We start from the raw sequence: 57,671 nt of genomic DNA, 5'->3' as shown, positions 1-57,671 counted from the left end.
TCGGGGGCAAGATACCAAATAAGGCACTGAAAGCCAATGCGTTCTTTATCGCTTCCAACAACTGACACACTTTGTCAGTTGTTGGTAAGGATATTGGCCACAGCATCAACAGAATTGAATTAACTTTACCGCTATGGAGAATGGCATCGATAACATTAAGCGACTTTTTAACGAGCTGAAAACGTTCACGCTGTGGGACAGGTTATTCCATTGGGGCAGAATCAGGGCGTTGTTGGTTGAAACAAGTGCTGAACTTCAACGATTGGTATCGGGAATGGGTGCGTTACAGGCCGAAAACCGAAAACTTGAAAGCTCGATTGAGCGGTTATCCGATGACAAAATCACCTTTCAAAAAGAAAACAGTGTACTGAAAGAGAAAAACGATAACTACTTAAAGCGAGGCACAGAACTGGCCAACGAAAAGGAGTCGTTTAAACAAAAAGCTGATTTGTTAGACCGGGAATGTAATCGGCTACGGGAAGAAATTCTGCAACTGAAAACCAAAGACGAACAACGCAGAACGGAACACGAGAAGGCCATCCATCAACTGGTGAAATTGCGTGAGGATATTTTGAAAGAACGCCACGACAAAGAAGAAAAAGAAAAGCAGGCTGCCTACGAAAAACTCCGCAGACTAAAAGAAACCTGGTCGAAACACGAAGCAGATGTTAAAAACCGGATAAAAATTATTTGCAACCGGCATGGCGTGGAGTATATGGAGTCGGTTCCATTTAAAGGTAAGCCTGACAATACCTTAAAGATCAACGATGAGTTTATTGTGTTTGATGCGAAAAGTCCGGGTAGCGATGACTTGTCCAACTTTCCGTTGTATTTACGAAATCAGGCTGAAAGTGTAAGCAAGTACGTAAAGGAAGAAAATGTACGAAGAGAAGTTTTTTTGGTGGTACCTACCAATACACTTGAGGTTGTAGAGCAATTCGAATACAAGCTGAGCGATTACACGGTTTATGTTATTTCCATTGACGCGCTGGAGCCCATTATTCTTTCGCTGCGAAAAATTGAAGAATACGAATTTGCCGAACAGCTGAGTCCGGAAGAACGCGAAAACATTTGCCGTGTGATTGGCAAGTTTGTGCACCTCTCAAAAAGAAGAATACAGATTGATGGTTTTTTTGCGAAACAGTTTTTTGAACTGGTGTATCGCAGTGAGGCCGACTTGCCAAAAGATTTCCTTGACAAGGTGATTGAATTTGAGAAAGCCGAAAAACTCAACCCGCCTATTGAGCGCAGGGCACGACAGATCAGCAACAAGGAACTTGAAATCGAAATACGCGAACGTAAAACCGATGCCGAACAAAAGGGCATTGAGATGGATGAATCCATGCTCACCAAAAACCTGAACAAACTTCCTTTGTATACGGATAAGCCCAAGGAAGAAACGCAGAAGGATTTGTTTGAGAAGTAATTGACTCTAAACAATAAACAGTTGCCGTGATTGCGAGGAATCCCGATGGTAATCGGGATGACGAAGTCATCCCAATTTTTAAGTTTGGTCTGCAAAAAAGTCTAGCGATTAACATCCCTATAAAATTGAAAGGACCAGGTCCAACATCCAAAACATATCAATTCAGTTGACAGAAGCTCCTTTAGATAAATACGTTATGAAATAAAGAGTTTGGGAAGGAACGCCCGCTAACAAATGATATATCTCAAAACCCCGTCTCTCATAAATTTCGTTAAGATATAAGCTCCGTAGGAGCGAAATCTTACTAGCCCTGTGCGTAAGCACGGGGCTAGTTGAATGAAGTTTATCGTGCCACGTTCATGAGGTATTTAATGCGATGAATATCCATGGCACGAAGGGCAGGGGAAAATTAAAGAGCTGTACTTTGTAGCATATTTTGAAACATACAATGCCTGCGAAAACCATACCTTTGCACCATGCTTCATAAAACCCCCGGCATTGTTTTTCGCTTCACCAAGTTCGGGGATACCTCCATCATTGTGAACATCTTCACCGAGGCTTTCGGTTTGCAGAGTTACATTGTAAATGGTGTCCGCAGTGCATCCGCAAAAGGGAAAATAGCATTATACCAACCGCTTACGTTGTTGGATATGGTGGTGTATTACAAAGAGAATGCGCAGGTAAAACGCATGAAGGAGGTAAAATGCCTGCACCAATACCACTCCTTGCATACCGATGTGAAGAAATCAACCATTGCCATGTTTCTGGCTGAATTGCTGAACAAAGCGGTTAAGGATGAAAGTCACGCACAGGAATTGTATGCGTTTATTTCCGATTCAATAATAACCCTGGATGATGCAGCACATAATTTTGAGAACTTTCACCTGATCTTTCTGGTGAAGCTCAGCCGGTTTTTGGGATTTGGGGCACATCACGTGCACGAAGTTACGGGCCGCAGAGTGGTGGATAACTCATTGGAACCGTTGATTGAGGTATTATTGAATGCGGAGTACGACACACATTTGCCTATGTCGGTAATCCAGCGCAGGGATTTGCTGGACGCGCTTCTTAATTTTTACAAAGATCATTTGGATACACTAGGTGAGTTTAAGTCGGTGCCGGTTTTGAAAGAAATATTCACGTAATTTGCCCACGTTGAAATCTATGAATATGAAAGCCTTGGTTTGCGAAGACGATAAAGTAGTGCTAAAGGTAATTGAAGTGGCGATGGCCGAAGAAGGTATTGAAGCCACTTTGGTTAACAACGGACAAAAAGCGTTGGACTTATTGGCTCAAAACGATTATGACCTGATTGTGACTGATATTCACATGCCCTATGTGAATGGCGATGCTGTTTTGGATTTTGTACATAAGGAGCAGGGAAAGAAAACTCCCGTCATCATGATCTCTTCTGATAATCAGGAAGAAGTGGTGACCATGGCCATGAAGGCCGGTGTACATGCGTTTGTTTCGAAACCGGTAAGCGTAGAGCGTTTACGAAAAGTTATCCGCGAGGTGCGGGGCTAACCGGCTGGGCAATTTCCAGTTTAAATCCAACTCCGTGGTAATTCACAATTTGAACGGTTGGGTCATCTTTTAAATACTTGCGCAGTTTAGAGATGAACACATCCATGCTTCGCCCTAAAAAATAGTCGTCATCACCCCAAACTGATTTTAGAATCTCATCACGCTTAAGCACACGGTCGCGGTGAACGAATAACAACCGAAGTACTTCTGCTTCACGCGAAGTGAGCGTGCGTTCGCTTTCATGATTTTTCAATTTGAAATTTGCGTAATCAAATTGATAAGCGCCTAAAGCAATGGTTTTGTCAGGGTCGTTGTTTGATTTGGCTCGCTTGAGAAATACCTCAACCCGGCAAAATAATTCTTCGAGGCTAAACGGTTTGGTGATGTAGTCATCCGCTCCGGTGCGAAAGCCTTCCAGTTTATCTTCCGTCATGGCTTTGGCGGTAAGAAATAAAATGGGAACATCACGGTTGTGCTCACGTATGGCCCGCGCCAGACTGAACCCATCTTTTTTGGGCATCATCACATCGAGAATACAAAGCTGAAATTTTTGTTCCTGAAAAAGTTTTAATCCCTCCTCACCATCACGCCCCAGCGTAACGGCATAGCCTTGCATGCTCAGGTTGTCCTGGATAACAAACCCCAGGTTCGGATCATCTTCAACAACAAGAATGGTGGGTTTACTCATGTGGTTGGTAATAAAATGGTAAATGCGCAGCCCTTTCCGGGTTCGCTGGCTACGGTAATCCTTCCACGATGGGCCTCAACAATTTGTTTCACATAATGCAAGCCAAGCCCAAAACCTTTTACATCATGCACGTTTCCGGTGGGCACGCGATAGAATTTTTGAAAAATTCGTCTTTTGTTTTCATCGCTGATGCCAATTCCGTTGTCTTGAACGGTTAGGGAAATGTTGCTTCCATTTAACTCGGTTTGAATGGTGATGGAAGGCTGGTTTGTACAATACTTTATGGCGTTGTCTAGCAAATTGAAAATCACGTTGGTGAGGTGATGCCGGTCGGCCTGTAGGTTAGCTGAAGAAGCGTTTAAACGCAGGTGAATCGAACCTTGCTTTTCGCGCAAGGCGAGGTCGATACTTTGAACCACTTCGTGTATGATCTCGTGCAGGTTAACGGTTTCTTTTTTCAGGCCAACATCTTCCTTATCCAGTTTGGCCATTTGCAGTACGCGTTCAACGTGTTGCTTTAACCGTTTGTTTTCATTTTCGATAATGGTGGCGTACTGCAATAAGCGATCAGGCTGCTGCACAATGTTTGTGTCTTTCAATACTTCCGTTGAGACGGCAATGGTAGAAATGGGCGTTTTAAATTCATGCGTCATGTTGTTGATGAAATCTTTCTGTATTTCAGAAAGACGTTTCTGTTTAAGAATAACAAACAACGTGTAGCCAAAAAACACAATTACAATCAGCAATACAGCAGATGAAAATGACCAAATGCCCATCTGGTTTAAAATCTGTGCCTCACGGTTGGGAAATTGCACGCCAAAATAGTAACCGGCATTTACCCATTTGGGCAGGTTTGGATTCTGTTCTCGTTTGCTGACCTTATCACTTAACTTCACGTAGTTTCCATACACCATTTTTTCGTGGGTACAGTCGTAAATGCCGTATTCAAAATCGGCTTGGATGTTTCGCTTTTCAAATTCCGAGCGCAATAAAAACTCCAACAGGTTAGCGTCAATGTCACTGTTCACCATCACCACATAATAGTTGGTGGAGATTTGTTTTACCGGATTGTTGGCAGGAGAGGGTGTGTTGTTGAGTGAAAAAATCTGTGACGCCACATTGAATAAGGCCGTGTTTACCTGCCGATCGAATTCAGCTTCCTTTAATCCAAAGGCACGTTTCACCCAATAAATCTGGGTGATGGAAATACCCAGGATGCTGATCGTGGCCAGTACAACGATAAACCGGATGGTGGAGCTTTTCACAACTTAAAAGTACAAGGAAATTTAGCGGACTAACAAGGTTTAACAAGTCATTAACATTTGTTACCAATCCATTAACACCTGATGCAACGCGTTTTCCCGTGTTTTGACTCACCGATCGGAAACACATGTTTCAACTCAATCAATTATCACCAATGAAAAAAACCATCATTTTAATGCTGGCCACCGTAGTAGCTATGGTAGCCGTAGCCCAACAGTTAGCCCTGACAACGAATACCTCACCCATTGTTCGCATCGCGGATGCGGCTTTTGCATGGGATGAGACTGTGTATGATTTTGGCAAGATCAAACTGAACGAACCGGTAGCGCATGAGTTTACCTTCACCAATTCTGGCGATGAGCCGCTTGTAATTGCTGCTGTTAAAGCATCTTGTGGATGCACCGTAACGGAGTATACCAAAGATCCGATTCCTGCGGGAGGCACAGGCTTTGTGAAGGCCACCTACAATGCAGCCAAAGCAGGTGTGTTTTCCAAAACGGTAACCATTACTGCGAACACATCTGAAAGTGCAGTGTTGCTTACCATAAAGGGAGAGGTAGTGGAGTAACAGTTTCCGCTTAAACTAATATGGCCTAAAAATTTTCAGCACATCTGAGCAGCGCCTCTTTCTATCCTTGGACTGGCAGGGAATGTGTGGATAGAAAGCAGCGATGATCAGATGTGCGGGGCCATGCCTGCCTAGCCGATGCGGCTACGCAAAGGCAGGCGGCCCTGGAGCACACAACAGATTTGCAAAACAGTTGGGTAATCTGTGCATCAGGAAGTAGATTTGTTCATGGCTTCAGCATTTGATCAAATCGTCTCTACCCGATACCACATTTACAACAGTCTTTTCTTAAACCTGCCCTTCAGTAAAATCTACCGAACCGGAACCTTGTTGCCTTTTGTGCAACAATATGCCGAGGAGGGATTCGAGAAAGGAAAAGATCCGCAAGATATTGTGGAGCAGTTTTTTAGCGACTTTGCTCCTAAGGCTTCGCCCGAAGAAAAATCTGATCTCCTATTCAGCTTCATTCAATATGCCGAGCGCCAGGTGGTGCTTTTCGATTCCATTGAAGATGCTGCCTTTGATAAAGTTAACGACCTGAACGGAAAAGGTACTGTCTCTGCTTTGCTGTTGCGTGCCTCTTCGGAAGAGAAGCTTCAAAAGCTCAGAAAGAAATTAGAACAATTCAGTGTACGGGTGGTGCTTACCGCTCACCCCACACAGTTTTATCCGGGCAATGTGTTGGCCATCATCAACGACCTGGAGCAAGCCATTCGTCATGATAACCTGGCTGATATAAATTCGCTCTTGCAGCAATTAGGCAAAACACCCATCATCAATCGCGAAAAGCCTTCCCCATTTGAGGAGGCTGTTAGCTTGTGCTGGTATCTGGAAAATGTGTTTTATCATGCTGCACCTGAAATTGTTTCGCGACTGATTCGTGCACTTGGTCAAACCCCTCAGGAATGGAAAAACTTTAACCTGCTCAGTATTGGGTTCTGGCCGGGTGGTGATCGGGACGGAAATCCGTTTGTTACCCACGACATCACGTTGAAAGTATCGGCACGTTTAAAAGAAACGATTTTAAAGTGCTACCATCGCGACCTGCGTATTCTCAGACGCAGGTTAACCTTCCGCGGAGTGGATGCGCTTGTGGTGGAGGCAGAACGCAACGTGTACGAAGCTATTTATTATGCGGGCAAAGGTTATCGTAAATCAGATGAATTGCTGGCTGTACTTTTTCGCATCCGTGAGTTATTGGTGAATGAGCACCAGGGATTATTCGTGGAGCAACTGGATGCATTTATTGTTAAGGTGAAGATGTTCGGTTTCTTTTTTGCAGGTATGGATGTGCGCCAGGACAGTCGCAAGCATGCGCATGCATGGAAGGAAATTTTTGCAGCGCAGAAAGTGAAGGATTTTGATTCACTCAGTGAAGAACAGCAGGTAAAGCAATTGCTGAAAACGAATATCGACCTGAAGAAAGTAAAAGTGAAAGATCCGTTTGTGCGTGAGCTGATTGATACGGTGTATACCATCGGGGAGATACAACTACAAAATGGTGAAGAGGCTTGCCATCGGTATGTGATCAGCAACTGCGGATCAGTAAAAGACATCATCAGCGTATTTCAACTGGCGCGATTGGCCATGGGCACACGGCAAGGTGTTGCCCTTGACATTGTTCCGTTATTTGAAACCATCGATGATCTGGCGCATGCGGGTGAGGTGATGGAGAGGCTGTATAGTTTACCGGAATACAAAAAGCATTTGCAAAAGCGAGGCAACAAGCAAACCATCATGGTGGGTTTTTCGGATGGCACAAAAGATGGCGGATACCTGCGCGCCAATTGGTCTATTTTCAGGGCCAAGGAAAACCTCACACGCATTTCGCGGCAGCATGATGTAACGGTGGTATTCTTTGATGGCCGGGGTGGACCACCGGCACGTGGGGGTGGCAACACGCACGATTTTTATGCCTCGCTGGGAAGTTCGATAGAAGATCACGAAGTGCAGCTAACGGTGCAAGGACAAACCATCAGCTCCGGTTTCGGCAAGATTAATTCGTGTCGCTTCAGTCTGGAGCAACTGCTTTCAGCAGGCGTGGAGCGGGAGGTTTTTGGGGAGGAGGCCACCGAATTAACCAAGGAGGATAAGCAACTATTGGATGAACTTGCGGAAGCCGGCTACCAGGCCTACCTGAAACTCAAGCATGATGATAAGTTTGTTCCCTACCTGGAGAAGATTACACCACTTTCCTTTTTTGGTGAAACCAACATCGGTTCACGACCGGTGAAACGTAATGCCGCTGACGGGTTGAAGTTTGAAGATCTCCGTGCAATTCCGTTTGTGGGTGCGTGGGCGCAGATGAAACAAAACATTCCCGGTTTTTATGGTGTTGGATCTGCGCTGGAAGAAATGAAGCAGCACGGCCAGTATACCAAGCTAAAAAACTTGTACAAGCGTTCCTTATTTTTCAGAACGTTACTGGCCAACAGCATGATGTCGCTGACCAAAACGTATTATCCGGCTACACGTTACCTGTCAAAAGATGATGAGTTCGGTGCGTTCTGGAGCATGATGTTTGATGAATACAAGCTCGCGTGCAAGCGGGTACTGGAAGTTACCACATTAGATGAGCTGATGCAGAATAATCCGTTGAACCGTGACTCAATAAAACTACGCGAGCGTATTGTGTTGCCGCTTATTGCCATTCAGCAATTTGCGTTGCAGCGTTTACGCAATGCAGATGATAAGAAGCACACCAAAGCGTATCAAAAACTGGTATTGCGTTGCATGTTTGGAATTATTAATGCCGCCCGAAACTCGGCTTAATATATTCAGTACAGTGTTCACACTGGCCTGAAATATGTACCTTCATGTAAAACGCCCATGAAAACCTGTTTACCCATCCTTTCTGGCCTTTTGCTTATTGCATTGCTGGTTTTTGATTCTTGCTCATCCGGTAAGAAGTCATTCGTTCGTGGAAATTATTTTGATGCCGTCATGACATCCACCAACCGCTTGCGAAGAGATCAGGATCATAAGAAATCTGTTGAAACACTTCGGGAGGCGTATCCACTTGCTGTTGCGTACTATGAAGATCAGGCGAAAGCCGCATTGGCCTCAAACGTACAATTCAAATGGTCGAATGTGGTGAATGCCTACAGCACCATCAATGTGATGTACGATGAAATCAGGCGCTCCCCCGGAGCGTTACGCGTAATTCCGAACCCGGTAAATTATTACGATAAGCTTGCTGAGGCCAAACAGCAGGCTGCAGCGGAGCGCTACGATGCGGGAGTAGCTGCACTCGCAATTAAAAATCGAGATAAGGCAAAAGAAGCGTATCGGCACTTTCAACAAGTGGAAGCGTTTGTGCCCGGCTATAAAGATGTTCAGGATATGTTAAAGGCCGCTTTGTGGGCTGCTACCGTAAAGGTGTTGGTAGAGCCGATACCCGTACAAACACGCAACATCGGTGTAAGCGCAGATTTCTTTAACGATAAAGTTTCTGAGTTTTTGCACAGCACGTCTATCAGTGAGTTTGTAAAATTTTACACATTGAGAGAAGCCCAAACCATTAACCTTACTCCGGATCATATAGTCAAGATTTCGTTTGATGAGTTTGCTGTAGGCGAAGTATTTCTGTATGAGAAAGAGTACGCACTCACGAAAGACAGCATTGTGATGGCTACCTATGTGGCCCAAACACCTGTGACAGAGAAGCCGGCCGATGGAACCGATAAGCCAAAGGATACGGAAAAGCCCGAAGATCAGCCGAAAGACGAAAAGCCCGTTGATGATAAGAAAGATGAAAAACCTGCTGATGACAAAAAAGAGGAACCTAAGGATGAACCGAAAGATGACAAGAAGGACGAGCCCAAAGATGACCCGGCAGATAAACCCAAAGATGTAGAGCCCTTACCCGGTGATGATGACTTTGAAGAGAAAATTGATGAGAAGGATCGCGTAACGGTTTGTCATATTCCACCTGGAAACCCGGCAGCTAAACATACCCTCACCATTTCCAAAAATGCGCTGGCAGCCCATTTGGCGCATGGCGATGTGTTGGGTAAATGTGAAGATGAAAAAGGAAAGGGAAATTCCGACAAGAAAAATGACAACAAAGGGAAGGGCAGTGGAAATGGAGGAGCGCAATATGCATCAACCGAAAGATTTGACCGATTGGTACATGATGCGGAGGCATTAAACGGACAACTGAATATTACGGATGACACGGTGAAAGTGTATGGTTCGGTGAAAGCCACGTATTACTATTCGCGCAAAACCACCACATCAAAAGGATTGGTGAATTTTCAGATTATTGAATTGCCATCCAACCGCATACTGGCGGTTGAAAAAATGCCCGGTGAATTTGTGTGGGTGTCGGAGTGGGCAACCTTTAACGGGGATGAGCGTGCCTTAACGCCTAAGCAATTGCAAATCAGTAAGCAAAAGGAACAGTTGCCGCCTCAACCTCAGGAGTTATTCATCGAGTTTACCCGCCCGATTTATGACCAACTGACTGCGAAGTTGCGGGAGTTTTATAAGAATTACTAAGCGCCACTAAGGCACGAAATCATAAAGCAAATAATCACTTTCTGTGGTTCGCAGATCCAAAAACTTTGTGCCTTTGAGTCTTGGTGGCCTTTGCATTACTTAAATCTTTTTGCCAGCCTTTACCTTTATTTCAGAACCCTCTGCCAGAAATACCGAAACCGGCTTTTCCGTTGAGAGAAATGAAAATCCGGATCCGTATACTTTTCCGAAATCAACATCAATTGAATAGTTCCGGGTTGGATAGATTTCCCACCGTGGATGCTCCACCTGGTATTCGGAGGTTTTATGGGTATTGATTTTGGTATAGCCCCAGTAATGTTCGGTAATGAATTCCGCTTCACTTCCGGTCTTCAGCGGAATGGCTTTTGAATCCGCTTCAACTGAAAACGTATGCCACAATGATTTCTTCCAGCGGTATTCAACTTTTAACGTATTAGCTTCAGTTTTCCAGGTGTGTTGCATGGGCATGGTTTCGTAGTGTTCGCCATACAACGTATTGGCTACCAAGGTTAGCGCGGCCCGTGGCACAATCTCTTTGATAAACACCACTCCGCGTTTCCACTCACCGGCATCCTGATAACGCACATAAAAGCGCAGGTTTACTTCTTCAAAATTGACATGAAACGGAACCTTGATTCCCAACACGCGGGTATTTAAAAACATGAATCCCACCAAACTCACGTAGCAGGTGTTGTTCCAAAAATCCAGTTCTGTTTTAGCGGGCACAAAAGGCAACAGCAACTCGGATTTAACCGCATAGTTGGCCATCGCCAGTTTGCGCCATTCGGCTTGGAGGAAGGTTTTGGTTTCGGACATTGTGGAGAAGAAATGTAAGATTCAATTATGCCGCTACATGAGAGGTGAAACTTTTTTATTGTGTCCTTGTATCAATTTTACTCCGTATTATGATAACGTCTGCTTTTTAAGTTTTTCTTTTTCAACCCTTTCCTAGTTGGAATATCATCAGAAAAAGCAATAGTGAAGTAACTACAATAAATATTGTCAGTCCATTTACAAACTTAAGTTTCAAATTATCATTCGGAACTCTTTCCTTAAGTACTTCTACTATTTTGTCAAAGTTTAAGTACTGACTTTTTCCCAATGTCAATTGTCTACCATTGGGAAGTTCGATAAGAATAAGTTTCGTAGTCCAACTATAATACGCAAATTTCAAGTCCTTATAGTCAAAACTTCTTTTTGAAAGCCCTAAGAGATATTTGATCTCTAACGTGTCATTGTGAATTACATAGCCCCTGGTGTGTCGTTCTAGCATCAGCAGAAGAAAAAAGATGGTGAAAGTCAAAATAATTATCTGAACAACTGTTGTCAAGTCGGTAAGATTCGATAAGTTATTAATTACGATGTTATAAACAGTATTAAGCATTTTAATAGGTAGTATAGTCAATACAAATACAAACGGCCATGTCCATATTGTAAATTTTGATTTGATCATATGCCCTGTAAAGAGAAAAAATGTGCATTAACAACAAAGTCGTTTTCCGCAAATTTACAATAATGTTGTTTCCTAGAGCGATGGGCAACATACCCTGATTTTACAATAATGTCGTTTCCCAGTTAAACACGCGTTTTCGACCAATTTAGTGATATTCTAAATTTACTTAAGAAGCTAGCTTCGGCTCGGTTAGAAGGGCGATTAGGTCTTTAACCTTTTGAGAGACAGGATACTTCATCCCTGCCTTTCTCATAACCTTGTAAGGTGAAGTAGTTTCGACTTAATCTGACAGTTGGGTTAACTTAGAAGTGCAAACAATCAAGTTAAACCCTTTAAACTGTCAGAAAATGAGAACAGAAACGAAGTTAATCAAAACGAAATTAGGTCTTATCAATTTAGCTGAACATTTGGGTAATGTCAGCCAGGCATGTCGGATGATGGGTTACTCCCGCGACAGCTTCTACAGAATCAAAGAGCTTTATGATACAGGTGGTGAACTGGCTTTGAAAGAGGTCAGTCGCAGGAAAGCTATTCCAAAGAATCGTGTCGAGCCAGAAGTTGAGCAAGCCGTTGTCCGGATGGCTATCGATCAACCCGCTCTAGGGCAGGTGCGCGTGGCCAATGAACTTCGCAAGCGCGGTGTATTTGTGTCTCCTGCTGGCGTGCGCTGCGTTTGGCAGCGCCACGACATGGAGACTTTCGCTAAACGGCTAGCTGCGCTTGAAGCAAAGGTTGCTCAGGAAGGAATCATTCTCACCGAAGCACAAATGATCGCCATGGAGCGTAAGCGAGAAAAACGCGAAGCCCTCGGAGAGATTGAGACTGAACATCCGGGCTATCTTGGCGCACAGGATACTTACTACGTTGGCAATATCAAAGGGGTAGGCAGAATCTATCAGCAGACCTTCATTGATACGTATTCGAAAGTTGCTTTTGCCAAGCTGTATGATCGTAAGAACGCTATCACCGCAGCAGATATGGTAAACGACAAAGTCGTTCCATTCTTCGAGGAGCAGGAAATTCCATTGCTGCGTGTCCTTACCGATCGTGGCACCGAATATTGCGGAAAAGCAGAGTATCATGAATATGAGCTCTATCTACGAATCGAAAACATCGAACACTCAAAAACGAAGGTAAAAAGTCCTCAGAGCAACGGAATCTGCGAACGCTTCCATCGGACCATCCAGGATGAATTCTATGCGGTGGCCTTCCGGAAAAAGTTGTATCAGTCACTGGAAGAACTTCAGGCAGATCTTGATGTGTGGATCAAAGAATACAACGAGCAAAGAACGCACTCAGGAAAGTATTGCTTTGGAAGAACTCCCTGGGAAACGTTCCTGGCTTCCAAAGAGCTTGCTATCCAGAAGATGGTTGATCAAAATTATGAATCAGCATGATCACTCGTCCGCATTGCTTCCTCATAGGCCGCAAACAGCCGCAAGCGGAAAAGAAGTCAAGGGTGGCTTTGGCTGTGTGTAGGATTTTGCGCGGCCACTCGCGCAGCCCTTGACTTCTTTGGAGCGGTGGCTACCTTTGCCTTTGAGGAAGGAATGCCTACCTGACTGTCAGATCAAGTCTTAGCTATTACATGTAAGGTGATGGTTGATCTGCAACAGATAGAATATCTTTTACTGATGCCATTATTCTGTTAATTTGATGCTGCTCACTTGACTCCGAAATAGATTTTAACAGATTTAATGTTTTGGGCAAATGCGACTGTTTCTCAGGTGAAAGATAATTGACACGTTTTATGATATGTGATAATAAACTTTTTGTAATACGCCCTTTATAGTTGTTTAGCTTTAACCATTGAACATGCTTTTTTATTTCATCAACTGTTCTTTCATCGATCTCTTTCCAGTTTAATCGGAGTTCACCGGTAGTATGTTTTTTAATTGTATGTAACTTGTTCGATACCTTAAACCAATCGGAATCATTTTTCAATAGCCATTTATAGAGTTTTATATCCTTTTGTTTTGCCTTTTCAACAGATTTTTGAGTGGATATAAGATTGATCCATTCCTTTCGTTTTTGACTAAGCGTAGTTTTTTTCGATTTAGTTTCACTTGTTAGTAATAGACTTTTTTGTTTCTTGATTTGTTTGAAATTGACCCTTAGATCAGAAGAAATTTTATAAAGTGAGTGCCCCTTATCAAGTAATTCTTTTAGCTTGGTTCTCCAAAGCTTTCCATAGTCCTTGACCCTAATACTATCCACGATTTTATTGTTTTTATTGATGTGACTGATTTGGTATACCATTCCACAGGAGCACGCTAAGATTCCAGTCATTTTCTTCAATCTCCAGTTATATTTTATTATAATTGAATCAATCACTTTTTGTCCAAAATGCGCTGAAGTGGCATTTATGCAAACCCATGGACCTTTCCCGAAGGGAGGTGCAATAATTTGCTTTGGTGTCTCACTCAAGAAGTTATAGAGTAACAGATGCCTGACTGGATGATTATAGTTTTTCGGTTTTGAAATCATGATCTTAATCCAATTCAAGTTCATCTGGTTTTCAGTGAGTACGCGTTGCAAAGCGCTCTTGGAATAAAATTGGATGAATGATTGGGAGAGCTTTACATGATCTATTCTTCCATATTTTTCATATGGAGTATTATATAATAACCCTTTATAGTAAAATTTGGAATAATCGATCAGAGTTTCCTTTAAAATCGGTAGTGCTAAAATATTATTGATTTTGAGTAACCTATTGTCTGTTACTGTTACCACTTCCAAAGTGAGGTCATCTATAAATTCATTTATGTCGGTAATAGCTTTCTCATTAATTAAGGTAGGATGAATTTGATGTAAAATCGTGTTGTGGAATGGACATATAAACAACCCCGGAATCTGATGGATTCTATGTATATAGGTTTCGCCAAATGCTTCTATGTCTTGAGATATACATACTGGACAATAGTTAATTATTTTATGGTTTCTGATTATTGAATAATCTTTAGGCTTGTAATTTTGCACAATGTTTGACGATGAAATCATCAAGTTCAGTACTTTCACCCGTTTTTCACCCGATAAGAAAGGTTTATAGTACGGATAGAGTGTATGATTGTATACGAGTTCTTCCGGTGAGTTTATTCCTCTAACTATCAATCTCTGCACCAATTTGCTTATGCCCGAGGGTAGGTCAAAAGCTAGTCGCGTATTCGTCCTGCCCAGATAAGTGGAGGAATAAGTAATCCCGGAAAGCAACAGACGACTTCTGTGCCTTCCGAGAATACTGAAGAGGACTTCGTCTTTGTAGGGGACTATGCTTGTCATCATATTATCTCAACCATTCCCAAGCTCATCTTTTAATTTTGTAATTAACCCTCTTGATTTAAGTTCTTTGTAATTTTCTTCTGCCGATTTTTTTACACCGTTTTTTGCTGGAAATTTCTTCTTTGGTTTCGGTAATGCAGATCGTGACTTAGAGTTTCGCTTTGGCAGGTCTAATGCCCTTAAAGTGGCAGCAGCTATCTTTTTCTTGTCAGCATACGGGATATCTTCAGAGAATATTCCTTTTGCAAGTTCTTCGGGTGTTTCCGCATTTTCAATTAACTTATTGACCCGAATAATTGTTTGCATAGAAAGATCAGCGTAGTATTTAAGCTCTTCCGGATTATTCCTTTCAAGAGCCCTTATTCCCTTTTCAGTTAGCAGCATCTCTTCACCCTCCTTTTGGATTATCTCTTTGGTTATTTTTTCTACACCCCTTTCAATTGCTGTAACCTGACAATTATGGTGTAAAGCCACAACTTGTGAGATAATCCCTTGTGTATATTTGAAATATAAATTGATTATTTCAGCAGTTAGCGGTCCATTTTTTCGTACGACAGTTCTTTTCCAGATGGATTTCATTAAATTCTTCCAGTCAGCGTCATTCTCGTATTTTTCAAGAAAGAATGATTTTATTCCCTGGCTCCGTCTGGCTATTTGAAAATTCTCAGCTAATAACGTATAGGCTTCTGGGGTGCCCACAAGAACTATCGGTATGTTAATTGTATTACTTAGATTTTTCAGAAAAGCAATAATTTGACCCCTTGATTTAAAAGGAACATTCGTTAAGTGATTGATCTCATCAATAACCCAAACCCCAACACAATGAAGATGGCATAAATTGGCAACAATAGCCGTTAGTGACTCCGTAGTATATTTTTTTGATGCGATATAAATTTTATGGTAGGATGTACCAATTAGTTCATCTATTCCAACAATAAACTTATTGAGGATGTCTTTAAGTGAGCCTGTATCTACACAGTTTGTGATAATGAATTGAAGCTGAGTGGTATTCTCTAATTTGCAAATCTGCTTGAAGCCAGTATGGAGTACCCGTTTAACCAGACTTGACTTACCAATTCCGGAAATGCCCAGAATTGAAAAGCCATTGACGGTATTATTAAGAGTTTGATTGGGGCTTACCTTCGTCTTTTTTGCTTCTTTGTACCATTCTCTTATCTCAATTAAAGTTGGGATAAATGCTTCAGTAGGTCTGGCCCTATAGGAAGATCGTATTACATTATAAAAGGCGTCATAGATCAGCGCGCACACAAATTTTACATAGTACCAATCTTGTAGAAAATCAGCAAGACGGTCTTTGCGCTCTTCATTGCTTTTAGACCTATACTGAGCAAGGTCATATTTGGACGCCATTGCCTTAAGAAATGATTCATGATCCTTTCTTTTTCCCAGGTTATTAAGTGCTGGATTTTCTGATTCTTTTTTCATTGGATTAGTCATTTAAGTTTTCAATTAATTTAGCGAGCGGGAGTTGTTTGTTTAATCTTTGCTTTTTACGTAAAGCGTCAACTTTGTCTTTTGACTGCCCCAAAACTGCTGGATTTGGAATATACTCGTGCACTTCAATTTCTTTCTCAATAGCCCTGGCGAGTTTCGTATTTTTTAAATTGGGATCTTTATGTTCAAATTGTGGAACCAAAATGGATGATTCCAAATAATCATCATTTCTTTCTTTAATTAATTCTTCCCGTTCAATTCCTTCTGCATCAATGACCTTGTAATCTTCCAGCGTATATACGGCCTCCCATTCATTCAAAAACTGCGGATCATGTTTTCCACGGAGACGAAGTGGGGCTAATCGATTATCAAGCACCCAATAAATTTGTCTGTAATTTCTTGGGTCATATACTATTTCAATTGGTCGTTTTTTGTTTGCCAAAATCAATTGTTCCATTATAGAGTGATCTGTTTCATTTTGGGGGACATAGTGATAACCATTTAGTTTAATGCCCTTTCTATTAGGGGTAATTTGCTTTCTTTCCATTAGATTTAACCATAGCTTCTTTTCATTACAATAACGTTCCTGAAAGTTTGTATTATCCTGACACCATTGGTGAATTTTCATTGGGATTTTCTCCACCTTATCTTGTATCATTTCCATACTCAATGAATGATCTTTTAGGACGTGATGGTTGTTTAGCTCATCCTCTACCATGAAGCAAACCTGACTAAGTTGCAAGAAAGTGAAGCAGGCTTCTTCATTGCTGTTTGATTCCTTATTAATCTGCCCCTTTCCAATAAACAAGGATTTTAATCTGTCATGTATCATTCTTATTGCACGTTCTACATCACCTTTAAATGCCGGGTTATATGCGGTTGTATTTCCAATTGTCATATCAAATGCTTTGGCAATCTGATCGGATTTAGGACCTAGTATTTCTTGACGATCAGCTACCAGATATTCACATAACGAATGACATGACTTACCAATAGGAAAATCTTCTAAGCCAAGTTGCTTTTGAAGAATATGCCTGGGTAGAAATGCATGAAAGAGTGCCTGGCAAGCGCTGATATATGATGGGTTATGAAGGGTAACAAAGACGAAGTATGCCTTGGTAAAGACGTCACGAATTATATAGAAATATGCACGACCAATGAATCTGCCGTCAACGGATGATACAATTTTTATATCCGATGGAGACGGGTCAATCTGATAAATTTGGCAGGGCCCTGTTACCAGATCCAGTGACTTTCCCGTAAGCATCCTTAAATCATTGTTATAGCATTTCTCCTTATGCCTTATTATTGCCTTTTCCTTGTTGGTTAAATCTTTTGTTCCATGATACCAAAATGAATGTGGCTTAAGCCTGACATAAGACTTCTTATTCTTAGCCACAATCTTCCTATTAAAATGCCTCGTAGCATCTCGCAAGGTCATTCCTTTACCTATAAGTTCTTTGTATTGTGCCTTTACTGCTTTACGCTGCTTATCGTTGATACTGGACTTTCTTTCTTTTCCCGGGGCTCCACAATTTTCATAATAGGGCAATAATGCGTTGGCATTTAATGCATGTTTCCAATATTTACGTAGCCAAGTGTATACAGACGGTCTGCTTACCCCATGCTTGCGCATTGTTGTTTTAACTAAGATATTACGTAAGACAGGATCAAGTATGTCTTCTGTGGCAGCGATGTCTTTAATTGCATTCCATGCTTTTTCTCTTAATTCCTTTTCTTTTATGGATAATTGATTTTCTTCCAGATTAATATCATAGGGATCCTCATCGAGAATAAGTATGGATTTAACCTTAATCTTTTGAACAATGCTATCAATTTCAAATAACATTGGAAAACATTTTTCGCTTGCTGTGCAATCATATAGATAGAGCTTTTTTTCAACATTATTAATCAAAATTACCCGGTGAATTTCTTCCGAATCAATAAATCGAAAAAGCATATTTTGACCAATGTTCATAACTCCTTAATTTCTTCTTCAGTCAAGACAATCCATTTTATCCCCCTTTTCTTCCAGTAGGCCTGCTCGATTTCGAATTTTTCAAGTGTCCGGTTGTTCATTTTATTTCGTGGCTTAACCGAAATCGCTAACTGCGAGCTTTCCAGGATCACAAAAAAGTCAGTAGTCATAATGACTTGCTCACCTTGATATGCTGGATGATTGATTTCCAGGTCATGAGCAATTCCATAGGTTAGATCAGGATCGAGTTTGTATTGCTCTTTTATATCGTGAACTTTGGGATGCCTGTCCAGATATTCAAATACTCTCAATTCAAGCGTTGACAGCATGTGATGTACCCGATTGGTTTTCTTACTAAAGGCCCGCCATGAAATGCCTTTTGAGGAAATTTCATGAACGCGTATCCAAGGTTTATGATTCGCTAAGTCTCCCTCACTTCTTTTTTCCTTGAAGCGAGTTTTGTTTGAGGTGCGATTTTTCATTTTATAATGACATTACCTTATTGAGATACGGAAAAGATTCACACAAGATCGACAACATACTATTCGAATCACTGCTGATGTCACTCGCACCACTCATGGAGGAGTTGATTTTCACTTTATAATTCTTAACAGGGCCTCGGCATTTAAGAGTATATATGCTTGCTCTTGTTTTGAGTAGCAGAGTGCTTTTTATCTTTTTGCCTAGGCGGTTTGGTTTACCGACATCTGAGTTATATTGAGCTACAACGCCAAGAATGTTGTTGTAAGCGGCAGCATAATTGAGTTTAGTGCTTACAATTTTTTTGATTTTGTTTGCCAACGATCTTATTGACCTGGAAGGTGTCAATGGGATTTGTGCGGAGCTCACACGAGGAAGCGCATCAATATATATCCATGGAGGTAAGGGTGATCCCCATCCTTTTGCCGGCTGAATGAAAAAATCATCACCCGCATGTTTCAAAGTGAACCCGAGTATGTACCACTTGGTCATAACAATGTTGACTACATATGCATGATTCACAATTGTGATGGTTCGGGAAACATTGTAGGTCATTGAATTAGCCCGTTTTTGAGTGGAATTGGTTTTTGGGGAGGCGGGGTTGAAATCTTTCATTTTGTCAAATTTTAAATGGTTAACTTTGTAAGACCAAAACAAAACACATATAAAACTACCAAAAGTTACTAATAACTTTATTAAATGTTACCAAATATATTTTGCTAACCTTTGATTTTGAACATTTTTGATAGTTTTGGAAGGGGACAGCTTATGATTGGTGATAAAATTCGGTCATTTCGGTTAGCCAAAAACTTAACCATACGAGAGCTCGCTGATAAAGTGGGGGTTTCTCATGTGATGATTACAAGTTATGAGAATGGCAGGGCTAACCCCCGCCCAAAGGTTCTACAACGTATTGCGGATATATTCGGAGTTAGTAAGGAAGACTTCACAAATTCTGAACCGCAAGCTTTAATTGCTAAAGAAAATGATCTCTCAAAGTTTGATAAACTTTGCTCGGAGTGTAAATCATTAGATCCAGTTACATTTTCAGGATTAGTAATAATTATGGAGAAGCTAGTTGATAGACAGAAGACTATTGAATTTTTTCGGAATAGAGAAAGTGATTAATTGATTTGGATTATTTCATTCCTATTAGAATTATAAGAGAAATCAATTAGTTTCTAAAAGTGATTACATTCGGTAAATGTATAAACCCGAGTATATATCCATTTAACTGCTTCTAAACTTACAGACCACCTCAGCTGTAATCACCTCACCGTACTCAATCGGCTTGTCGCCCAGGGCGAGCTAAAAAAAAACCACCTGGTGGGATCCCTCATTAGATGTTCTCACTCAATAGGGCAAAACGGGTATGGGTTTGAGGGTATTCTTCCTAATATTCTTCATTCAGACCATTTGAGATTCAAAGCCCACTTTGTGTGCTCTCCAATTTTATAAAGTGTCTTAGTCTTTCGACTATCATAACCCAACGATTGAATGAGAGAAGCGTCTGCCCATTTCACATAATCCGTGTCTCCTTTTTGATATAATTCTTCGAGTTTCTTTTCTTGATCTGGGGTGGGGATAAAATCCAGAACGTCATACTGGAGTATCTCCCAACAATCCCAGTTTGACGCACGCTTCAGGGGAGTAATAATTGATTTTCTAAAATGATAATTAATATAGGGAAACGCCTTTTGATCCAAAAGCTTACCCTTACCCTCGATTAGCTCTTCATAGAATTCGCGCCAGTGGGAAATTTCCCTATCCTTTGCACTATTAAACCAGTCGATAAATTTGATGGCATTTTTTGCAGGAACGAAGACAGCAAGATCATCTTTCTTTAGTCCGCTTGTAGGCATCTTTATGTCATCAATAGCATCAAAGTCATTTAAAACTTTTTGTGTCAGTGCCAATCTTTTGTACTTACCACCAACATGTTGGTAGTGGTCCCAGTTTGAGTTCTTCACAAGTAGGTACTTGTCATTTACTTTTATTCGGTAAAGGTACGACATCGAGAATCGGACATGGTCGCCCCATAAACCCAACCACCAGCACGTTATTGCCAACCAGATGCGATTGCGATTCGCGTATCCATCATATGCTAGCTCGACCGTAAATAGCAACACAAACATTGCTAACCCAGTCCCTACAAATTCCGGACGCAGCTCGTCACTCATGAAATATTTCCCGACTATGATCAGGAGCGATGCGGCAATTATTTGTAACAGATATTTCATATGATTTTGGGGCTAGGTTTCACTTGAGATATCGTTTCTTTCAGGATTTTAAATGTAAGCTCCTCTTTAGGAAAGCATTTAGCAATCGCTTCCGGAAGTATTCTTAATCGAATATCCGAAAAGGAGTAACTGATGTCATTATTTTTCTCGGGCCCTGTCAGATCCGCCAATTCCTTTAGCTCTCTTTCATTTAGTGAAACCCCCTCAAGACTTTTTGCAAAGAGTTCCATCCTTTCTTCGAATGACGGTCTTTGAAATTCTAGTACAACAGCAGCACGCCTTACAATTGCCTCATCTATGAAATGAAGTCTGTTGGTTGACATAAAGACAACAGCTCTACCTTTTAAGTCCCTTATCTCGTCAATTTTTTGAATCAATGTATTGACAGCTGCCTTTTCCTCCTGGTGCATTTGCATGGTGGAGCGCGTAGTGGCAATAGCATCAGCTTCGTCAATGAAAAGGAATGCCAGTCTTTTTTTGCCCGCTTCAGTTTTCAGTTTGTCGAACGCATCGTTCACTAAGTTACCCATCTGACCGTGTAATCCTTCGCCTCGAACCCTTGTACTCAGTTTAAGGAAGAAACCTTCCTTCCCTAACTCTCTCACCATCCTGTCAGCGATGGCTTCTGCAGATACGGTTTTTCCTGTACCCGCGTCCCCCGCCAAGATTATCAGCGGATGTCGGTCAATCAATTGACTTATAACCGGTAATTCAGTTTTATAAAAATGCTTGCTCCATTTAACCAAGCCCTCCTGATCAAGGAGTAATTTAAGGTTACCATGTATACGTTGGAATTTGGTTTCAAATCCAATCAGATGAGCAGCTCTATCCCTCACCGCGTTACTAGGTAATTCTATTGTACTGTCAAAAATTGTAGTTGCCATTACTTGAAGTTGTCTTTTTTCAATTCGTAACCATTGCTGCCATACACTTGGGCTCCAGTCTTTGATAAATGGGAATAAGAGTTGTCGATTGTGGAAGGGCCCCAATTCCGTCTAAAGCCTTTATCCTGTTCGAACTTTGACTGTTGTTCCTTCGAAAGGCCATCCCAAGCTTTATTGTTCTTGACGATCACAGTTAAATATGTACTTGCCACATTTGGCCAATCATTGCTTCCAGCCCTATCACTTTGTACAGCTTTTCCTTTTTCGTCCACAGTATATCGTGCCGCTCGTATTGGCTTATTACTCAGGTCAAGTAAAGTTATATCTACATAGTCAAGGTACTTCGATTCGGCCCAGGCCATGATGTCGTGTAATGTATCCTCAACGTCTTTTCCTGACAGCTTCTCAGTGCGCGCTGCGATCATTCGAAAGTCTGCACTAAAACCTTCGAATGTTTTTCGAATATCAACTACGGTATAGGTTGATGTACTGGTATAGGTGTTATACATATTATTCTAATGGTTCAATGTTAAATGATGATCCAAATACCCGCTTCCACTCGTCAATTGTTTCACCCTCGAAGTTTTTTGATTGTGCGATACAAAGTGACTCAAAGGCATCATTGGCTTCTGTTATCACTTCCTTCCAAGTTTCCTCATCCAACTTCTTAGCTGAATTGTTTTCGTTATTGGTGGGGTCAGCGACAAAAATTGGCGTGCTGAACACAGGCACTTTCCCAATTGCATCCTTAAATGAAATAATCGGAAAATTGGGATCGCTTAAGAACTTGAAGAATCGAATCAATCCATCTTCTATGTTTTCAGAGCAACCTTTAGTCTGTTCTAAATGGGAAACGATGAGTTCGATCGTGAATGAAGAAATTCCAGCTTCATCGTCCACTGGCTTAAGTTCCTTATAATTCCGCCACCACTTTGCAGCTCGGACGATAGCCGTAAAAGAAGGGTTCTGCGTTCTTCTGTCGTCAGCGAAACTCAATTGCTTTGTGACACTGGTGACATACTTTTTTCCGCCTCCGCCACGCTGAGGCTGTACAACATATTCCTTAGGTGTCGGTAGGGGTACTACCGGTACGATGTCGACTTCCAGACCTGAACCAGTGAATTTGATCTTAATTGATTTGGTATTACCCTCTGCATCCACATCGCGGTTGATGTCCTTGGTCGGATAAATTTCACTAAGATACTCCACGACAAAGTCGTGGAGTTTTTTTAGGTCATTCTGTAAATTTTCGTCTCCCTCAACATAAAGAACAAGGTCCACATCGATTGGGTGTTCTCCCGTTGGCCGTAAGATTGTGCGTTTTTTCCAAGACCCGGCTATGATAAACCTAGTAACTTTGAGACCGGTCCTCTTGTCATTCTTGATCTTTTCCTCAAGCTTTTCCCTCAGATTATTAATCTGATCTCGGTATTTGGGCATATTGTCTCTCCTCAGCTTGATCCGAGTTATGAAATTCTGCAATTGTCCATTTGTAAGCCGCATATAGAACTATGTTATTCTGAATATTCAAAATAACTCAGCAAGTGTGACATCTAATGTCAACCTTTAAGACCTGTTATTGAAATAGGGAGATTTGCCCAAAAAGCGAGGTTTTAGGAAAAAAAATCTGGTCAGAGTGGGAGCCTTACGCTACCTGGACACTCTGATTTATGCGGTCAATCAACTGTAATAGCTCCTTCCGCTCCTGGTCGGAGAAGTTATCAAGACCCTTACCATCATCAACAAATGGCGACTCGTACAGCATGTCCTTTTCAACAATACCGTTTGAGACGTAGGAATTAATCAAGAGTTCAAGGACTGAAAACTGTTCGGTTGTGGCATTATGCGCCTTAGCAAAACTGTTGAAGATTGCGTTTGCTGCTTCCTGGTCAAGGCCCAACGAACGCCTTATCAATTCAGTTAATGGCTTACCATCCAACGCCTTTAAGTAAGCTTCTCGGTCTTGTATTCTACTTTCTGAGAAAAATATGTCATTAAGTCTGTTTGCCTCTTCTACCGTTATAGGTTGAGCAGTTCTTATTTTCTGCACAACGAGATCATTCTTGTGCTGATGGATAAGGTTTTCCATTCGCCTTAGGTAGTCAGCTGAAGTAAAGCTTGCGTATGTAGATGCTCCCTCTTCCGCCATGGTTCCGGTGAATGTATCTGTGAGGTTGGTGTAAATGGTGCGCTTCTCATCTTTATCAACAAATCGAATCAGGTCACGTAGCTCAGTACGAACCTTTTCAAGTTCAGGTAATGATACGCTACTCCAATATTCTTCCCGCATCAAAGAACGAATCAGAGTTTCCTTTGCTTTAATAGCTTCAACAGTCCTTTTTTTGAACAGACCTTCTGCTATTCGCCTAATACGTGTTGCACTCAATACTTCTCCAGGATCCTTCCTAAGACGTTGCTCTTGCAGACTCATTATGTTAATATCAAAACGCAAAGCATCTTCTTCAATTTCTTCATCGTTCTGAAAACGGATCAATGGACTTATGTGCTCTATAATTTCCCTAACAGCAGGCTTACCAAGTGCATACCAATTTTCGAAGCTCTTATATTTCTCTACGTAAGGAAGCTCTGCCTTAACTAAATAGCTCCTCGTATCAAGTAACTGTACTTCTTTATGCAATTCATCAAGCATTTTGGTACCAAGCTCATGTAACGAGTTGTCATCTTGCTCGGCTAATGCGCGACCAAGTTTTAGACGCATATTAAAATAGCGTTCACTTAACATCTGGTTTCGACTACTACTATCTATTTCTGGGTTTTCATCAAAGAATTCAAAATTCCGACACCAGTCGAAAACGAGGAAGTATTCCTTATCGAACCCGGGACCGAAGAGATCTTTTACCGGCCGTGTTCCACGACCAAGCATTTGCCAGAACTTTGTATAGGATCGAACCGGTTTACAGAATACCAGGTTCACGATTTCTGGAATATTTACTCCGGTCTCAAGCAAGTCTTCCGTAATGGCTATCTGTGGCAGTTTTTCGGCTGTTCTGAAATCATCATACTTTGACTTATCCTTTCCATCGATCACCCTAAGAAGTTTTCCACCGTGCTCAGGATAAAGCTCATCAAACACGGTTTCAACAAACTTAGCATGATCGTGCTTGCTTACAAAAATGATTGTTTTACCAATTCGTTCACCTCCTGCTACGCGTAGGCCTTTTTCCATAAGCTTTTCAAGAATCATGCGAACCGTATCTTTATTCATGATCCATTGGTGAACCTGAGAAGCTGCTACTGCATCGGGGATTTCTCCTGTATCTGGGTCGGCAAACTTGACTTCGTATTCAGCCTTCTCTTCATCGTTCTTCAGGTCTTTGTAGGTGATGCCTTCTGAATAAAACTTGGTCTGAACAGGTACTTTCTTAAATGGCTTCAGCACGCCAAGGGCAACTCCTTCTTCAAGTTCGAATGAATAAGTCGGGTCCTTATCCTCTAAGCCGAATATCTTATACGTGTTCCGGTCTTTGTCCTTCTTCGGTGTTGCCGTGAGCCCGACTTTGAAGCCATCGAAGTAATAGAAGATCGCCTTGTACTTGTTATACACACTTCGATGGATTTCATCAAAAATGATCAGGTCGAAAACACCGGGGCCAATGGTTCTGCTTCCATCATCTTCGCGGGCATTATCGATCAGGTTGTGAAGCGTTTGATAGGTTGAAAACACGATACGACTCCGTAATGGATCTTTGTCATCGCGCAAGTCGCTCAATGAATAATCTACAAGATATTGATTGAAGTCGCCTTTGGCTTGGGTAACGAGAAAATCCCGGTCAGCAATAAAGAGCACGTTCTTGATCCAGTGGGCTTTGCTGAGGAAATCGACCAATGCCGCAGCTGTGCGTGTTTTACCCGATCCCGTTGCCATCACCAAAAGAGCAGCACGAAGTTTTTCTGTGGTAAAAGCTTCTGCAACACTTTCGAGCGCTTTAGTCTGATAAAGGCGGTCGATGATGTTGTTGTTGATGTTGGAGATAAGTAATGGCTTTCGTTCTCTTCGACTGATGAGTCGTTCGAGCTCGCCTTTCCGGTAGAAGCCATTGACTGGTCGTTGAATGTAGCCTGTTGCGGGGTGATCATCCCACAACCAAATCGTTAACCCGTTGGTGTAGAAAATGATAGGACGTTGTGCGAATTGTTGTTCGAGCTCATTGGCATAACCTTCGGCCTGGCCGCGACCCACTTTCGCATCGTGCATGGTTCGCTTCGCCTCGACCACGGCAAGCGGTTTACCATCATTTCCCCAAAGCACATAGTCTGCGCGTTTGCCGCTGGGAAGCAGATACTCCTGCACATTCGGTGCATTGAGATCCCAGCCTGCATCCATCAGTGCAAGGTCAATATAATCTTTGCGTGTTTGCTTTTCATCGATGGCCAGTACATGCGGCTTGCCTGTGGATGATTGCTTCTTAAGCTCTTCATTGCTCTTCTGCTTTTTAAGGTTCTCGAGATCGAGAGACGCCACCCTTGCGAGATCGACTGCAGGCGCAGCCTTTACGAAGCACAGGTCGAACGCGTTTACCTGAGTTCCGGAAGGTCCTGCGTAGCGATAATAAAACCAAGTGGCTACGTTGTGAAGATTGCGGAGAATTACTTTGGCCTTATCGGGTTTTGATTTACCTGCGCTCTGGCGCGGATCGAAGGCATGGTCTAAATGAACGGTGTCATTACCCGCGTTGAGCACCAGCTCTGCGCTTTGCAGCACACCAGTGTTGTGACGTTTCTCATATTCATCCCTTACCACAAGCTGGGCAAGCTGTGTGTGAGTTAGAAACTGTGGATTAAAAAGCAATACCCCGAGCGTATGTTTTGCCTTTTCATCCTTTAAAGTTGGATACGGAAGGCTTTCGATGTTGTAGATGGACTTGACAATTCCCTCCAGGCTTTTGCGCGACAGCATGAGCGACACTTCCGGCTGAGTGAGCGCAGCGTTTTCTGCATCATTGCAAAGCTCGTATAAACCCGGAAAATCCGGTTGCAGGAAAGAGAAGTTAGAGGCCATCTTTTAGCTGGGGGTTGCTATTGCTACATCTTACTAAAGTTAAATGTTTACGATTCTTTTACCAACTCCCCTTTAAAGGCTTTTTGGAGTAGACCTTGGAATAAAAAATCGGATTGCTTATATGATTTAAGTACAATTGAAGTAGACGATTCTATCTTCTCAATCTTTCGTTTGAATTCTGATTGTAGAGACATTGGTGGTAACGGAATCTCAAACAGATTAATTTTAGACAATGTAAATCTCTTAATTGCAGCTCCGGCCATGTAGTTCCGAATCAGATTCTCCTTTACTTTTTCATGATTCAGCCAACTTTTTAGGTAGTAATTATTCAAATTTTTCCCATCTGGCTTTATTAATGCTAAACTAGAGAGCATGCTGAATTCAAAATCATAATGATTTATCGCGGCAATTCCTGTCGTTGCTCCGTCCTTGATATATAAAACATCACCTTTTTCCGGACGGCATCGTGCAAAGATTTTTTGATGTTCTTCAAGTGAAACATACGTTGGATCTGAATAGAAATCTAGGCCTGAAAGCTTCAGGTGCTTTGCTGTTATATATGGTACTCCAGAATCCGAAGGAGGTGGAGAGAAGTGCGTACCGTCAGTGATTTGTACGCAGACTGAGCTGAGTTGTAGCCTATCCCAACCCTTCGCGTTCATTACCGGATCACCAAACATATCATGAAAAATGCTTTGCGCGAGTTTGTCGTAGTGCTCGAGCAATTGTTTGTCTTTCTGGCGGAGGCTATCGGCTTTGTCGAGAATGGCAGCAATCTTTTTCTGAATGGGTAAGGGAGGGAGAGGGATTTTTGTTTCCTTCAAATATTTGAAATGCCTATTGTACCCAGCATCCGGAAGCTTAATCGTTTGAAGAAAATAGTAAAGATATTTTGGATGCAACTCATCGACCGTTTCAAGCACCTTCACACCATCTGCACCAAGCACAAAAGGAAAATCGATATACTTTATCGTCTTAGTGTGATCACCAAAAATTACATACGGCTTTTTTACGTTGATTGTGTAGTCGTCTTCATTTACGAAGCCGGCAATCGTCTCCTTTCCCTGATCAACAACAGGTATCAAACCGACCTTCTGATATTCTGAAGTTTGGTATTTCTTTTTGCCTCCTGTGACATCCGTCACAAGTGAAGTAAAATCAATTGAACGATAACTCATTTCAATAACAACTCAAGTTCCGACAATTCCTTATTGCGTTGTTCATCCAGTTTCCGAATAGCTTTAATAATATCCCTCGGCTTCTCATACTCAACCTCCACATGTTCAATCAGCCGGTATCGATTCATGCTTAAGTCGTAGTTGTTCTTTGCAAGCTCCTCCTTGTTAACGAAAAAACTCTCGGTGTTTCTTCCCTTCTCCGGTAGCTTCTCCACTTGCTTGTGATGGGCTTTCAAATTGCGCCAGGTATGGAGAATCCGTGGGAGGTCGGTACCTTTCACTTCAGCAGTTGCCTCCAATTGTTTGAAGTTTTCGAACTCCGGTGCCTGTGGCGTGCGTTTGTCATCGAGTGAATAACCATCGGCTCTCATCTCGCAGAACCACACATCCTTCGTTCCGCCTTTGCCTGATTTTTGGAAGATGAGAATCGCGGTACTGACTCCAGCGTAAGGCTTGAAGACACCACTTGGCATTGAGATGACCGCCTGCAGGTGATGGCGCTCGATCAACTCTTTTCTGATGTCAACATTGGCTTTATTGCTTCCAAACAACACACCATCGGGTACAATCACCGCAGCACGGCCACCGGGCTTCAATCCACGCAGCATAAGCGCAAGGAATAATAATTCGGTTTTCTTCGTCTTTACCGTTTTCGTCAGCTCGTTGTAGATCACATCTTCATCCAGGCTCCCTTTGAATGGTGGATTGGCAAGCATGAGCGTACACGACTCAAAAAATCCTGCATTGGCCTGGCTCAGCGCATCTACATCTTTTAGTTGCACGCCTTCAATACCGTGCAGCATCATGTTCATGGCACCAATGCGCAACATGGTTGGATCAAACTCCATGCCCATGAACATCTTGTTCTCGAAGTGCTTTTTGTTCTCAGTCTTCAGCAGTTCCTTCGGGTACTTCTCGCGGATGTATTCACTCGCAGTAACGAGGAAGCCACACGATCCCGCGCTCGGATCGCAGACAACATCATCAAGGGTAGGTTCCATCATCGCCACCATTAGCTTGATGATATGGCGCGGTGTGCGGAATTGTCCGTTTTGTCCCGCGCTCGCGATCTTGCTCAAGAGATACTCGTACACATCTCCTTTCGTATCGCGGTTGCTCATATCAATCTTATTAAGCAAATCCACGACTAATGAAAGTAAACGCGGTGTTGGAATCATGAAAGTAGCCCCTTTCATGTATCTACTGAATGTACTTTTCTGACTATTACCGAGTGAACGAATAAATGCGAACACACCTTCATCTTTCGTAAACAACTGGTACATGATCTCAGCATCCTTATCCTTGAACTTACTCCAACGAAGTTCATATTGCTTCTTCGTAAAAATTGGATCCTCAATAGGCTTGCCGAGATCGTTCGCTTTCTTCTCTTTTAAAGTCTGAATTTCATCAAGACGCTTGATAAAAAGCAAATAGGTAATTTGTTCCATTACAAGTAATGGGTTTGCTAACCCTCCAGACCAGAAGGTATCCCATACTTTATCAATTTGTGAGCGTAGTTCGCCAGTAATCATCTTAGTCTTAATCTTTAATAATGGAATTAAACCAATGGTAGCACCCAAAATGGGAATACACAAGTCCCAAGATCATATCGGCTGAGGGATAATCTCCGTTGTCATTCTCTGGCGTATGAGCTGCGTAAGTTGATGCGGTAAAGTATATGTTTTTAATTACGTTACTTATGTAACCTGGCAATTCCTTATTTGATCTGGCCTTTAAATCTACTCCAAAAAAATCCGTAATCGTAATGGTTCTATTCCCAAGTGTGGCTGCTTTTCCGCGAGGTGGATTCTCCCTGTTGATTTTTTCAATGTATGATTTGAGCTCAAACGGTGGATTGTAATAGTGGAGAGGAATTGTGTCAACGAGTGCTTCATTGAGTCTCCTTAAATTGTCAAGTGTACTTTTCTTCCAAAGGAAATCCTCATTACCATTGTTTAGATCATCAAGGACTTTAAGCAGAATTGTTTGATTCTCTCTTGAGAAATATCTCATTGAAAACCCAAAAACTGCAGGATAGCTATTTTTCAGTTTTTCGGAAGGCAGCTTTGCTACTTCAATTTTAAGAAACGCTATGACGTCCTCGAACTTAGTTTTTGACTTATCAAAAACCCTTAGAATTTGATCGTTTAATGAAGTAATTGGTTCTATTTCTGGATGAAAGCCTGTATATATAACAACTGGTACAAACCTTCCTTTTGCACGTTGTTCTCGCAACCAAGTTACCGCCTCTATTAAGTGCCGCTTATCTTCACCCTTTGAACTGTCTCGTAATTTCCCTTTGCCATCGATGATGACAGCATGATATTTGTTGAAGTTACTATCCAACTCTACTTGCGCATTCTCCCAGTCATCATAACAATTTAAATCACAGTTGAGCGCAGCACCAATCTCCCGACTGGATTGTCGAAACGCAGCATTGTCGTCACTAAGTAAAATTCGAATCATGTGCTAATTTTATAAGGTAAGCGAATTTTAAAAGCAATACCCGGAATAAACGCATGCGAAAGCATAGCTGTGGTACTTTGTTTTGAGTTAATATATAAAATAGTACCTTCTTGGAGTTCCTGAATTTCAAATGTTCCATCGTGTAGTTGAATAGCTCGATTCATCAAATATCCTCCAATTCCTGCGCCACGACTTGTGCCGGATTTGCCTCCAAAAGAAATAAAATTTTCAAAAGTAAATCCCTCAGGAAGTTTTTTGCCATTGTTCATCATGGTTATTTCTATCCAAAGTTCATCTTCGCTAATTGAAAATTCAAACAGTATCATTTTTCTGGATACAGCTTCTTCTGAAAAGCCATGTTTTACACTATTTAAAAGAAAGTTTTTCACAACTTTAGAAAATAGAGTTTTATCAAGCATTGCCACATAACGTTCTTTTCTTTCTCGTTCACTTCTTTCATAGAATACACTAACCCCGTTTAGCTGATCACTCATTTGATTTACCTGACTCTTGAAGTAATCTTTAAGTTCAACTCGTTCACGGTTTAAGTTTGATCTTTTAAGGTTTAGTAAGCTTTGCATGTCAACAAAAAGGTTGCCCATTTCTCGTAACACTGACTCTTGTTCAGTTACTATTTGGGCCAATGTTCGAGCATCTGGCAGATCAACGATCTTTTCATCCCATGAAACCGGGGTTCCTTCTGCATTTTTACGATTAACAAAAAGTTTTAATGAAGTAATGCCGCTATCAAGTAAAACTTGAAGGTTTGAAAATTCATGCTTTATAGCTGAAATGAGAGTTCCTTGAGTTTCCTCCTCTACTTGTTCACGATCAATTTTAGAAATACGATGAGATTGATCCTTGGCTCTATAAATTTTCAAAAGCTGCTTTTCCTGCTCATCAAGCGAAGGAACCTTCACTTTTAACTGAAGCAAGTCCTTTAGCTGTAGGAAGACTTGAGCAGACCCAGCTCTAATTTGATCTAATTGCTGATTAAAATAGGGCTGATTGAGTTGCAATACCAAGTACTCTTTACTTATTACTGATTCCTCTGGATAAAGTGCAATAATATTGGAACTGAAGGCAGCAGATGATATAGGTGTAGTAGCGGAGAATATAGTTGGTTTCAATTTGTTGCCGACTTTTGCTACTAGCACTGCACCATCCCATGCAAGTGCATTTGGCTTAACCAATGACATCTTACCCACATGAGTTGATATTTCATGAGCTGGCAATACAAAATCAATATCTGAGTCAGATAGGTCTTTAATAGTAATGAAAGGTATTCCTTCGCGAGAATCAAGGTACTTCTTACTAATAACGGCTCCAGTCGAATAAGTCTTTAAGACACTCTCAAGCGTTTGAAATCCAGGACCAAGTGAAATTTCATTTAGGTATCTGTTAGCATTCAAAAGAAGATCATTTTGAAGAACTCTATCAATATTAACAACAACCGTTTTGTCACTATCTCGATATGTACCTGCTGGCTCAGACACCGCGAATGGTACATTTGCAGATTCTCCAACATTTCCTAGTTCATCCTCACTAATCTGCTTGAAAATAATTCTTCCCCTTAGCTCTTCCGATTTGTTCTTATTAAGAATGAGCAGTGATGTATTAACCGCAGAATACGGCTTAAAACTTCCAGATGGGAATGAGTGTACGGCTTCTATCCAATCATTCAGAAGCAACATACGTTTTATCTCCTTGGAACTGTTATCATTTGTAAAAAGGAAACCATCCGGGATTAAAATGATAGCTTTTCCATATGGCTGAAGCAGGTGAAGAGCCAGCTGTATGTGAATATTCTCTCCTCTAGCACTTGATCTAAAAAAACTAGCTGGAAGTTTAGATAAATCATCGGGTGTATATCGAATCCCGAACGGGGGATGGGTGACAACATAACTAAATTGTCCGTGCTCGAGTGGAGTTCCTAGTAAATTAATGGAATTGCCTTGGCTATATACTACGTCACCCAAACCGTGAAGAATCAAATTCATCTTCCCCAGAATCACACTGACTCCATTGATGTCCTGGAGAACACTACCAGAGCCGCCACCGGACTTGAGTAGTTCAGTGGCCAAACCAGCATTTCCAGCGAAGGGATCACACAAAGTCTCACCTGGTTTAATTTTTATCAAGGATGAGATGTACTTGGAGATTAGCTCAGGAGTTGAAGATTCTCCAGTATCGCGGCCCCAGCCTGAAAATGAATTCAGAAAATAATTAAATGTCTTGCAAAATTCCTTATGAGAAATTGAATCCGGTGAAAAATCAAACAACGTAAGGTCACCAATAATTTGCTGCAGCGTGTCGCTGTTAAGGCTTCTGAAAGTAAAAGCTAACTCATCAGTGGCACCTGCAAAATCGATGTGTTTGGAGAGCCTCGTAACTGCATCCATTATATGAGACTTTAAATCCTCACCGAAGCCATTATTGAAGTGGGTACCAAAATAACTTTCACCTGCTTTTACTTCTGACGAGCGGAAATAAAACAATAAGAACCCAAGAACTAAATCAGGATTGGTAATGGATTTAGACCGCAGCTTATCTGCAATATGAAAGAGGAGATTGTTTAGGCTTGCACTTGACTTGCCATGTAGCATGATCTCATTACCCACTTTTTGAAACAAACCGGGATAATTGTTTACACGAGCAGATATCTGTCCAGCTGAAACATTTTCACCTGCCGCCTTCTTATACAGACCCCTTTCATTTATGATCTCCACAATTTCTTGGGCAGTCATCGGACTACCAAATTCTATCAAGACAAGTTCTATTGCTTCGTGCAGTGTCATTTCGTTTCTAAATACAATGCGAATTAAGGTTCTGTACGTGACATTTTAAGTCACTCTATTTGTATTGGGCCCTAGATTTTTCCAAAATCACCTTGACTTCATCTCTCAGATAAATTGGCTCAAGAACTTCTATCCCATCACCAAACCCAAGAATTGTGGCTTTGAGTTCGTAGTTGATCATTAGGTTAAGTTTTATTATCCAACTGCCATCTGTCTCTCTGCTAACTTCTTCCTGATCCTTGTGTATTGGTTTTGATTCAACGTGCTGTACTGAAACAGGATTGACCTTCAAAATTATGTCTTCAGGTTTCCCGTTATAATCAATTGAGACTCCAATAGCTTTATCAAAGAAGGTATCTGGATGAAATAAATCATTTACGATATATTCCTCCTTTGATACTTTGATCTTTTGAATACGATCTAACCCGAGAGTAAGTACCCTGTTTGATTTTTCGTCTCTCCCTATTAACCACCATCTATTACGATACTCTTTTAGCAAGTAGGGGTGAACTACAAATTCCTTTGGAGCTGGATGCTTATATGACTGATAGGTTACTTCAATAGCTGTTTGTTCACGAATCGCATCAAAAAGGTCGTTGAATTTATCAGCACCCTTGGCGCGAGTATGATTTTCAAACTGTACAATGGTTTGATTATCCGGCACATTGGTGTGTATTCGGTTTGCAAGCTTTCCTATTATTAAATCCAATTCATCCATCATTTGAAAGTTTTCAACTTTTCTTAAAATACTAATCGCTTGTTTGAGCGCTCGCAGATCGTCACCATCTAAGGGAATATTCTTAAGAGAGAATGTTTCCGTATAGTAATAGTACATATCGCCTTTAATTGGACGGTGTAAGGGAGCTCTCTTCGATTCGAGGTAGTCGAAGTCTCTGCGGAGCGTCCGTATGTCAATTGTTTCGCCATCCAAATTCTGGAGCTTTTCGTTGACCCTTTCCAATAATTCCTTGCCTGTCCATTTTCCATGAGCTAACAATTCGTCCAAAATTTCGGCTCTTTCGTGGGGTTTTCTGGTAGGGGGCATAACTTCTGATCTTTGGGCGATAATAGCCAATTATCGCCAGAAAAGCCCCCAAATGGCTCAAAAACACCAATCTAGCAGGCTTGCTGCAGCAATTTGTCGTCATCAAGTTCAAGTGCCTTGATACTTTGGACAGCTCCGCCCGCTATTCCCCGAACGTCACCATACAAGGCAACCGTGTTTTCCATTACCTTGAAAATCTGCTTTTCTCTCCTAGCGAAATTTGCAATAGCCTGCGTTCGCTCCTTTTGAAGATCTGAATTCATCAGTTCAAACGCCTCCCGAATTGCATCCACTCTTTGACGAAACTCGTTGCCAGTTAAATAATCGTAGAGCAACTTCATTTTATCTCCTTTATTATCATGTGCCGCAATCACTTCTCCAATCCGGATCAAGGTATGCCTCATCAATAGAGAGACACTCTTGAATTCTGTGAAGGAACATATCCAAATTCCATCTACTTGTCCAAACCGCGTTAAATTACCGGGCATTGCTTCCGTTACGATTACACCTAATTCCGTCTGGCGAAGACGCATATCTTCCTTCAGTTTTACAATCCATTCCTTGTTAAATGTCTTGGTACGCTTACTTTCATAGAGAATCTTGCCACATTCGTTACCGTAAGTATCCTTGACAATATGAACGCAATCTGCTCCACGTACACCTTTAGATATCTCAAGAATTTCATCTCGCGAGAACGTGTTCCTTAAGTAATCCTCTATGGCAATCTCTTGAACTTCCCCCTGCAACGGCATACTGCCCTGTTCGGCTTTTCTTTGCATCTCTTCGGCCATACGTGTTTGTACATCCAATTTCTTCTGTAGTTCTAAAAGTTTTAAACGTTCTTCTTCGCGTACCTTATCAACTAGTTCTGTAGCTGCTTTCTTTATCGTAATCTCCATAGATTCTTGTTGACGTTTAAGGTCCGCTTCCTTTGCTTGGAACACAAGTTCGGCTTTAGCTTTTGCTATTTGCTCTGCTTCCTCTCGGATTTTTGCTTCCCCTTCAAGAATTCGTTTTTGTATCTCTAACTCAGAGCGCTCTTCTTTCTCCTTGAGCTCCCTTTCCTTCTGGACAAGGATCAAAGATTGTTTTTCGAGCTCTTTAATTTTCTGGCTCTTTTGTGAGGCTTCCTCTTCAAGCATTTGTACTTTTTCCAAATATTCAGCTTGGGTTTTGGCTATAGCGCGATCCTCAATAATCTTGCTATTAGCCATCATTTTTTCGGCATACTCCTTTTCCAAATGAGAACGCAAATGACTTTCAATTGCTTTTTCAGGAGAAAATTGATGCCCACATTCAGGACAGGTGATTTGAAGCAAGGTGTTTTCCATAGCCAAATGGATTTATGTGTTTGACTATGCATAGGTACGTTCGGGCACTGACATTTTATGTCCTCTATCAAATAACCTCGATTTCAGACCCAATTTTATAGATTGTGGAATTCGAGACCTGCTTCAAGATTGACCTGGATTATAAAAGGGTGCGTTGCTTATCTGGATGAGAGTATCTACCTTCTTAATGTTCCATGTTATGCAATTCAATACGCCCCCCTCTTTGGATACATCCCGTGCGTCTATTGTTTTAAGTGTTTGGTTTGGGAATAACTGCTCAAATAATCTTATGGCCACATCATCTTCCTGTATGTTAAAAGTTGGTAGAACAATAAGATTATTCATCTGAAGGTAATTGATATACAATCCATCCGCAGATTCGCGATTCAAATTCTTGTATGGGGTGAATGGAATTTTAATTACCCCCAAGTGATTATTCGTTAATTCATTGATCAGTTTGCGTTGAAAATCGGGTTGGTTGTTTGGCTTATAATTATTAATTAAAACAGTATCGTTGTCATAGTATCGTACGATTCCATCTGCATGACCTGTATAATCACCTGGTTCCTGGGGGATGATTATGACTTTGCACTCAAAGAGATGCTCTAATTCATCGATTAACTCAGGCTTAGTATAATTAGGATTCTCCTTAAAGATTTTATCGGTAAGGATTACCCAGTTGTTCCCTTTTATCACATTTCCACCGTCAATTTTAATCTGACTTTCATGGGTACTTATCCCAATCGCTTCACAAACTTGTTTATTATCGGTTTGCGTAGATATGTAGGTGGTATTTTGCAGGTAATCTGGCTGGTACTTAAATCGGATAAACTTATTATGTTCCACCTGAATAGGCATATAGTCTACACACCAGATGTCTTTGGTAGATGGAAGCAATCCATAATCAACTTTTTGATCTTGTAGCAGTTGGGTGAATGATTTAAAAAATGTCTTCTTTTTGGCTAGCAGATTTGATAAATAAAGGAAGTCCGTTTTGTCATCGGTAATCATTAGTACGGTTTAACTTTTCTTACTCTGATGTTTAGCTGCTTTAACATTACTTTCGATTGAGGCTTTTAGATTTTTTACAATGGATTCGGTTAGCAATTTCGAAACCTCTTTATGTGACGTTTGACTAAGCTCTTGGTAAGCTGCGGAAGATAGCTTCTCACTGCTTTTCTGGGTTTTTCTTTTACTCTTCATTTCTGATTATGGTAATGTCTTGAATATCCCCTATAAACCTTTCCTGGAATCTTGCCCTTTCTATCCGTTCTTTCCAAATGGTTTTAATTGATTGGCTAATTCGTTTAAATTCTTCTTCCGTGAATTCATCAGTCTTTGCATTATTGCACCAGTAGCAACACATCACACAATTTTGAGGCGTATATTCGAAGTTAGAATTAAGTCTATCAATTTCAAGATTCCATCCACGCAAGTTCTTTTTGTTCAATTGTCCATACGTAACTAGTGTTTCAATTTCTGATTTCGTTATTTCACAGTAGTAACATTGCTCTACTTTTATTAATTCAATGAATTTCGCTTCTGGGAATTTAGAGGGGAATGTATTAGAAATATAATCTTGCTTACATTCCTGAATAAACATTTCATTATTCTTTTTTAGCTGCTCAATATCTTCATATATTTTTTTTATGGATTTTCCCTTGATGGCATACCCTAACTCCCTTTGCCAATAAACAGTGGCATATTCGTGAGCAAGCTCCTCAGTTATTTGAAATGACTGAAAGTCTTTCAAGGTAAATTCATGCCTATTTTGCTTGGATAAGTTATAGAAGAATAAGTTCAATTTTGTTTTAAAGCTGTCCTTAGCTTTTGTTTTGTAATTCATGATGTGTAGTTGATTCAAAGTAAGAAACGGGTATATTATTGATAAGTTATAAACAGTGAAAATGAATTAAATCCATTATTTAAATTTCATGATTATAACTATTCAGCCTTTGTTGACGGGCTCTATTCAAATTTAGTATTTAGATAATTATAAATGAGTCGGATTATGGTCTAACATTAACCGTCAGCCTTCCAATTGGGTTTGTAATTGGGCTTTAGATGAACTATCTTCATTAGGGTTTATCAATAGAATAGGCATGGATTCATACAGACAGCTTAATGATTTACTGAATCAACTAGAAAAGGAATCTCCTTTGCTAGAAAAGTTTAACCCCATTTTAATTGATTTTGCAAAGTCTGGCCTTTCCATTTTTCTAACCAAAGAAGACTTTCTGCACTGGGTGAATAGCCCTTCATTTGATTGCCATGGGAAGTGTCCTAAGGATTCGATGGCTGATATTTCTGGGATAAGGGACCTGACAACAATACTGAACAGAATTAGTCACGGAATTCCTTATTAAAACATGCTTTTTACTTCATGGAAATCCGCCAAGGCCCTCTCTCCGGGGAACAGGTCTTCAAATAATCATTGGTAAAATTTTTTGACACTAAGTTCAGGCTGGTAAATATGACGGAATTTTGGAGTTTGAAGTAAGCCTGGTCAAATCACCCTTTCTTGGAGTCGTTAAACCTATTCGTGTCACTTAATCTATATAATTGAATTCTCAAAGTACTTGTAGATATAAATACAACTGACACAAACTGTCTGTAAGTATGCTTACTTCGCTTAGACAAATTGTTTCTTGAGACCTTAATTCTGTTAAACTATGAATACTATTAATAACCTCAAAAGGCCTGAATATTTAAAGGCACTCCACAGCTATTTTCATAAAACGAAGGGATATATTAACCCATCCATTGTTTCTAAGGTTGAACCAGAAATAGAGCTGGTAACAAACTATGAGCAGATGAACAAAGCTGTGTTCTTGAATAGAAAGGAAATTATGATCCGAAGAATTTCAAACTTCACAGCTCATGTAATGGGTGCTATTGTTTATGCATTTCTATTTATCTACACAATGAACCAAATTCTGAATCTTTCGATTAACTACTCTCCGTTTAATATTTCATTATTGGTTTTATTGATAATCGGCTGGAGAACAAAATTCAGATTATTCCCCATGACAGATATTGTGAATGCTTAACCCATATACCAAGGAATAGCTCATCACTCGGTTGAGACCTGGCATCTATACTGAACAGAATTAGTCATGGGATTATCTATTAAAAGAATGGATTGTTGACTCACAATCAATCCCCCAAGGGATTTAAGCTTATCAGGATATTAAATTCTAATCAATTAAGACCGGCTATTCCGAGCTGAATACTATTGCGACTGAAAAGATATAATTTTAAATTACCTCTAGCTATGAACGTCCATATTTCATTACATATCGAATCACTAAGCAAGTTTCTTACCTTCATACGAGAGAAGCGATTAACTTCAATCAAAGATTCAGGCTTAGACTTGAGAGTCTTAAACAGATTAAATTTGACAGGTAGGATACTGGCAGTACTATCGTGATTTAATGGTGAGCAAATAAGGGTCAGCTTTACCGTTTCAAGGTTCATCCTTTTTGTAGCCTCTTAAACCCGCAATTAAATAAACACAAGGCGATAGGTTCTAAAAGTAGACGCCTGTTTATTATCTTTCGATTACAAATAACCAATAAGACATTCTAGTGTCAAGGGAACGCATAATTAAAATGTCCATCTGGACTCTTGTAATTGGATTCTTCTTATCCAGATGTGTAGAAGCTATTCAAACAGCTATGCCATATGAACATAAAATGGTTGAACGCGATATAATCATGTCACCCATGGATAGATATGGGAGTATTATTCATATATACCAGGATGGTGCAACATATTCTATTAAGTCGTATGGTGTCTTTTATTTAGAAGATTTGGATACACTTCGAGGAAGGAAATGTCGAATGCACTATTTGAATAGAAGGGCATTCGGATTCTTACCAACCTATAGACTCTGTAAATTGGAGTGTGATGGTAAGGTTATATTTGATCATATTAGGTATAAAGGCTCAGAATATATGGGTGACCGTTATGTAAAAGTAGCGAATGAGGAATGGATCGAAGAGTGGGGTAATAGTGTGGAGAAAAATGCTCTATTAAAGCGAAGGGCGTTAAGAAGCGCTAGTCTTGATAGTCTGGGTAAATGAAAGCTCTTTTTCTCTTTAAAGTTGAAAACCAAAAGCTGATTCTCAGCAATTATTTTTGGATTATTCTGGCATTATATGCAGTTCTCCAAGTGGGGCTTATGCCTATACTGTCAACAAAGGCAGAGACAGTATTGAATATTCAACCAGCTGATGTGCAACCAGCTGTTTTAACGCTGGCTCATTATTGGATAGGGGGAGCATTAAAGTTCTTACCTGCCATGATCATTATAATCTCCCAGTCCAATGAATTTGAATACAAGACAATAAGACAAACAATAATGGATGGTTGGAGTAAGTTAGAGTTTGTCTTAAGTAAAACCTCCGGTGTTCTGATGGTCGCTGCATTGTCAGTTTTAGTTACCCTTGTCGCAAGTTTTGCTTCATGGCGACCAGGTGATCCAGGAAGTGTTGATATTACCGTGAGGATGTTATTGAGTGTTGGGTTGTTTATTGAAATCACCACGTACTTGATGATAACGTTACTGATAACCACCATTGTTAGAAATCCGGCCCTTGTTCTGGTAGCATTAGGCCTGTTAACAGCAGGTGAATTTTTATTGGTCGATGATCTTGAAAGTAAGTGGGAGGGTATTAGTCAATACTTCCCGATCTATGCGCTAAACCATCCATTTGAACCAGGTATCAAGACAGGGCCTTTACATTTCAATTTTGTGACCATTCAAACCTCTTTAATGACAATGATCGGAGTTCTAATACTGAATGTGTTCTATCTGAAAAAAATTGACTTATAGTATGGTAAACTGCTAGAAAATCAAATTACCATTACAGCTACTCCCCATATAATATAAAATCGAAATAGACTGAGTCTCCTTTCTCCACCCGGGCCATCTTATAATTCGATGACAATCGACCAAATACGCTTGGTTCATCAACATATGTTATAGTTAAGGTCTGACCAATAAGTGATGAATCAAATCGATGAAAGATAGGTTTAATATCCCGATATCGTATGCGGTATCGCGTATTATCCTTTTGGTCATTTATGGCAAATAGTTCAGGGTACATCTCGACTGATCCTACAATAACATCTTTTGTTTTTGTAAATGATTCACGCGGCATAGCACGAACAAGGCAAGACCTAAATTCCAGTGCAATAAATATAAGTACAGAGCTAATAATTACGATTTTAATAATCTTCTGTGTGTTCATAAATCGATTTTGTTGAGAATGGTTATACTAACAATGTTAACAATTATAATATAGATAACTATAATGCCGATACCTTGTAATTATCTTTCTGAAGCAAAGAAAAACGGCCAGGCTCAGAGACTATGAAAGCTCCCCTCAGTTAGTCACATTCGAAAGTATAAATTTCCAATTGTAATTGCTATCCTGTTGGAATGTGGGAAACTCCGCGGTGGCCTTGTGCGGATGATGGAGTTTTCCATATTTCAATAGGAACTGCGTTGGTGTTAAGTATCCGAGCGAACCGTGCGGTCGTTCATTATTTTACACCCATTAATTTACTTTGTACAAATTTAAATTGCAGTACACTTGTTGTCTGTACCAATTATTCCATGTAGGGAATGAAGTGTGCCCGATTTTGGTTAATACTTGGTGATATTCTTCCTCAAATTTTAAAAGACGGTTATCGTTTTCTTTTGTAAAACTGTCCAAGAGAACGCAGAAATATTTATCACTTTGAATTTTTAACCTCTTTAATTTTTCAATATCTGCTTTGTAGGATTCATAGGTGCCTCTTAGTTTTAATTCGATTACAGTGTAATGTTCATTACTTTTAAAAATTATATCTGTAGGTCCTCCATTGCCCAAGTCGATTTCACGTTGCCATTCTATATTAGTATTTCCGAAAATCAATTGGCGATTTTTTGCAATATCCTTGCCTAAACAAAAGGCTACATATAGTTCTGGGGAAAAATAAATTCCTGTCCCGTTAGAATCCTTCAGATTGGTTTCAATCTCTTTGATCGTTAACTCAATTGTTTTATAAAGCTCTGAATCCACTAGCGCCTACTTTAGATTTATTAAATACTTTTCTATCTCACCCCTTAACGACTCTATTTTTTTATGAGTTTTCTCCCAGCCCCAATTTTTCTTTTGGTAGCTTTCATTTAATCTTATCCATGCAACTGATTTTATCTCTGAGTCAACATCCTTGAGCTTACCTTTTAAAAGATCGGAACAAAGTTTGATCATAACCGAAGTGTATATTGTACTCATTACAACCACTCTTTCTCCGTAAAATTTTGAAATTTTCTCTCGGAGTTGTTTTGGTAAAAATGGATCAGTAATTATTAGATTGGATAAGTTGTGTTGCCTGTATAACCATGGGTCAACCCATAATTCGGCCGTCAGTAAGCTTAAATCTTTATTGAGTTTTGCTTCTCCTAATAGACTTAAAATTTTCCCGATTCTTTCGTAGATGAATTTTGAGTGCTTATTCCAGTAATTTTCTGAGTTGGAGTCTATTTCTGAAATCATCCAGTCTGATAGCCAAACCAGCTTTTTTACTGTTTGTCTTGCATATTCTTGGTTCATAGGTAAAGCGGATTTCTTGAAATTATCAGTTTAAGAGTTGAATGTTTCGAGGGCATAGTCCTGTTTCTCTTAGAGGTATGGGTTGCTTAATTCTTTTTATTGTCTTTTCAATTCTTTGATAACATAATTTTACAGCTCTGCAATAATTGGATCATTTTGATATCGATACTTTTCATTAAGCATGCTGGCATTTACAAAAGTAGTTTTTCCGCTTTGTATCTGTCCATAACCTTCATGGAGGTGCCCGCAGACCAGTAGTTTTGGTTTTAATTCTTCAACTTTTGATATCAGCGATGGACAGCCACAATGTTGACCGTATACGTTAACGTCCAGAATGCCATAGGGTGGTCCATGAGAAATCAGGATATCAACATTTGTAGGAATTTTGTTCACATGCTTTTCAATATCCTCACCTGGGTGGCGGTTGAAAGCCCAATTAAGAAAATATGGAGTAATGGGAGTTCCGTATAGCTTATAGCCTTCTATCGTGATGGCGGATTCCTGTAGGTAAATGATATTCTTAGGGATCAACCGTTTAGCGGTTTCCGGGTCACGTTCAAATAGAAAGTCGTGGTTTCCGGCAATAAATATCTTGTATTTAAATTCCTGTTCGCTAAACCACCTTAGAAAATCCTTAATCTGGGACTCGGTTCCTCCAGCAGAAACGTCTCCTGCATGAATAAGCATGTCACCAGAAGGCAATTGAACATCATGGTGTCGGCCATGGGTATCACTAATACAGACAATTTTCATGGGGAACTCGAGGTATGCATTAGTACAAACTCATTCGATTTGGGAAGTTTTTTTATCGCTTCATACTTCTTAAATGAGGTTTTAGAGGCAAGGAATGATTTTGTAAATATCCTCTTTTCATCTTTAGCATTGAAGCTTGCAACTATTTCTTGCAGTTCTTTAAGTGCCATTTGATCGTTGGCAAGCAAAAGCTTTTCTATGATGGTTTTATTTTTGCTATATCGGCTTCGACTCGCAATTCGGTATTTCAAGTTGATTTTATCGAACCAGTCTCGATCATTTTTTAAAAGCCAATTGTAAATACCCCAATGTTTCTGAGAAGTTCGTTTAATCGATTTAAGCTTTGTTATCTCAAAGGTCCACTTATTTCTGTATTGCTCTCTTTTTTTTTCTAATAAGCCTTGTTCAGTCTTGTTTGAGATATGATGTCTAAGGAATTTCAAAACAATATATTTTGAAATTCCGATGATGTTAGCAATTTTTTTATAGCCATGCTTTTCTTTCAGCTCATCAATTTTCTTCTCCATTAATGGGCCAATTTTTCTGATCAATATTCGCCTAGATGTTCTACTGGGGCTAAATTCATACTCTAAGCCACAAGTCTCACACTTACCAATACGACCGTAATTTTTCTTTTTATCAAAATATTTAAAGGAAGACGGAATAGGTTTCAAGTTGAAATTCTGACAGTATTTGTTGATACATTTTAGTTCGAAATTTTTGATTGTTGATTTTGGTCTATCTGGCAACGTTTCAAGATATCTTTTGACCAAAAAAAAGAGAATTGGCTTGTTACCTGACCAGGTGCCCTTCATCATTTTAATCAATCTTTGATGATTCTCAGCGACCATTGAGAACATGGTGCGGCTATTATAAAATGTGTAATTTAAAAAATCGGAGTAAAGTGTTCGATCGAAATAGATAGAGTCATTTATCTTCTTATAAAAGCCTTTTTTTTGGCCGGTTTGTTTAAGCTCTGAAATACTCGGGGTAATTTGATTGGTCAAGGCCTGAATAAGATCAGTAGCAAGATTATAGATCAACCTTGACCGGTTAAATTGAACTACTTTAGTTGATGTAAAAATTTCGTTTATATCAAAAATCTTATAATACGAGTTACCCTGAAAGTTGAATGAGAAGGTATTAAGAAATGTATTATGAGTAATACAAATCTCAATTTGTGGAATATTATGAGACCTTCTAATGAAGGTCTCACCATACTGAAGCATATCTTCTTCACAACAAAGCGTACAGTATTTAAAGTTTGAAGTTGAAATAGAAATATACGATGGGTTTGGCTTAGGATGTAAGACGTATGGATTGTCGACTCCCAAAAGATTATCCTTGAATTCAGCATATCTCTTTTTAGATTGGAAATGTCTGTAAAGAGGTGCAATTGTATGATCATTGAGAATTGTCTCGGAATCGTACCCGAATTTTTCTAGTAACAATGAAATTTTGTTCAAATACCGTGGAAACAATGGATTATAATTACCTTCTCTTTGTGCAAAAAGAATATTAGATAAAGTGGTTAGGTCAATAAAATAATATTTTTTTAGCCTAACGAGGAAACTATATAGTAATTCGTCAGTATAGAATTTTGGCATGTATCCTAACACAATCAGTGATTTTCTTGCGAATAAAATAAAAAGCCCTTTTGACCAATGTTATCCAATCAAAGCTTCCCATTTGGGAAACAACATTATTCAACTAGGAAACGACATTGTTCAACTAGGAAGCAACTATTTTGTTGCTGCACAAAAAAAGAGTAACTCAACTCAACCTACTCGCCACCTCATCCCAATTCACCACATTCCACCAATTCGCCACATATTCATTTCGCTTGTTCTGGTACTTTAAATAATACGCATGTTCCCAAACATCCAGCGCAAGTAAGGGCGTGCCTTTAAAATCGCTGATGTCCATGAGTGGGTTATCCTGATTAGGAGTAGAGCCAATTTTTAACGTTCCATTATCATTTACCAACCACGCCCAGCCCGAACCGAAGCGAGTCATGGCGGCAGCGGTGAATTGCTCTTTGAATTTTTCAAACGATTCAAAACTTCCGTTAATGGCATCGGCCAGCTTGCCGGAGGGAGCTCCGCCACCAGGCTTCATCACCTGCCAGAAAAAGTTGTGGTTAAAGGCACCACCTCCATTGTTTCGTGCCTTACCCGAAAGTTTGGAAGTGTTCGCAAAAAATTCAGCCTCTGTTGCGAATGCTATTTTTTCTTCTGCAATGGCATCGTTTACATTTTTTATGTAGGCGGCATGATGCTTATTGTAGTGTATATCCATGGTGGTGGCATCAATGTTCGGCTCCAGTGCGGCATAGTCGTACGGCAGTTTTACCTGCGCAAAGGTTAAGGCGGCAACTGCGGCTGCAGTTTCCTCATCACTCTCTTCGGTTGATTTGGTAGCGCAAGCCGCAGAAAGAATGGCGGGTGCACCCACGCTGGTGAATACAGTTGCTTTCACTGCGGTTTGAACAAATTCTCTGCGATTGGTTTTTTTCATGGCGATTGAATTTTAGTGATTGTGCCTTTCCGTATGGAGAGAGGCGTGTAGGGGTAAATTTACTTAAAAATCCGTAGCTTGCGGATGGTCTTAACACCAACGGTATGAGCGAAATCCTTTACGATGAAGTGCCTTCTCTTGACCTGGCCGATTTCACCAGGGGAGATGAAGCAAAAAAGAAAAAATTTGTAGCCGATCTGGGCGCAGCCTATAACAACATTGGCTTTGTGGCCATAAAAAATCATTACCTCACCGATGACTTGTCGGCAAAACTCTATGCTGTGATCAAGAAATTTTTTGCTTTATCAGATGAGGTGAAGCAAAAATATGAAATACCGGGCTTGGCCGGTCAGCGTGGGTATATTGGTAAGGGGAAGGAGCACGCCAAGGGCCGTAATACGGGCGACTTAAAAGAATTTTATCACATCGGTCAGGAAGTTGAAGATGATGACCCGATAAAAAATGAATACCCGGCCAACGTTTGGCCCGATGAAATACCGGAGTTCAAAGATATTGGATTGGAAGTTTATCGCAGACTGGAGAAGACAGGTGTATACATGTTGCGCGCCATTGCACTTTATCTTGGTTTACCTGAAAATTATTTTGATGCCAAGGTTCGTCATGGCAATAGCATTTTGCGTCCCATTCATTACTTCCCCATTGAAAACCCCGATGCCGTACCGGCCGATGCCGTGCGTGCGGCTGAGCATGGCGACATTAACCTGATTACGTTATTGATGGGCGCCAGTGCTGATGGTTTGCAGGTGCTGCGCAGGGATGGCAAATGGATTCCGATTACTGCCTTGCCTGAACAACTGGTTGTAAATGTTGGTGACATGCTGGAGCGCCACACCAATAAGAAACTGAAGTCAACTATTCACCGGGTAGTTAATCCGCCAAAGGACAAAATGAACACGCCCCGGTATTCCATACCCTTTTTCATGCATCCACGAAGTGAGATGAGTCTTGCAGCGTTGCCCGGTTGTGTGGATAAGGAGCATCCGAAACTATGGCCAGATATTACAGCGGGAGAATTTTTAGATGAGCGGTTGGCAGAGATTGGTCTGAAAAAGAAATAACCAGTTGCCCGCTTAGACCGTTGATCAGGCAGGTTCGATATTATATTTTTCTACGCGATGTGTTGCAGCTCGCGCTTACCACTTTTGGTGGTCCGCAGGCGCACCTGGCACATTTTCAAAAAGTGTTGGTTGACAAGCGCAACTACTTATCGGCTGATGAACTGCTTGAGTTGAATTCGCTTTGCCAGATTTTACCTGGCCCAAGCTCAACACAAACATTAACCGCCATCGGTTTTCGAATTGGCGGGCCAAACCTCGCATACCTGACTTTGCTCGTTTGGATTTTGCCTTCAGTATTGTTCATGGCCTTTGCCGGAATTTTTCTGTCGAGTATTCAGGAAAAAAACTGGTCGTTGGAGTTTACGCGATTCATTCAACCCATCGCAGTAGGTTTTGTGAGTTATGCCGCCTATACCATCAGCCTGAAAACGATACACACGAAAACGGGTGCAATCATTATGGTTATTGCTGCTGTTGTTTCGTACTTCATTCAATCTCCATTTGTCTTTCCCGTTATCCTTTTAATTGCTGGCTTAACAACTGCATTGAAGTTTAAGGCACAGCCAAAGGAAATCAAGAAAAAGATTGAGATACAATGGGCCAATTTTTTATTGTGGATTGGAGTTTTGGTATTGGCTGCGGTGCTGGGTGGCGCAACCAAGGCCCGTCCCGTTTTATTGTTTGAAAACTTTTACCGTAACGGCAGTTTGATTTTTGGTGGCGGTCAGGCGCTAACGCCATTGTTATATACCGAATTTGTAAAGAAAGAAGGAGAGAAGCGGCCACTGGAATTTCGTAAGAAGGAATACCTGAATCACAATGAATTTCTTTCCGGGTATGCTGTAGCACAATCCTTGCCGGGTCCTGTATTTTCGTTCAGCGCTTTTATCGGTTCACTTTCCATGCGCGAGTATGGGGTGCCAGGTGAGTTGCTTGGCGCGATTATGTCGGCAGCGGGAATTTTTTTACCCGGAACATTCCTGATATTTTTTGTAATTCGCTTTTGGGATAGTTTGAAAAAGTACCGGGCAGTACGCGCTTCGCTGGAAGGGTTAACAGCTGCCAGTGCGGGGCTTGTAGCTGCTGCTGCCGTAATTCTTTTTCAGCCGCTCGACAATACGTTTATGAACTTTGCTTTTACCATTGGCACGTTCGCGTTGCTCACTTTTACACGAATACCCGCACCCGTAATTATTGTACTGGGATTTTTACTGGGACTTGTGCTTTAACTGTGGGCATAAAAAAAGGCTGCCCAATTTTGAGCAGCCCTTTTATAAATTCTGAACCTATGGCTTAACCTAACTTGAAGGTAATCGGCACTACGTAGCGCTGACGAACAGGCTTACCGCGTTGCTTGCCTGGGTTCCAGGGCGGAGCACTTTGTACCACACGTACCGCTTCTTCATCACAACCGGCACCAATACCTTTAATGGCTTTAACATCGGTAATGGATCCGTCACGGTTAATAACGAATTCAACGAATACTTTTCCTTCAATACCCATTCTTCGGGCTTGAGCAGGATATTTCATTTTATCGCCCACATATTTGTAGAAGGCAGACATACCACCCTTAGGTGTAGCGGTTTCTTCTACTACGAGGAAGATCTGATCAACATCCTCTTTTTCTTCAACAGGAGCAATTACAATTTCTTCAACTTTGGTATCTTCAGTTACCTCTACATCGAATTCCACCTTAATCTCTTCCTCAATTTCTTCTTCATCAGGCACTTCAATGATTTGAGGCTGTTGAATTTTTGGTGGTGGTGGAGGTGGTTGTTCTGTAGGCGGCACTTCCATGATCTCTTCAATCATGTTGTTGTTCTGTGCCAGGTCTTTGGCATCCGTGTTATCCCTACCGGAATACTCGAAGGCTGATACAACAATGAGCAAGGTGATCACCAGGCCAATGTTGAAAAACAGCCATGATTTGTTGGTCAAATCCGCTTTTTCACTCTTTTTTGGTTCCATAGGTTCAGCTTTTGGCTTATAGAATCCCAAATATAGGAAAAGGTCACATTACGGAAATAAAAAAATGTTATTTGCGGCTGCCGTAAAATAATGTGAAAAACAGGGTGGGATACACGGCATAATCTTTGGCTGTCGGCATTAATTCAATGCCTTTTGTGTAGGCATCAACCAAAAACCCCACTTCGAACCCCACAACGGAGCTTTTTAGGGCACCCGTTTCGAAATTCAGGGCGGCCTTCAGGTTTCCGCCAAGGGCCACCTCGGATTCGCCAATACCTTCAAACAAACGGCCTGTTCCCCAGATTTGATCAGGGGGAATCTCCAAATTATACTGCGAACGAAGGGTAAAAAGACCCCCGGATGGAGAGGATGGGGAGTATTCTACATAATAGGGTGCCACCAACCCTAATGAAGGACCGGCTGCAAAAACGGCTTTAATTTCAACGCCCTGATGAGGTGCTTTTTTGTATAAGATGATATCTCTTCCATATTGAAACCGGAAGGCATAGAGGTAGTTACTTTTACCAAAAATGAAAAAGTTGCCGGTAATAATCGAGTTCCTTCTGAGTTCCTGAGGATGCTTGACGTTCATGATCTCCAACCCATAGGTTTCGAGAACCCGATCGTTAAGTTTCCGGGCTTTTTTAAATACAAATCCACCAATCAAACCTCCGGAAGTATTTTTGTTAATGCCCCAGGTAAATTCCGATTGATACTCGTAGCTGTCCTGGGTTTGGCCAAACCCGGTTACGGTTATCAGTGAAATCAGTGTCAGTGTAAAAAAAGTATGTTTTAATCCGCGCATCTCGATCTTTGAAATACCTTTAAAACGTTAAAGTAACGCAAAATACGAATTTAAGTTATTCAGCATGACAACATTAACTTCAGTTTACAAGGGTGATTTACGAACGGAATCGGTGCACACACGATCCGGAAGCGTAGTGATTACGGACGCCCCGGTTGATAACAACGGAAAAGGCGAGGCTTTTAGTCCCACTGATTTGGTATGCACCGCATTGAGCACGTGTATGCTCACCACCATGGCTATTTGGGCAGAGCGCGAAGGTATTGATTTGAAGGGCATGCACGTGGAGGTAATTAAAATTATGGCGTCCAACCCAAGGAAGATTGCAGAAATACAAGTGAAGCTGCGTAAACCCAACCTGGTTGCTTCGCCAACTCAAAAAGATCGGCTAAAAGAAATTGCCCATACCTGCCCGGTGGCGTTAAGCCTACACGATTCTGTAAAGCAAACTATTCAATTTGAGTTTTGATCGCATTTCTTAAATCGGCATAGCTGATACCAAAATGCGACTGGTGATAAACCGGCTTATCTTTTTCTACAATAATCACCTGGGGTGATTCGTGTTCTATATCAAATTTTTCAGCAATTGCATTTGAAATCTGCCGGTAACTGATCAGATCAAGAAAGTAGGGTTTAACCATTTTCATTTCTTCATCCTTCCAACTTCGCTCCAGCCTGTCTAACACGGCCCTGCTTACAGAGCAGCGTGTACTGTGTTTGAAGATGAGAATTTTTTGTTCGGATGATTCGCGGCTGATGTTGTTTACCTGTTCAAGGTCTGTCAGTTCGTTCCACTGCATAGGTTAACTGGTTAATCGTACCACAACCCGTCTTCGCGTTTATCGTATCGCGGTTTCTGAATTTTTTCTTTCAGATGGTCGGGCTGGGTATCACTTTTCTTGAACCAACGCGCCCACAGTAGTTTAAAGTTCGTGAGCAAACCTTTTTCTTCTTTTACATTATTCTTGTTTGTTCTAACAAACTGGGCATCAGGGTGTAAATTTTTCTTCGCGAAGAGTTCGTACTTCTTCATTTTAATATTTCCCTGATAGTCGGTAGCGCGGGCAAAGGCTTTTCCGGGTTCACGTGTTTTCAGGGCTTCATCTGCACTGCTGGGATTACGCTTATAATTCCATTCCAACTTTATTCCCCGGGCATATTCACTGGCTTTAATGGATGACTTGGTTGGCCCGATTCCGGGTAACGAACCATCAGCAGCATGAGGTTTTTTACTGTAATCCTTTTGCTTCACCTTAACCTGCAGACCATCCACTTTATAGGTGGATTCTCCCGGCTTGCGTTTTTTCAAGGCTTCCTCTGCTGAGTTGGGGTTTCGAACATAATTTTTCTTGAATCGCGAGAGCTTCGTATAACCTGTAAAGGTCTCGCCCTGATCGCGCATGTCGGGATGCAAATCGAATTCCATCATTTTTCCTGGGAATCCGCCCACATCTTTGCTGGGTTCCTTCTTCTTTACTTTAACGGTTCCGCCAAAGGCGGCCATGCGCTCATCGTTGCGGCCCGGTGGATAACGACCGGGTATAGGAGTTTCATTATTGTTCCAAAGTTTACCACTCACACTGCCACCACCTTTCAAAGGCTTCTTCGCTTTTATGTTTCCGGAGTAGCCTTCACCCTGGTCGCCAAAGGTTTTTCTAAACCGCAGGTTTCCCTGATAGGTGGCTTGCTGCTCATCGGTTTTACCGGGAGCACGACCCAGAATCGGTTGGCCCTTATTGTTCCAGAGTTTACCGCTTACGCTGCCGCCACCCTTCAACGGTTTACGCGCCTTTATACTTCCACTGTAGCCTTCGCCTTGATCACCAAAAGTTTTTCGGAAACGAATATTTCCCTGATAGCGTGCGCCCAACTGATCCGTTTTACCTGGAGCACGACCCAGTATCGGCTGACCTTTATTATTCCAGAGTTTGCCGCTCACGCTTCCACCACCTTTCAAAGGTTTACGGGCTTTAATGGTGCCGGTAAACAATTCGCCCTGATCCCCGAATGTTTTTCTTCCGCGAATATTTCCGGCATAACCTTCGCCTTGATCGCCAAAGGTTTTTCTTCCGCGAATGTTTCCCGAATATCCTTCACCTTGCTGACTAAATGTTTTTCTAAAGCGAATGTTGCCCTGAAACTTGTCAATTTTATTGGCACCAATACCGGGTGCACGAACGGGTATGGGTCCTTTACCAGTTCTTTTTTCTCCGGGTTGCGTTGCCGACCTATAACCACCGCCCGGCATCATTCCCTTGTAAGGCTTATCACGATATTCCGGCTTTCTTTTCTTAGGTGAAAAGATGGCACTAATCTCTGTGCCGGGTTTGCTCGAAAAATTTCTTCCGCGAATGCGTCTTCCCGAAATGTCGCCCTTCCATGCTTTGCCGGTTTGGGTTGCTGATCGATAACCACCAAAGGCCGGGCCTTTATAGGGCTGATCGCCTTTTCGCTTTCTTCCGTAATAGGGAGATGTAGTAGGCTTGATTACACCGGGGGTTGGTGTTTGATAATTTTTTGTACGAAGTCTTCTACCCGAAATATCGCCTGTGTATGCACGCTCACCTTTTTGTTTTTTACTCCAGAAACCGGCATACGGATTTATACTCTTGTTACGAATGTAGGGACGCGAAGCACTGACCGGAACCACGCGTTTCTTTTTCGGTGGCTGCGGTTGTGTTTGCATCTTTTTCAGTTTTGCCAATTGCGGTGCATTGGAAACCGGTCGCTCTATGCGTTGAGGTTTGCGTGAAGGATTATTTACAAACTTGTTATACTGCGGGTAAACATTGCGGATTTTTCCTGTAGCGGAACGCACCTGAATGCGTTGTCGTGAGCCTGACCGCCACCGTTGTTGTGGATCCTTTTCTGAAGGCCCCTTTTGCCCCATGTATTTTCCACTTTGCGGATACACGTTACGTGCTTTATTCGACTGCGAGCGGGTTGAAGGAATTCGTCTGCCGGTGATGTCGCCTTTCCATGCTTTTTCTTTTCCCTGAGGTGATTTCGCTCTATAAAAAAACGGGTTAATTGGTTTACCTGCTTTCTCTCCTTTTTTGGTTGCCGTGGCAGCGCGAGCCTTGTTTCGGGAGCCAATACGTTTACCAATTCCTTTCGATTTTCCTTTTGGCGTTTTGGATTTAAACCTTGCTTCGCGCGATGGCTTGGTAGGCTGATCGCCTTTGGTGTTTTGAGCATAGGCAGGAATCAGAAACAATACCAATAGCATGGCCAGGCTTAATCGAATGATAAGACGTTGAATGGAGGCGCTATGCTGTTGTGTCTGCTTCAAAAAATGGGCGCTGAACCTGCTAAGATAGTAAAAATCAGGATTTTGGTATGTTTTGATAACTTCCTTATCAGAACGCCATTAAATCCTCAATCTTACTTTTTAAGCGACCTTTGGGTAAAAAGTTTTGCTCAAGCGTAGGGGCAAAGGGTATGGGCGTATCCAGGCTGGCCACCCGCATTACAGGCGCATCCAGGTATTGGAAACAATGTTCGTTTATCCAGGCACTGATTTCAGCGCCAACGCCTCCGGTCATGGTGTCTTCATGCAGGATCAGTACGCGATTCGTTTTCTTCACCGTTTTTTCAACAGCCTCCTTGTCCCACGGAAGCAACGTGCGCAAATCAAGTACATCGGCTTTTACATTCATGGACTCCAGGATTTCAGTAGCCCAATGGACACCCATACCGTAGGTGATGATGGAGAGATCAGTTCCTTCACGAACAAGTTTTGCTTTACCGATTTCTACTGTGTAATAGTCATCCGGCAAGAGTTCTTTCACCGAACGATATAATAATTTGTGTTCGAAGTACATCACCGGATTCGGATCTTCAAACGATGCACACAACAAGCCTTTCGCATCGTATGGATTTGACGGGTAAACAATTTTCAATCCGGGTGTGTGAAAGAACCACGCTTCGTTGCTCTGCGAGTGAAAGGGACCAGCGGCTGTGCCCGCACCTGTTGGCATGCGCACCACCACATCAGCGTTTTGTCCCCAACGCCAGTGCGCCTTGGCCAGGTTGTTTACAATTTGCGTAATGCCTTCTGATACAAAGTCAGCAAATTGCATTTCTACCATCGCCTTCATGCCTTTAATGGAAAGGCCAAGGCCTGCACCCAGAATGGCCGACTCGCAAATGGGCGTGTTGCGAACGCGCGCTTTACCGAATTGCTTCACAAAACCATCGGTGATTTTAAACACGCCACCGTACTCGGCAATATCCTGCCCCATCAGTACAAGATTTGGAAACCGTTCCATGCTTTGACGAAGGCCATCGCTGATGGCATCGATGAAACGCTTTTCAGTAGATTTTTCTGAAGATGGTTTTATTTCAGTTGAAATGTGTGTAGCAAAAACATCGTTGAATTCGGTTTCTGTATCCGCTTGCGGGTGAGTTTCCTCAAAAGCAACGTTCAATCCAGCTTCAATATCTTTCTTGATTTTCTTACGAATGTTCTCAATGTCTTTCTCGCTTACAATCCCCTCGGCAATCAGAAACTTTTCGTAATTCTCAACAGGATCTTTTTGTGCCCACATGTCCATGAGTTCTTTCGGAACATACTTGGTTCCTGAAGCTTCTTCATGTCCGCGCATGCGGAAGGTGATGCACTCCAACAAAATTGGTCTTGGATTTTTACGAATGTCTTCAGCAAGTTTTTTTACAGTACTATAAACTTCTAGTATGTTGTTACCATCTACCTGTACCCCTTCAATGCCATAGCCAATGGCTTTGTCGACAAAACTTTTGCAACGGAATTGTTCGTTGCTGGGGGTAGACAATCCATAGCCGTTATTCTCAATCACAAAAATTACGGGCAAATCCCACACGGCTGCCACGTTAACGGCTTCGTGGAAATCGCCTTCGCTTGTTCCACCATCGCCATTGAATACAGCCGTTACTTTCTTTTCGTTTTTCAGCTTGGTGGCCAGTGCAATGCCATCCGCCACACCGTTTTGCGGGCCGAGGTGGGAGATCATCCCCACGATATGATGTTCGTTGTTTCCGAAATGAAAGGAACGGTCACGGCCTTTTGTATAGCCCATCATGGTTCCCTGCCATTGCGCAAACAGCCTGTCGAATGGCATGTTGCGCGAAGTGAACACACCCAGGTTGCGGTGCATGGGTAAAATGTACTCGTCTTTGTCGAGCGCTTCGGTTAAGCCAACGGCTATGGCCTCCTGCCCCATACCGCTGAACCATTTGCTGATTTTATTTTGCCGGAGCAGGATCAGCATTTTCTCTTCAATTAAACGCGGACGAACAAGTGCTTCGTAGAGGTGTTTAAGCTGGGCGTCTGAAAAATCACTTCGTTGAAAATTCATGGTACAGGGTAAAAGGACTGCAAATTTAAACGGGATGTGTGGAACTTGTTTGTACGTATTTAAAGTTTATTTTTGTACGTAGAGGTAATCGCTATGGACGAAGTAAAATTAACCCTGAAACTCAAGAAAAAGACCATTGAAAAGGGAAAACGGTATGCCCGCAAGCGTAATACGAGTCTATCGAAAATGGTAGAAAACTACCTGGAAAAGATTACACAACAAGAGGGAGATGAAATTACCCCCCTGGTGAAGAGTCTATCGGGAGTTCTCAAAGGGGATTCGCTCGACTACAAGTCGGGTTATGCAGACTACCTTGATCGCAAGTACAAGTAATGGACCGCGTATTTGTTGACACCGATGTGATACTGGATTTGCTTGGCGAGCGTCAGCCCTTTTACAAAGGAGCAGCGCATCTTTTTTCAAAAGCGGATAAGAGCGAAATTAAACTTCACGTATCCTCACTCAGCTTTGCCAACACGCATTACGTGCTCCGAAAAAAATTTTCTGATAGGGAAACAAGAAAGATTCTCTCCGGGTTTAAAGTTTTGGTAACGGTTTTACCGGTTACCGATAAGGCAATTGATTTGGCGCTTGCTTCGCGGTTTGCCGATTTTGAAGATGCCATTCAATATTTCACCGCTATAGAACACTCAATAAAAATTCTGATCACACGAAGTTTGAAAGACTATAAACATGCTGACATTCCGGTAATGACAGCCGACAGCTATTTAAAGACACTTTGATGATTGCATATTCTGAGTTTATCCTTGATAATGGCCTGCGCGTAATTGTGCACGAAGACCATACCGTACAAATTGCCGTCATGAATATTTTATACGATGTGGGTTCACGCGATGAAGACGAAAATAAAACGGGCTTTGCGCATTTGTTTGAACACCTCATGTTCGGAGGCTCGGTTAATATTCCCAATTATGACGAGCCGTTGCAGCGAGTAGGAGGAGAGAACAATGCCTTCACCAATACCGATATCACCAACTATTACCTCACCGTTCCGGCTGCTAATATTGAAACCGGCTTTTGGTTGGAGAGCGATCGCATGTTAAGCCTTTCGTTTGATCCGAATGTACTGGAGGTTCAGCGAAAAGTGGTGATTGAAGAATTCAAGCAGCGTTACCTCAACCAACCGTATGGTGATGTTTGGTTAAAACTGCGACCGTTGGCTTATCAGGTCCATCCGTACAAATGGGCAACTATTGGTAAAGATATCAGTCATATTGAACGCGCCACGATGGATGATGTGAAAGAGTTTTTCTTTTCGCATTACGTTCCGAACAACGCTGTACTTGTAGTGGCGGGCAATGTTACAGTTGATCAGGTACGCGGTTTAGCTGAGAAATGGTTTGGACCTATTCCGGCTGGCAAGAAAAGAAAACGTGCATTGAAGCCAGAACCTGCTCAGGCCACCAAACGGCAATTAGTTATAGAGGCCAATGTTCCCGCGAATGCATTTTACAAAGTGTATCACATGCCGGGTCGCTTTCATAACGACTACTTTGCTGCCGATTTATTGAGTGATGTGTTAGGCCGTGGTCAATCGAGTCGGCTGTATAATACACTGGTAAAGGAAAAGGAAATTTTTACATCGCTATCTTCATTTGTGATGGGAACCCTTGATCCGGGTTTGTTGGCGATTAGTGGTCGGGTAAAGGATGGTATCTCTCTGGAGCAGGCCGAGGAGGAAGTGCAGCAGGTAGTAAATGAGGTATTAAAAAATGGCGTGGAGCAGGAAGAACTTGAGAAAGTAAAAAATCAATCTCAAACCACCTTCGAGTTTGATGAAGTGGAGGTGATGAACCGTGCGATGAATCTGGCCTTCGCGTCACTTTCAGGTGATGTAGAGCGGGTAAATAAAGAACGTGATATGATGAATCAAGTCTCTACGCAAGATATTATGCGCGTGGCGGAAGAGATTTTGAGAGAAGAGAACGCAAGCGTGATGTATTACAAAGCAGGGTGAGAGAATCGGTCGTCCCTACGGGACTAGATTACTCTTGGTAGGATGTTACCATAGGGTCGTCCTTGGCGGGACTCAGGTTGGCGTGATAAATTTTGATTAGGGACGTTTCAAAAATGAGTGTTTACCACAGCTTATTATACGATCGTCCCTGCGGGACTTGCTCACTTATTGTAGAGATGCCTTACCATATGATTGTCCCTAACGGGACTCTATAAAGTTGTATATTATCTTCAATGAGAAATTGAAATAAATGGCTAACACCTACTCACAGGTAAATATTCATTGTGTATTTGCGGTTAAAGGTCGTGAGAACCTGATCACGAAATCTTTTAGGGATGATTTGCATCGCTATATGTCCGGAATTCTGAAAAATGATGGTTCCTTTCCTTTGGCTGTTAATGGTTGGTTAGATCACGTTCATGTTTTCTTTGAGCTACCGATGACTATGGCCATTTCCGATCAGATGAGAATGCTGAAGGCCACTTCATCAAAATGGATTAACGACAACAAGCTGGTTAAAGGAAAATTCAGTTGGCAGGAAGGTTATGGAGCCTTTTCCTATGCAAAGTCGCAACGCGATGTAGTAATTAATTACATCAAAAATCAGGAAGAGCACCACATGAAGCAAAGTTTTAAACAAGAGTATCTCGAATTGTTGAAAAAATTTGAGATACCTTATGACGAAAGATATATCTTCGAGTTTTATGATTGAAAGCCCCGTTAAAATACAAATTGGTTAGTCTCATTAGAGACGACTTTATGGTAACGAGGAAAACAAATTGGTTCAGTCCCGTTAGGGACGGCCTTACGGTAAGAAGAAAAAGCAAATTGGTTTAGTCCCGTTAGGGACGGCCTTACGGTAAGAAGAAAAAGCAAATTGGTTTAGTCCCGTTAGGGACGGCCTTACGGTAGTAGAGATGTAATTTTAGATAAGTCCCGTTAGGGACGACCTTATGGTAAAGATACGAGTAGGTTTAGGTTTCGATGTACACCAATTGGAAGAAGGTCGTGATTTTTGGTTGGGTGGAATAAAATTACCCGCACCCAAAGG

At 41.4% G+C, this 57,671-nt stretch carries 49 protein-coding genes (1 of these 49 only partly in view); 18 read left to right on the top strand and 31 right to left on the bottom strand.

Annotation, left to right across the window (positions count from 1 at the left end; all coding sequences use genetic code 11):
- Nucleotides 1-133: 133 nt before the first annotated feature.
- The 3 genes from QY309_15420 to QY309_15410 all read left to right on the top strand — a co-directional run bounded on the left by QY309_15420 (nt 134) and on the right by QY309_15410 (nt 2,953).
- Nucleotides 134-1,426: a hypothetical protein gene (locus QY309_15420; protein ID WKZ59242.1), complete on the top strand. Its 1,293-nt coding sequence runs from the start codon at nt 134-136 to the stop codon at nt 1,424-1,426.
- Between the two features lie 476 nt (nt 1,427-1,902).
- Nucleotides 1,903-2,571 carry a DNA repair protein RecO gene (recO, locus tag QY309_15415; GenBank protein WKZ59241.1) on the top strand — a complete coding sequence of 223 codons (669 nt, stop codon included), beginning with the start codon at nt 1,903-1,905 and terminating at the stop codon, nt 2,569-2,571.
- A 25-nt stretch (nt 2,572-2,596) separates the two neighbouring features.
- The gene (locus QY309_15410) at nt 2,597-2,953 is read left to right on the top strand and encodes a response regulator (protein WKZ59240.1); all 357 of its coding nucleotides are present in this window, start codon (nt 2,597-2,599) and stop codon (nt 2,951-2,953) included.
- On the opposite strand, the gene QY309_15405 is transcribed toward QY309_15410, so the two are convergent.
- Nucleotides 2,931-3,641 carry a response regulator transcription factor gene (locus QY309_15405; protein WKZ59239.1) on the bottom strand — a complete coding sequence of 237 codons (711 nt, stop codon included), beginning with the start codon at nt 3,639-3,641 and terminating at the stop codon, nt 2,931-2,933. The two genes, QY309_15410 and QY309_15405, sit on opposite strands and share 23 nt — an antisense overlap.
- Nucleotides 3,638-4,906, bottom strand: coding sequence for a HAMP domain-containing sensor histidine kinase (locus QY309_15400; GenBank protein WKZ59238.1), 1,269 nt, complete (start codon nt 4,904-4,906; stop codon nt 3,638-3,640). Before QY309_15400 ends, QY309_15405 begins: the two co-directional genes overlap by 4 nt.
- Nucleotides 4,907-5,058: 152 nt before the next feature.
- Here QY309_15400 and QY309_15395 point away from each other — a divergent pair, with 152 nt between their 5' ends.
- From QY309_15395 to QY309_15385, 3 genes are all read left to right on the top strand, one after another.
- On the top strand, nt 5,059-5,472 hold the full coding sequence (locus tag QY309_15395; protein ID WKZ59237.1) for a DUF1573 domain-containing protein: 414 nt from the start codon (nt 5,059-5,061) through the stop codon (nt 5,470-5,472).
- 228 nt (nt 5,473-5,700) lie between these two features.
- On the top strand, nt 5,701-8,244 hold the full coding sequence (locus QY309_15390; protein ID WKZ61710.1) for a phosphoenolpyruvate carboxylase: 2,544 nt from the start codon (nt 5,701-5,703) through the stop codon (nt 8,242-8,244).
- Between the two features lie 57 nt (nt 8,245-8,301).
- On the top strand, nt 8,302-9,972 hold the full coding sequence (locus QY309_15385) for a hypothetical protein (protein ID WKZ59236.1): 1,671 nt from the start codon (nt 8,302-8,304) through the stop codon (nt 9,970-9,972).
- A gap of 99 nt (nt 9,973-10,071) precedes the next feature.
- Here QY309_15385 and QY309_15380 read toward each other — a convergent pair whose 3' ends face one another.
- Nucleotides 10,072-10,788 carry a DUF2071 domain-containing protein gene (locus QY309_15380; GenBank protein WKZ59235.1) on the bottom strand — a complete coding sequence of 239 codons (717 nt, stop codon included), beginning with the start codon at nt 10,786-10,788 and terminating at the stop codon, nt 10,072-10,074.
- Between the two features lie 984 nt (nt 10,789-11,772).
- Here QY309_15380 and QY309_15375 point away from each other — a divergent pair.
- Nucleotides 11,773-12,822: an IS481 family transposase gene (locus tag QY309_15375; GenBank protein WKZ59234.1), complete on the top strand. Its 1,050-nt coding sequence runs from the start codon at nt 11,773-11,775 to the stop codon at nt 12,820-12,822.
- 187 nt (nt 12,823-13,009) lie between these two features.
- Here the strand turns inward: QY309_15375 and QY309_15370 are convergent, their stop codons facing one another.
- From QY309_15370 to QY309_15350, 5 genes are read right to left on the bottom strand one after another with little or no spacing between them, the layout of a single operon-like run.
- A complete protein-coding gene (locus QY309_15370; protein ID WKZ61709.1) occupies nt 13,010-14,704 on the bottom strand; it encodes a TnsD family Tn7-like transposition protein in 1,695 nt (564 codons plus the stop codon).
- A gap of 9 nt (nt 14,705-14,713) precedes the next feature.
- Complete coding sequence (locus QY309_15365; GenBank protein ID WKZ59233.1) at nt 14,714-16,150, bottom strand: TniB family NTP-binding protein; 1,437 nt, start codon at nt 16,148-16,150, stop codon at nt 14,714-14,716.
- A 4-nt stretch (nt 16,151-16,154) separates the two neighbouring features.
- A complete protein-coding gene (locus tag QY309_15360; GenBank protein ID WKZ59232.1) occupies nt 16,155-18,137 on the bottom strand; it encodes a hypothetical protein in 1,983 nt (660 codons plus the stop codon).
- A complete protein-coding gene (locus tag QY309_15355) occupies nt 18,134-18,619 on the bottom strand; it encodes a TnsA endonuclease N-terminal domain-containing protein (protein ID WKZ59231.1) in 486 nt (161 codons plus the stop codon). Before QY309_15355 ends, QY309_15360 begins: the two co-directional genes overlap by 4 nt.
- 1 nt (nt 18,620) lies before the next feature.
- Nucleotides 18,621-19,232, bottom strand: a complete 612-nt coding sequence (locus QY309_15350; GenBank protein ID WKZ59230.1) for a hypothetical protein — start codon at nt 19,230-19,232, stop codon at nt 18,621-18,623.
- 117 nt (nt 19,233-19,349) lie between these two features.
- Here QY309_15350 and QY309_15345 point away from each other — a divergent pair, with 117 nt between their 5' ends.
- Nucleotides 19,350-19,745 (top strand): helix-turn-helix transcriptional regulator, encoded by a 396-nt coding sequence (locus QY309_15345; GenBank protein WKZ59229.1) that lies wholly within the window; start codon nt 19,350-19,352, stop codon nt 19,743-19,745.
- Nucleotides 19,746-20,020: 275 nt separating this feature from the next.
- Here QY309_15345 and QY309_15340 read toward each other — a convergent pair whose 3' ends face one another.
- The 13 genes from QY309_15340 to QY309_15280 form a co-directional block, all read right to left on the bottom strand.
- Nucleotides 20,021-20,857: a hypothetical protein gene (locus QY309_15340; protein WKZ59228.1), complete on the bottom strand. Its 837-nt coding sequence runs from the start codon at nt 20,855-20,857 to the stop codon at nt 20,021-20,023.
- Nucleotides 20,854-21,741 (bottom strand): ATP-binding protein, encoded by an 888-nt coding sequence (locus QY309_15335; GenBank protein WKZ59227.1) that lies wholly within the window; start codon nt 21,739-21,741, stop codon nt 20,854-20,856. The genes QY309_15340 and QY309_15335 overlap by 4 nt, the downstream gene beginning before the upstream one ends.
- On the bottom strand, nt 21,741-22,250 hold the full coding sequence (locus QY309_15330) for a hypothetical protein (GenBank protein WKZ59226.1): 510 nt from the start codon (nt 22,248-22,250) through the stop codon (nt 21,741-21,743). The genes QY309_15335 and QY309_15330 overlap by 1 nt, the downstream gene beginning before the upstream one ends.
- 1 nt (nt 22,251) lies before the next feature.
- A complete protein-coding gene (locus QY309_15325) occupies nt 22,252-23,244 on the bottom strand; it encodes a CBASS oligonucleotide cyclase (GenBank protein ID WKZ59225.1) in 993 nt (330 codons plus the stop codon).
- Between the two features lie 142 nt (nt 23,245-23,386).
- Nucleotides 23,387-26,761 (bottom strand): DEAD/DEAH box helicase family protein, encoded by a 3,375-nt coding sequence (locus tag QY309_15320; GenBank protein ID WKZ59224.1) that lies wholly within the window; start codon nt 26,759-26,761, stop codon nt 23,387-23,389.
- A 47-nt stretch (nt 26,762-26,808) separates the two neighbouring features.
- Complete coding sequence (locus QY309_15315) at nt 26,809-27,939, bottom strand: restriction endonuclease subunit S (protein ID WKZ59223.1); 1,131 nt, start codon at nt 27,937-27,939, stop codon at nt 26,809-26,811.
- Nucleotides 27,936-29,471 carry a class I SAM-dependent DNA methyltransferase gene (locus tag QY309_15310; GenBank protein WKZ59222.1) on the bottom strand — a complete coding sequence of 512 codons (1,536 nt, stop codon included), beginning with the start codon at nt 29,469-29,471 and terminating at the stop codon, nt 27,936-27,938. Before QY309_15310 ends, QY309_15315 begins: the two co-directional genes overlap by 4 nt.
- A gap of 7 nt (nt 29,472-29,478) precedes the next feature.
- Nucleotides 29,479-30,405 (bottom strand): hypothetical protein, encoded by a 927-nt coding sequence (locus QY309_15305; protein ID WKZ59221.1) that lies wholly within the window; start codon nt 30,403-30,405, stop codon nt 29,479-29,481.
- On the bottom strand, nt 30,402-33,203 hold the full coding sequence (locus QY309_15300) for an N-6 DNA methylase (GenBank protein ID WKZ59220.1): 2,802 nt from the start codon (nt 33,201-33,203) through the stop codon (nt 30,402-30,404). The genes QY309_15305 and QY309_15300 overlap by 4 nt, the downstream gene beginning before the upstream one ends.
- A 55-nt stretch (nt 33,204-33,258) precedes the next feature.
- Nucleotides 33,259-34,278 (bottom strand): WYL domain-containing protein, encoded by a 1,020-nt coding sequence (locus tag QY309_15295; GenBank protein WKZ59219.1) that lies wholly within the window; start codon nt 34,276-34,278, stop codon nt 33,259-33,261.
- A gap of 41 nt (nt 34,279-34,319) precedes the next feature.
- Nucleotides 34,320-35,579, bottom strand: a complete 1,260-nt coding sequence (locus QY309_15290) for a DUF2130 domain-containing protein (GenBank protein WKZ59218.1) — start codon at nt 35,577-35,579, stop codon at nt 34,320-34,322.
- A gap of 123 nt (nt 35,580-35,702) precedes the next feature.
- Nucleotides 35,703-36,590, bottom strand: coding sequence for an agmatine deiminase family protein (locus QY309_15285; GenBank protein WKZ59217.1), 888 nt, complete (start codon nt 36,588-36,590; stop codon nt 35,703-35,705).
- A 181-nt stretch (nt 36,591-36,771) separates the two neighbouring features.
- The gene (locus QY309_15280; protein WKZ59216.1) at nt 36,772-37,425 is read right to left on the bottom strand and encodes a hypothetical protein; all 654 of its coding nucleotides are present in this window, start codon (nt 37,423-37,425) and stop codon (nt 36,772-36,774) included.
- A gap of 826 nt (nt 37,426-38,251) precedes the next feature.
- On the opposite strand from QY309_15280, the gene QY309_15275 reads away from it, so the two are divergent.
- Together QY309_15275 and QY309_15270 are read left to right on the top strand one after the other, a co-directional pair.
- The gene (locus QY309_15275) at nt 38,252-38,629 is read left to right on the top strand and encodes a hypothetical protein (protein WKZ59215.1); all 378 of its coding nucleotides are present in this window, start codon (nt 38,252-38,254) and stop codon (nt 38,627-38,629) included.
- A 1,031-nt stretch (nt 38,630-39,660) separates the two neighbouring features.
- Entirely contained in the window at nt 39,661-40,416 is a 756-nt protein-coding gene (locus QY309_15270) for a hypothetical protein (protein WKZ59214.1), read from the top strand.
- Between the two features lie 727 nt (nt 40,417-41,143).
- Here the strand turns inward: QY309_15270 and QY309_15265 are convergent.
- The 5 genes from QY309_15265 to QY309_15245 all read right to left on the bottom strand — a co-directional run bounded on the left by QY309_15265 (nt 41,144) and on the right by QY309_15245 (nt 45,454).
- Nucleotides 41,144-41,650 (bottom strand): hypothetical protein, encoded by a 507-nt coding sequence (locus QY309_15265; protein ID WKZ59213.1) that lies wholly within the window; start codon nt 41,648-41,650, stop codon nt 41,144-41,146.
- Nucleotides 41,651-41,656: 6 nt separating this feature from the next.
- On the bottom strand, nt 41,657-42,184 hold the full coding sequence (locus tag QY309_15260) for a hypothetical protein (GenBank protein ID WKZ59212.1): 528 nt from the start codon (nt 42,182-42,184) through the stop codon (nt 41,657-41,659).
- Between the two features lie 129 nt (nt 42,185-42,313).
- Nucleotides 42,314-42,937, bottom strand: a complete 624-nt coding sequence (locus QY309_15255) for a metallophosphatase domain-containing protein (protein WKZ59211.1) — start codon at nt 42,935-42,937, stop codon at nt 42,314-42,316.
- Nucleotides 42,934-43,980, bottom strand: coding sequence for a TnsD family Tn7-like transposition protein (locus QY309_15250; GenBank protein WKZ59210.1), 1,047 nt, complete (start codon nt 43,978-43,980; stop codon nt 42,934-42,936). Before QY309_15250 ends, QY309_15255 begins: the two co-directional genes overlap by 4 nt.
- Nucleotides 43,981-44,710: 730 nt before the next feature.
- Nucleotides 44,711-45,454 (bottom strand): superoxide dismutase, encoded by a 744-nt coding sequence (locus QY309_15245; GenBank protein WKZ59209.1) that lies wholly within the window; start codon nt 45,452-45,454, stop codon nt 44,711-44,713.
- Between the two features lie 104 nt (nt 45,455-45,558).
- On the opposite strand from QY309_15245, the gene QY309_15240 reads away from it, so the two are divergent.
- Complete coding sequence (locus QY309_15240; protein WKZ59208.1) at nt 45,559-46,533, top strand: 2-oxoglutarate and iron-dependent oxygenase domain-containing protein; 975 nt, start codon at nt 45,559-45,561, stop codon at nt 46,531-46,533.
- Between the two features lie 20 nt (nt 46,534-46,553).
- Complete coding sequence (gene chrA, locus QY309_15235) at nt 46,554-47,762, top strand: chromate efflux transporter (GenBank protein ID WKZ59207.1); 1,209 nt, start codon at nt 46,554-46,556, stop codon at nt 47,760-47,762.
- Between the two features lie 64 nt (nt 47,763-47,826).
- Here chrA and QY309_15230 read toward each other — a convergent pair whose 3' ends face one another.
- Both QY309_15230 and QY309_15225 read right to left on the bottom strand, forming a co-directional pair.
- On the bottom strand, nt 47,827-48,501 hold the full coding sequence (locus QY309_15230) for a TonB family protein (protein ID WKZ59206.1): 675 nt from the start codon (nt 48,499-48,501) through the stop codon (nt 47,827-47,829).
- A gap of 67 nt (nt 48,502-48,568) precedes the next feature.
- Nucleotides 48,569-49,306 carry a hypothetical protein gene (locus QY309_15225; protein ID WKZ59205.1) on the bottom strand — a complete coding sequence of 246 codons (738 nt, stop codon included), beginning with the start codon at nt 49,304-49,306 and terminating at the stop codon, nt 48,569-48,571.
- A gap of 64 nt (nt 49,307-49,370) precedes the next feature.
- On the opposite strand from QY309_15225, the gene QY309_15220 reads away from it, so the two are divergent.
- Nucleotides 49,371-49,775 carry an OsmC family protein gene (locus QY309_15220; GenBank protein ID WKZ59204.1) on the top strand — a complete coding sequence of 135 codons (405 nt, stop codon included), beginning with the start codon at nt 49,371-49,373 and terminating at the stop codon, nt 49,773-49,775.
- On the opposite strand, the gene ytxJ is transcribed toward QY309_15220, so the two are convergent.
- From ytxJ to QY309_15205, 3 genes are all read right to left on the bottom strand, one after another.
- A complete protein-coding gene (gene ytxJ, locus QY309_15215; GenBank protein ID WKZ59203.1) occupies nt 49,756-50,106 on the bottom strand; it encodes a bacillithiol system redox-active protein YtxJ in 351 nt (116 codons plus the stop codon). The genes QY309_15220 and ytxJ overlap by 20 nt on opposite strands.
- Before the next feature lie 11 nt (nt 50,107-50,117).
- Nucleotides 50,118-52,598 carry a hypothetical protein gene (locus QY309_15210; protein WKZ59202.1) on the bottom strand — a complete coding sequence of 827 codons (2,481 nt, stop codon included), beginning with the start codon at nt 52,596-52,598 and terminating at the stop codon, nt 50,118-50,120.
- 67 nt (nt 52,599-52,665) lie between these two features.
- Nucleotides 52,666-54,642 carry a dehydrogenase E1 component subunit alpha/beta gene (locus QY309_15205; GenBank protein WKZ59201.1) on the bottom strand — a complete coding sequence of 659 codons (1,977 nt, stop codon included), beginning with the start codon at nt 54,640-54,642 and terminating at the stop codon, nt 52,666-52,668.
- A gap of 93 nt (nt 54,643-54,735) precedes the next feature.
- Between QY309_15205 and QY309_15200 the strand changes: the two genes are divergently transcribed.
- The 5 genes from QY309_15200 to ispF all read left to right on the top strand — a co-directional run.
- Complete coding sequence (locus tag QY309_15200) at nt 54,736-54,975, top strand: DUF6364 family protein (GenBank protein WKZ59200.1); 240 nt, start codon at nt 54,736-54,738, stop codon at nt 54,973-54,975.
- Entirely contained in the window at nt 54,975-55,385 is a 411-nt protein-coding gene (locus QY309_15195; protein WKZ59199.1) for a PIN domain-containing protein, read from the top strand. Before QY309_15200 ends, QY309_15195 begins: the two co-directional genes overlap by 1 nt.
- Entirely contained in the window at nt 55,385-56,620 is a 1,236-nt protein-coding gene (locus QY309_15190; GenBank protein ID WKZ59198.1) for a pitrilysin family protein, read from the top strand. The genes QY309_15195 and QY309_15190 overlap by 1 nt, the downstream gene beginning before the upstream one ends.
- 250 nt (nt 56,621-56,870) lie before the next feature.
- On the top strand, nt 56,871-57,332 hold the full coding sequence (gene tnpA / locus QY309_15185) for an IS200/IS605 family transposase (protein ID WKZ59197.1): 462 nt from the start codon (nt 56,871-56,873) through the stop codon (nt 57,330-57,332).
- 241 nt (nt 57,333-57,573) lie between these two features.
- Nucleotides 57,574-57,671, top strand: the beginning of a protein-coding gene (ispF, locus tag QY309_15180) for a 2-C-methyl-D-erythritol 2,4-cyclodiphosphate synthase (protein WKZ59196.1). The gene runs 388 nt beyond the window's last position; only the first 98 of its 486 coding nucleotides appear in the window; it begins with the start codon at nt 57,574-57,576; the stop codon falls past the right edge of the window.

This window comes from Cyclobacteriaceae bacterium, assembly GCA_030584025.1.
Taxonomy (GTDB): domain Bacteria; phylum Bacteroidota; class Bacteroidia; order Cytophagales; family Cyclobacteriaceae; genus UBA2336.
Note: the sequence above shows the minus strand (reverse complement) of the source record. Positions and strands in the feature narration are given on the sequence as shown.

Coding starts and splice junctions, on each gene's coding strand:
- QY309_15225 (WKZ59205.1), bottom strand. CDS start 49,306: ATGCGCGGATTAAAACATACTTTTTTTACACTGACACTGATTTCACTG.
- QY309_15290 (WKZ59218.1), bottom strand. CDS start 35,579: ATGGAAAACACCTTGCTTCAAATCACCTGTCCTGAATGTGGGCATCAA.
- ytxJ (WKZ59203.1), bottom strand. CDS start 50,106: ATGCAGTGGAACGAACTGACAGACCTTGAACAGGTAAACAACATCAGC.
- QY309_15205 (WKZ59201.1), bottom strand. CDS start 54,642: ATGAATTTTCAACGAAGTGATTTTTCAGACGCCCAGCTTAAACACCTC.
- QY309_15285 (WKZ59217.1), bottom strand. CDS start 36,590: ATGATTACCGATGACAAAACGGACTTCCTTTATTTATCAAATCTGCTA.
- tnpA (WKZ59197.1), top strand. CDS start 56,871: ATGGCTAACACCTACTCACAGGTAAATATTCATTGTGTATTTGCGGTT.
- QY309_15230 (WKZ59206.1), bottom strand. CDS start 48,501: ATGGAACCAAAAAAGAGTGAAAAAGCGGATTTGACCAACAAATCATGG.
- QY309_15190 (WKZ59198.1), top strand. CDS start 55,385: ATGATTGCATATTCTGAGTTTATCCTTGATAATGGCCTGCGCGTAATT.
- QY309_15320 (WKZ59224.1), bottom strand. CDS start 26,761: ATGGCCTCTAACTTCTCTTTCCTGCAACCGGATTTTCCGGGTTTATAC.
- QY309_15365 (WKZ59233.1), bottom strand. CDS start 16,150: ATGAAAAAAGAATCAGAAAATCCAGCACTTAATAACCTGGGAAAAAGA.
- QY309_15240 (WKZ59208.1), top strand. CDS start 45,559: ATGAGCGAAATCCTTTACGATGAAGTGCCTTCTCTTGACCTGGCCGAT.
- QY309_15245 (WKZ59209.1), bottom strand. CDS start 45,454: ATGAAAAAAACCAATCGCAGAGAATTTGTTCAAACCGCAGTGAAAGCA.
- QY309_15410 (WKZ59240.1), top strand. CDS start 2,597: ATGAAAGCCTTGGTTTGCGAAGACGATAAAGTAGTGCTAAAGGTAATT.
- QY309_15220 (WKZ59204.1), top strand. CDS start 49,371: ATGACAACATTAACTTCAGTTTACAAGGGTGATTTACGAACGGAATCG.
- QY309_15405 (WKZ59239.1), bottom strand. CDS start 3,641: ATGAGTAAACCCACCATTCTTGTTGTTGAAGATGATCCGAACCTGGGG.
- QY309_15335 (WKZ59227.1), bottom strand. CDS start 21,741: ATGGCAACTACAATTTTTGACAGTACAATAGAATTACCTAGTAACGCG.
- QY309_15325 (WKZ59225.1), bottom strand. CDS start 23,244: ATGCGGCTTACAAATGGACAATTGCAGAATTTCATAACTCGGATCAAG.
- QY309_15275 (WKZ59215.1), top strand. CDS start 38,252: ATGAATACTATTAATAACCTCAAAAGGCCTGAATATTTAAAGGCACTC.
- QY309_15420 (WKZ59242.1), top strand. CDS start 134: ATGGAGAATGGCATCGATAACATTAAGCGACTTTTTAACGAGCTGAAA.
- QY309_15300 (WKZ59220.1), bottom strand. CDS start 33,203: ATGACACTGCACGAAGCAATAGAACTTGTCTTGATAGAATTTGGTAGT.
- QY309_15375 (WKZ59234.1), top strand. CDS start 11,773: ATGAGAACAGAAACGAAGTTAATCAAAACGAAATTAGGTCTTATCAAT.
- QY309_15350 (WKZ59230.1), bottom strand. CDS start 19,232: ATGAAAGATTTCAACCCCGCCTCCCCAAAAACCAATTCCACTCAAAAA.
- QY309_15270 (WKZ59214.1), top strand. CDS start 39,661: ATGAAAGCTCTTTTTCTCTTTAAAGTTGAAAACCAAAAGCTGATTCTC.
- QY309_15280 (WKZ59216.1), bottom strand. CDS start 37,425: ATGAATTACAAAACAAAAGCTAAGGACAGCTTTAAAACAAAATTGAAC.
- QY309_15380 (WKZ59235.1), bottom strand. CDS start 10,788: ATGTCCGAAACCAAAACCTTCCTCCAAGCCGAATGGCGCAAACTGGCG.
- QY309_15305 (WKZ59221.1), bottom strand. CDS start 30,405: ATGATTCGAATTTTACTTAGTGACGACAATGCTGCGTTTCGACAATCC.
- QY309_15370 (WKZ61709.1), bottom strand. CDS start 14,704: ATGACAAGCATAGTCCCCTACAAAGACGAAGTCCTCTTCAGTATTCTC.
- QY309_15315 (WKZ59223.1), bottom strand. CDS start 27,939: ATGAGTTATCGTTCAATTGATTTTACTTCACTTGTGACGGATGTCACA.
- QY309_15390 (WKZ61710.1), top strand. CDS start 5,701: ATGGCTTCAGCATTTGATCAAATCGTCTCTACCCGATACCACATTTAC.
- QY309_15195 (WKZ59199.1), top strand. CDS start 54,975: ATGGACCGCGTATTTGTTGACACCGATGTGATACTGGATTTGCTTGGC.
- QY309_15200 (WKZ59200.1), top strand. CDS start 54,736: ATGGACGAAGTAAAATTAACCCTGAAACTCAAGAAAAAGACCATTGAA.
- QY309_15310 (WKZ59222.1), bottom strand. CDS start 29,471: ATGATTACTGGCGAACTACGCTCACAAATTGATAAAGTATGGGATACC.
- QY309_15340 (WKZ59228.1), bottom strand. CDS start 20,857: ATGAAATATCTGTTACAAATAATTGCCGCATCGCTCCTGATCATAGTC.
- QY309_15260 (WKZ59212.1), bottom strand. CDS start 42,184: ATGAACCAAGAATATGCAAGACAAACAGTAAAAAAGCTGGTTTGGCTA.
- QY309_15355 (WKZ59231.1), bottom strand. CDS start 18,619: ATGAAAAATCGCACCTCAAACAAAACTCGCTTCAAGGAAAAAAGAAGT.
- QY309_15255 (WKZ59211.1), bottom strand. CDS start 42,937: ATGAAAATTGTCTGTATTAGTGATACCCATGGCCGACACCATGATGTT.
- QY309_15385 (WKZ59236.1), top strand. CDS start 8,302: ATGAAAACCTGTTTACCCATCCTTTCTGGCCTTTTGCTTATTGCATTG.
- QY309_15395 (WKZ59237.1), top strand. CDS start 5,059: ATGAAAAAAACCATCATTTTAATGCTGGCCACCGTAGTAGCTATGGTA.
- recO (WKZ59241.1), top strand. CDS start 1,903: ATGCTTCATAAAACCCCCGGCATTGTTTTTCGCTTCACCAAGTTCGGG.
- QY309_15360 (WKZ59232.1), bottom strand. CDS start 18,137: ATGAACATTGGTCAAAATATGCTTTTTCGATTTATTGATTCGGAAGAA.
- QY309_15330 (WKZ59226.1), bottom strand. CDS start 22,250: ATGTATAACACCTATACCAGTACATCAACCTATACCGTAGTTGATATT.